The following is a 55,194-nucleotide window of genomic DNA, read 5'->3' as shown; positions in this document are numbered from 1 at the left end:
TGGGTCACGAAGGGGCACGTCTCTCACAGTAGAGTTCGCGCCCGTCCCCCGACGAGACGGTGCCCGGACCGTCGAGAGGTCGATCACACGCGCTCCGCCCGTGTCGTGCGCCAGCTGCTGCGCTCCTCGATCGAGAGCGGGATACTGCCCGAAGGCGCACAGCTCAACGAAGACGCGCTCATCGAATATCTGGATTCCACCCGGGCGTCTGTCCGTTCCGCCGTGCAGATGCTCTCGGAAGAGGGCCTGGTCGCCCGGCGCCGCCGGCTCGGGACCGTGGTGCACAGTGCCCCCGTTCAGCTCCCGATCCAGCATTGTCGAACGGCGCCTTGTCGGTCACCAGCGGCATCATGATGAAGGTGTTCGGATTGTCCACTTCGGGCACCGTGGCATTCGGGTCCGACGCCAGCGATCCGAGGTCGGCCGGGTGAGCACTTCCGCCGGATCCGCGTCCCCGAAACGCACCGCGTTGGCCCGGGTACCCGCATCGGCGACGATCCGCGCATTGATCGTGCGCACCGGCGGTGGGCCGTTCACGAAATCGTCGCGAGCCGTGAGCACCACCGATGTGCCCGGCCGACAACTCGTCACCCCTCGTACGGCCCGAAGCCGTAGTTGGGGTTCTCCGCCGACCAGGCCACCGCGTACGGGTCCTCTTGGGTGGCATGCTCCTTCAGCAGCGTGCTGTCGAAGACAGGCCCGGCCAGGTCCGCCATCAGCGCCGGGAACCTCGCCCCGAGACCCGCGTTCGGCAGCGAAATCCGGGCGCCGAATTTCTCCGCCCGGCTATGGATATCGTCGCGGCAGGCCTTCATATTCGTCAGGCCGTTCGGAATGCACAGCACCATATCCGCGGCCGCCGCGCAATCCCGGCCTCACGGTGAGGAACCGGCCTGGCAGATCACCGGTTCACCCTGCGGGTTCGGCGAAACATCGAGCGGCCCGCGAACGGCGAAATGCCTACCCCGGTGGTCGATCTGGGCGACCTTGGTGTGATCGACGAAGTGACGCGGTGTGCGAATCCGCCCGACCTGGTCCGGTCCGCCGTGTCGTGCGGCACCTCGTCACGGGAGCCGACCGGCCACAGAAAAGGGCGAACCCCACCCTGGTCTTCGAGTTCCGGGCCGGTTCCCGGCGCTCGGAACGGCACGGCGCCCAGTAGCAGAGGGACAGCGATCACACCCCGGTGCACCCGCCCGGTGGCGAACTGGTCGGCGAATGGTTCCAGAACACTCGAGCAGGTGGGCTCGAACGGAAGCCGGCGCGACACCGCACCGCCCACGACAGGCCGTTCTCACCCTCTCGAACAGCGCACTCCGCCGAATTGGATTCCGGCCCGGAAACCCGGCCCGGTAGCCTCTGATGGCATGAACACGCAGTCGAGTCGGGTTCACTGCGGTCCTCATGATGGAATCGACACACCATGAGCGCAGTCGATCGCCCCGCCTTCTACCTCACCACGGCCATCGCGTACCCCAACGGTGCGCCGCATATCGGGCACGCCTACGAGTACATCTCCTCGGACGCGCTGGCCCGGTTCAAGCGGCTCGACGGATACGACGTGTTCTTCATGACCGGAACCGACGAGCACGGTCAGAAGATGCAGCAGACCGCCGCCGCCGAGAACATCCCGGTGGAGGAACTGGCCGCCCGTAACTCCGATGTGTTCGAGCGGATGGACAAAACCCTCGAGGTCTCCTTCGACCGTTTCATCCGCACCACCGACGCCGACCACCAGATCGCCAGCGCCGCCATCTGGCGGCGGATGCTGGACAACGGCGATATCTACCTCGACAACTACTCCGGCTGGTATTCGGTGCGCGACGAGGCGTTCTACACCGAGGAGGAGACCACGCTGCTCGACGACGGCAGCCGCATCTCCACCGATACGAAAACCCCGGTCACCTGGACCGAGGAATCCAACTTCTTCTTCCGGCTCTCCGCCTACCAGGACAAACTGCTCGCGCTCTACGACGAGCACCCGGAGTTCATCGCCCCGGCCACCCGGCGCAACGAGATCGTGAGCTACGTGAAGGCCGGTCTCAAGGACCTGTCGATCTCGCGGACCACCTTCGACTGGGGCGTGCCCGTCCCCGATCATCCCGACCATGTGATGTATGTCTGGGTGGACGCGCTCACCAACTACCTCACCGGCGTCGGTTTCCCGGATACCGATTCGGCCGCCTTCCGGAAGTTCTGGCCCGCCGATGTGCACATCATCGGTAAGGACATCACCCGCTTCCACACGGTGTACTGGCCGGCGTTCCTGATGTCGGCCGGCATCGAACTGCCGCGCCGGGTCTTCGTGCACGGGTTCCTGTACAACAAGGGCGAGAAGATGTCGAAATCGGTCGGCAATGTGGTCGACCCACTCGATCTCGTCGACGCCTACGGACTCGACGCGGTGCGTTTCTTCCTGCTGCGCGAGATCTCCTACGGCCAGGACGGCAGCTACAGCCACGAGGCGATCGTCTCCCGGATCAACGCCGACCTCGCCAACGAGTTCGGCAACCTGGTGCAGCGCAGCCTGACCATGGTCGCCAAGAACTGCGGCGCCGCCGTCCCCACTCCGGGCGAGTTCACCGCGGAGGACCGTGCGCTGCTCGATCGCGTGAACGGTCTGCTGGAACGCTGCCGGGCCGAATTCGACGTCCAGCAGATGCATCTGGCGCTCGAACAGATCTGGCTGACGCTCGGCGAGACCAACCGGTATTTCAGCGCCCAGGCGCCCTGGGCGCTGCGCAAATCAGGTACCGAAACCGATCTCGCCCGGATGGCGACGGTCCTCTACGTCACCCTCGAGGTGGTCCGGATCGTGGCGATCCTGGTCCAGCCGGTGCTACCGGGTTCGGCCGCGCGGATCCTGGACCTGCTCGCCCAGCAGGACCGCGAATTCGCCGCGATCGCCACCCCGCTGGTACCCGGCGTCGCGCTCCCGGCGCCCGAACCGGTGTTCCCGCGCTACGTGGAGCCGAAAACCGACGACTGATCCGGCCCGGATTCAGTCCACCGCGGCGCGGCGGGCAGCCAGCACGGCATCGTAGAGTTCCCGGCGGGAGACCCCGGCGACCTCGGCGATCTCCGCGCTCGCGTCTTTGAGACGCAGGCCCGCCGCGGCGCGCTCCTCCACCTGCGCGACCAGGTCTTCCGGATCCACCACGGTGGCCGAGGCGCCCGCGAGCACCACGGTGATCTCGCCGCGCGCGCCGTCCACCGCCCATTCGGCGAGCTCCGCGAGGGTGCCGCGGACGACCTCCTCGTAGGTTTTGGTGAGTTCCCGGCACACCGCGACCCGGCGGTCACCGCCCAGCACCTCGACGGCATCGGCCAAGCAGTCCGCCAGCCGGTGCGGCGCCTCGAAGAAGACACACGCCCGCTTCTCACTCACCAGCGTCCCCAGCCACTCCTTGCGGCGGCCCGATTTCCGCGGGGCGAAACCGTCGAAACAGAACCGGTCCACCGGGAGCGCCGAAAGCGCCAGCGCCGTGGTCACCGCCGACGGACCGGGCAGGCAGGTCACCGGCAGCCCGCGTTCCGCGCATGCCGCCACCAGCCGATATCCGGGATCGCTCACGGACGGCATACCGGCGTCGGTGACCAGCAGCACCGTGCGCCCGTCCGCGATCTCGGTCAGCAGCGCCGGAATCCGCGCCTCCTCGACATGGTCGTAGAAGCTGACCACCCGCCCCCGGATCTCCACACCGAGCGCATCCGCCAGCGACCGGGTGCGCCGGGTGTCCTCCGCCGCGACGATATCGGCGCTGCCGAGCGCGTCCCGCAGCCGCAGCGAGGCATCCCCGATCGCCCCCAGCGGTGTCGCCGCCAAAATCAGCCCGCCGTCGGTCACCGCACTCCTATCCGGCCCAGCCGATCCGGGCGCTGTGTTCTCGGCGCGCCGGCGCGCGCGAAGGTCGAGGCCCCGAAGTGTCGCCGCTCGGGCCCAGGGACTCGCACCCCGGCCTGGGTCGGTCCCCTTCGGCCGAAGGCGATCAACGGTCGCATCCTCGGATGGTCGGCCGCACGTCGCCTGCGCTTTCGAGGGCTGAACGGCGAAACGGCCTCAACCCATCGAGGTGTCTCCTAGAACTCGACGCATACAGGTTACGTCGGCATTCGACGTCCAGGTCGGCAGGTGCGCCCGCATACATCGCAGGCCACCGCCGGACTTCACCCGTTCAGGGCGGCCGCACAACGCCGTCGGCCGGCTTCTCGGGCCCCGACCCCACCACGCTGGAGCCGGGGCAATGACACATAAGCTCGGGGCGTGACTCAGCTGACCGAATCGCGCCGCGGCGTGGCCTGGCGGCCGCCGCGCACCTGGTCGAGCCCCGCTCCACTGCGGCCCGCACCCGACTTCGGTCCCACCGATACCGCGCGCGGCTGGGTGGTCACCCTGTTCCTCACAGTGATCGCGGCCATCACCCGCTTCACCATGCTCAACTATCCGACCGACGCCGGAACGCCGGTCTTCGACGAGAAGCACTACGCACCACAGGGTTGGCAGTTCCTCACCGGCGGTATCGAGGACAACCCCGGTTACGGGCTGGTGGTGCATCCGCCGGTCGGCAAACAGATGATCGCGATCGGGGAGGCGCTGTTCGGGTACAACGGCTGGGGCTGGCGGTTCTCGGCCGCGCTGGCGGGGACGGTACTGATACTGCTGGTCATCCGGATCGTGCGGCGGATGACCCGCTCCACGATGCTGGGCGCGCTCGCCGGGATCCTGTTGATCACGGACGGGACGACATTCGTCTCGTCACGGATCGGGATGCTCGACATCTTCATCACCGTGTTCGTCACCGCCGCCTTCGGCTGCCTCATCGTCGACCGTGACCAGATGCGCGCCCGGCTCGCGAGAGCCGACGCCGAGGGCCGCATCGACGAAACTCCGTGGGGTCCACGCCCGGGCGTGCGCTGGTGGCGGTTCGGCGCCGGGGTCCTACTGGGACTGTCCTGCGGAACCAAATGGTCCGGACTGTATTTCATCGCCGCGTTCGGATTGCTGAGCATCCTGTTCGACCTCTCCGCCCGCCGCACCTATGGTGTCCGCAAACCGGTATACGGCACCGCCATCCGCGATCTCGGCCCCGCGCTGTACGCGCTGGTACTGATTCCGCTGGGTGTGTACCTGGCGAGCTACGCCGCCTGGTTCCGCAGCGAAACCTCCGTCTACCGGTACATGGCCGGTAACCCGTCGGCTCCGGAGGACGGGATCGGCACCGGCGGGTTCTGGGCACATGTGATGCCCGACGCCATGCGTTCACTGTGGTACTTCCACTCCCGCACGCTCACGTTCCATTCCGAACTCACCAACTCCGCCGGAAACCACCACCCGTGGGAATCCAAACCGTGGACCTGGCCGATGGGGTTGCGGCCGATGCTGTACTACTACGCCGACGACGGGGTGACCGGTTGCGGGCAGACCGAATGCGTGAAAGCGGTCATGCTGGTCGGCACCCCCGCCCTCTGGTGGGTCTCGCTACCCGTGCTGGCGTGGGGTATCTGGCGCTGGATCGTGCGCCGCGACTGGCGGTACGCGGCCGTCCTCACCGCCTACGGCGCGGCACTGCTGCCCTGGTTCCTGACCCTGGACCGGCAGATGTACTACTTCTACGCGGTCACCCTTGCCCCGTTCCTGGTGATGGCGGTCGCGCTGGTACTGGGCGACATACTCGGCACCGCCGGACGCCCGGTGACCCGTGGGCCGGGCGGCATGTTCCTCCCCGCCGAACCGAGCGAACGCCACAGTCTCGGCCTGCTGGTGGTCTGCCTCTACCTGGGCTTGGTGATCGCGAACTTCATCTGGCTGTGGCCGATCCTCACCGGCCTGCCGATCACCATGGGCAACTGGCAGGACCACCTGTGGCTCCCCAGCTGGAGATGAGAGCGGTGTTTATTTGCGGCGCCTGCGGCGCCGCGGGGGCGGGGCCCTATCAACCCCGGTTCTTCACTCCTTCGCTCAGTCGCTGCGCTCCTTCGCTACGTCGCTCCAGAACCGGGGCGGGCCCCGCCCACCGAGGTGCACCATCCGGAGTAGACAGAAGGTGGGTGCGGGTACACCGCGCGCATGGGGCGGGCCCCGCCCAAGGCCGGGCGGGATGTCGAACGGGCCGAGAGGCAGTGACCCGGTCCAACCGGTCTATGTCCCCAGGGCGATCTTGACGTAGTGGATGGCCGCGTCGGCTTCGAGGCCCAGCCGGCGGATGGTCGCGACGTATTCCGACGCCGCCCGGCCCGCCGCGTCGGCGGTGGGGTCGCCGGAGGATGCGATGAAGGAGCCGAGCCGACCGCGGGTTTCCAGAACTCCGTCCTGTTCCAGTTCCCGGTAGGCGCGGGCCACCGTGTTGGGGGCCAGACCCAGTTGCACGGCCAGGGCCCGCACCGTAGGGATCTTGGTGCCCGCGGCCAGTTCACCCGCTCGAACCTGGGCGATGACGGCGAGCCGCAGTTGTTCGTACGGCGGGACGCCCGAATCGTGGGATACCGTGATCTCGAGCATGGCTCGTTCTTACCGTATCCGGCCGGTTTTCATACCGGATCCCGCGCAAGCGGGCAGGACAGGCAACGTGGCCCGCCGCGGCCCGAGCCCAGTTCCGAACCGGGGATGCGCAGTACTTCGATACCGGAGTCCTCCAGCCGGGCGTTGGTCATCTCGTTGCGTTCGTAGGCGACGACGACACCGGGTCGTAGGGCGAGGGTGTTGTTCCCGTCGTCCCACTGTTCGCGTTCGGCCGTCACCCCGTCGAGTCCGGTGTCGATCACGCGGAGTTTGCCGATGCCCATGGCCGCCGCCGCGGCCGGCAGGAACGGCTCGGGACCGGTGACCACACAGCCGTCGGAGTTCTCGTCCGGGCGGATCGTGTAGGCGGTGAGGCTTTCGCGCACACCCGGGTACATCACGACCGCATCGGTGTCGACCATCGTGCACACCGTATCCAGGTGCATCGTGGCGCGGTTCTGCGCGATCGGCACCACCAGCACCGTATGCGCCAACCGGTCGTCGAACAGGCTGCGCGCCAATGCTTCCGCGCCCGCGGGGGAGGTGCGCTCACCCACACCGACCGCTACCACCCCGGGTGCCAGCAGCAGAACGTCGCCGCCTTCGATCGGCGCGGTATGCGATTCGTAAGCCCGCCGGACCCCGAGAAAACGCGGATGGAAGGCGTAGATGAGATCGGTGAGGGAGGTTTCCCGGGCGCGGGCCGGTAGTGCCAGTGCGGTGATCGCGACCTTGGGCCCGACCCAGAACGAGGAGTCGCGGGTGAACAGCAGGTTCGGCAGCGGATCGATGACGAAATCGCCGCCCTGGTGCATCCGCCGGACCAGCGAGGTGCTGTCGGCGGCGAAGGGCAGTTCGTCGAAGGTCATCCCCGCCATGAGGATTCGCGCCAGTTCCGGCGCCGGTACTCCTCGAAGGTGGCCGGCCAGATCGTCGGCGAGGGTGTGCCCGAGACGGCGGGCGTGGACAGCGGCGGAGATGCCCTGGATACGGGCGGCGCCGCTCACCTCGAGAGTTTCGGTGAGCATATCGGCCACCAGCGCGACCTCGACTCCGCGGTCGCGTAGTACCTGCGCGAATATGTCGTGCTCCTGCTGGGCGCGTTCCACCCAGGGAATTCCGTCGAACAGCAGCTGATCGTTGTTGCGCGGGGTGAGCCGACGCAGTTCGTCGCCGGGGCGGTGCAGCAGTACCGCGCGCAGGTCGCCGACTTCACTGGTCACTCCGTAGGCGGCAGGCAAGGTCCGGTTCTCGTCCCGGGCCCGTCCGGCGGACGTCGGATCGGGTACGGCTTCTGGTCCCATGTCCCGACACTAGTGCGCGAACGGGTCGCGGGCACGGCGACGCCCACCGGTTCGCGGGGCAGTTGCCCCGATTCCACCCCGGCCTCCAGCAACCTGAAGTATGGTTCAGATAAAGGAGGAATATCGATGCCGACAGCGGACTGGAAGATCAAAGAGCTGACCCCGGGCCAGCTTTCCGAGCGTAGCGGAGTAGCTGTGTCCGCGTTGCATTTCTACGAACGTGAAGGCCTTATCTCCAGCCGCCGGACCAGCGGAAACCAGCGACGCTACACCCGTGAGACGCTGCGCCGGGTAGCCTTCATCCGGATCTCGCAACGCGTCGGCATCCCACTGAGTGATATCCGGGGCGCCCTGGACCGTTTGCCGGAAGGTCGCACACCCACCCGTCGCGATTGGGAGACGCTGTCCACCGCCTGGCGGGAAGACCTGGACGAGCGGATAACTCAGCTGGTTCGGCTGCGCGATAATCTCACCGGATGCATCGGCTGCGGTTGCCTGTCATTGGGTAGCTGCAAACTGGTGAACGAATACGACCGGCTCGGCGCCGAGGGGCCCGGCGCACGGGTGCTCGATGTTCATCTGAACTGCCCGGAGCCCGGCCGCAACGGCTGCGACGACTCGCTCAGCGCGCTGCCGGAGAGTCGGGATTCGCTGTGTTCTCAGCTGGCAGATCCCGATTCACCGACTGCTTCAGCGTGCTGAACTGCCCATTGGCCTGCCGCATCAGCAATTCGTAGGGGAAGGCGAATTTCCGCTTCCACCAGTACCCGAAGCGGATGTCGAAGGAGCTGTACACCAGGAATCGGTTGCGCTCGATCCCCTTCAGGATCACTGCGGCGACCTTTTCCGGCGCCACCGCGTGCCGGGTGAACAGCGAGGTGACCTTCTGCACCCGTGGATGTTCCTTGTCCACGCCGACCAGGTCGAACGACCGCACCAGCGGGGTGGCGACCGCACCCGGCGTCACCACATGCACCGAGATCCCGTGCTCGGCCAGCTCGAAGCGCAGCACCTCCGACAACCCGCGCAGCCCGTACTTGCTGGCGCTGTAGGCGGCGTGCCACGGGAGGGCCAGCAGACCGGCGGCCGAGGACACGTTCACCAGTGCCCCGCCCCGACCGGCCCGCACCATCGGCGGGACGAATCGCTCGATGACATTGATCGGGCCCAGCAGGTTGATATCGATCATCCGCCGCCAGTGCCGGATCTCCAGACTGTCCACGGTGCCCCAGACCGAGGTCCCCGCGATATTCATCACCACATCGAGGGCGCCGAACTGCTCGTGCACCCGGGCGGCGAATCCGGCGACGGAGTCGTAATCGGTGATATCGAACGCCTCGGCGATGAGCACCGTGCCACCGGCTCGTTCGATCTCGGCGACCGTATCGGCCAGCCCGGCGGCGTCGATATCGGTGAGTACCAGCCGCGCCCCGCGCGCCGCGGTCGCCAGCGCGGTCGCCCGGCCGATACCGCTGGCCGCGCCGGTGATCAGCGTTTTCGCATCCTGAACCGATTTCCTGCGGTCGACCCGCCCCATACTGAACTCCCGATCGTCCGGCTGCGCTGTCGGCAGCAGCCTACCGATCCGGTGGCGGCCCGGCACGACGGAATCGGCGGCCGGCCGTGCTATCGCTACAGCAGCGGACGAACGAGGGCGCGGACCAGCCCCGCGGCGGTATCGCGCGAATCGGCCGGCCCGTCGGCGGCGCCGCTGTAATAGTCCAGGAAAGCCTCGTGGAAGCACGCACCGACCAGCAGCGAAGCGATATCGTCCGGAGCCGTGTCCGCGGCTATCCGGCCGAGTTCCCGCTCCGCCGTCAGATACGCCGCGAAGGCGCCGACCGCCTTCTCCGGGCCGGCTCCGTGCTCGCCCATCACGGCGCGATGGGCCGCCATCCGCCGCGGATCGGCCAGTAGCGCGCCCAGCATCGGAATCGATTGCCGGTAGAAATCGAGCGCCGCGCGAGCGAGTTCGGTGAGGTTGGCCGCCACGTCGCCGTCCCCTGGGACGACCCCCACCCGGGCAGGCCCCGGTAGCCGTTCCCGGAGCACGGCCAGCAGCAGTCGCTCCTTGTCACCGAAGTACTTGTAGAGCGTCGGCTCCGAGACACCGGTGGCGTGTGCGATCTCCTTGGTGGTCGCATGGACGACCCCCCGGGTCCGCAGGATGTCCGCCGCCGCGTCCAAGATCCGCTCGCGCGTGCTCATCTCGGTCTCCTTGTTGCGCGCTTGACAGGTTAGTGAACACTAGATCATTCTGTGGTTAGTGTTTACTAACCCACGGGAGGAACTGATATGCGACCGTCGATCACCCGGAAACGAGTGCTGCTCGTTCTCGCCGTCACCCTCACCGCCGTGCTCGGCGCCGCGGGCACGGTCGGCTACCTCACCTTCCTCCGATCGCCGGTGGACGCCCCGGCACAGGCCTGCCGAGGCGAGTCCCCCGGCCGACCCGTTGTCGTCGCCGCCGGAGCCAGCATGACCCGGGGCACTCTCGGCGCGGACTGGGTCGGCGCGCTCCGGAAACGGGACGAGTTCGGCGATCACCGTTTCGTCAACGCCGGAGTCAACGGAGATACCAGCGCGGACCTGCTGGACCGGCTCGATACCGATGTCCTGCACTGCCGTCCGGACGCGGTCATCGTCCTGGTCGGCACCAACGATGTCCGCGACGACGTCCCGCTGGACAACTACCGCGACAACCTCACCGCGATCGTCGACCGCGTCCGCACCGCGGGCACGGCCCATGTGGCACTGATGTCGCTGCCGCTGCTCGGTGAGGACCCCGACGACGAGATCAATCGGCGACTGGCCGGATACAACCGGGTCATCACCGAAACGGCCGCCGACGCCGGTATCGACTACATCCCGCTACACGAACATATCGCCGACCTCGTGCGACGACAGGGCGATCCGAACGCGCGGTACGACTTCGGCTTCACCCTCGCGTTCACGGCGGCGGCGCAGCACTATCTGTTCGGCCGCAGCTGGGATCAGGTCGCGCGGAGCCGGGGCTCGAACATCTTCGTCGACAGCATCCACCTCAGCGACCGCAGCGGGGCCGTCGTCACCGACCTCACCGCGCGGTGGCTGGCGACCACACTCCGCTGACCCCCGGTGATTCCACCTGCCGAGCCCGGGGCGGCGCGAGACAGTGGTCACACATCCCAGGGGTCCAAGCCGGATTCGGGGACCGTGTGGTCGAGATTGGCGAGACGTTTGACCGAGGCCATGAGAGAGTCGCGATTCGCCGACGTGGGATTGTCGCTGAACGCGCGCGCGATCGTGTAGTGATCGGTGGCCAGCCGGTGGGCGATGGCGGTTCGGGTGGCACGTCCGACCGAATTCCATTCGTCGGGGCTGATATTGGCACGCAGAGCCCGGTCGGAATCCCAGTGCTGCTCGACTCGCGCGATGAAGCCGCTGTCGAGTTGCGCGCCGGGATCCGGTGCCAGGGTGTGGCGGGCCAGGCTGTCGGCGTCGGCCACCGCCTGCGCGGCGAAGGCCGCCTGTGCGTCGGTCCCGGCGTGGTTGATCACCCCGTTACCGGAGGCAACGGCCTTCTGCAGCGGAGCGAAACCGTACGGGTTGCGGGATCTGGTCTCATTACGGGCCGAACGCGCGCGCAGTGCCTGGTTGATACTGCTGTGGCTCGCCCCGGCGTCGAGCAGTACAGCGGACATGTGCTGATAGGGCACCCGGTTGTTGTCGAGGTACTTGAGCGCGCGGGCGAGCCCGAGTTCAGTGTCGATACCGCCCCATTCGTCGCCCTCCCGCCGCGCCAGCAATCGCCAGTTCTGCCGGGCCAGCGCCTTCCACTGATGTCCTTCCAACCGGCTGTCCGCCGTGGCCACATTGACCCGGTCGTTGCGCATCTTGCCGAACGCCAGCGGGCTGAGCGGATTGACGGTTCGCCCGGCCATCCAGGCCGTCAGTGGCGAGGCGTTGACGGTGTTCAGGGCGGCGAGGCTCGCGACCGCGCCCATTCCCGACCCACCACCGGAGCTCTTACCGCCACCGCCCATACCGAGCGCGGTGCCACCCGACCCGCCACGTGCGCCCTGGATGGTGAGCGAGAACCGGTTGGCCATCCAGTCCGAGCCGCGGGTCAGCCCTTTGGACAGCCGCCCGAACTGCAGGATCGCCACGGTTTCCACCACCGCCGCGATCACAATGACCGCGAGTACCTGCCCGCGGGCCTGCTGGAACAGATTGCCGAGGAACAGCAGGTACACCCCGACGAACACCGTGTACGCGCACAATCGGGCCGCGGCGATACCCGAGTTCACCAGGTTACGAATCAGGAAGGTCTGGGTGGGCCCGAAGACGAATCCGCCCGCGGCGAATCCGAAGATCGCCAGGAACCCCTGCATGACCGCGTCCAGCGCGGCCCGCATCAGCCGGTAGGACAGCACCACCGCGAACAGCAGCAGCAGGGCCGCCGAGACCAGTAGCAGCAGACCGGTACCGATCTGGCCCACACTCGGGTGGGCCGCGGCAGCGGCCGCCGCGGTGTCCCCGCAGGCATGCAGTGCGCGCTGGGTCCGGTCGGTATCACCTGAGGTCACGCCGGAAGACCACGCCGCGGCGCAGGTGGACTGGTTGTCCACGACGTGACCGAAATTCCATACCTGCACCGGACGGCGTGCGAAGTTGTCGGCCATATCGCCCTGCAGCGTGCTCACGGCCAGATCCGGGTTCCGGTTCGTCGAGCCGTTCAATCCGGTCGCGACCGCCAACCCGACGTCGCGACCGCGGGCGAGCAGACCGTCGGAACCCAGCGCGGTCGCCAGCGGGTCGGCCAGGAAGAGCGGGCCCAGGACCGCCACAGCCAACATCGTCACCGTCTGGATCACGGCGCGGGCGTGGAAACCGCGCACGATGAACCAGGCAACGAAGAAGGCGCCGATGGTCGCCGCGGTGATCAGGACGGAGGGAGTCGCGAGCTGGTCGGCGAACGCACCGGCGGTACCGCGCAACGCGTTTGCGAAGAAGTCCAGCCAGGCGAAGCTCAGAACGAAACCGATGAACCAGATCGCGCTGGTCACGATGACCATATAGCCGACGAATTCCAGGCCCACGATCGTCCACACCACCGTCGCGCCGGGATCGAACAGGCCCCCTTTGTCGCTGATGTAGGTGTAGTCGGCGAGCGCGACACCGAAAGAATCCCGGACGTTCATCCAGGCGACCCCGTCTATCCGGGACTGCCCGGTCGCTCCGTCCTGCGCGACGGCCACCGCCCCGAGCGCGCCCGGCAGGACGGTCAGTACGAAGAGTCCGGCGAGGCACCAGAGAAGGCGACGCCCCCACCTCGCTGCTGTTCGCGGTGTACTGCTCCCGCGCTGACCCCACACGCGCATAGCCGTCGATCCGGTCAGGCGGCCGCGCGTTTCGCGCGCTCGACGGGTGCGGGCACGGCCCGCCGATCTGGTCTGCCGATCATGCTGGCATTGGTATCGACGCCGAATGAAATTCAGCTGAACTGGTAGTGGCGGATCGGGCCCACCGCGATGAATTACGAAACAATAACCGGAAAAATTCCCATCATTGAGAATGGCGGTAGAATGCCGAATTCAGCTCGTAGCAACGGTAATTCGTCCCATGGGACGATTACTCCCGAATTGCCCGGCACTGGTGCGAACACGGAATTCCGGTTCATCATGGTGGGTTTCGGGTCGTGCCGCATCCCATCGGGCGACGGCCCGCCGCCATCGCCGCGGAGCAGGGCCTCGATGCCGGGCGCGGGCGAACGACCGGCACCGCCGCCGGTTGATAGCATGGCGGATCCAGCGGACCATTCGGTCGGCTTGCCGACCAGGACATATCTCGAAAGAGTCGTTCCATGCAGTTTGAATTCGTCGAGCGGGACGAGACGTGGGTGGCCGGACTACCGGTACGCAGCCCCAAGCGAGCGCTCGGTGAGTTGTACGATCGCGACCTCGAAGGCGCCTGGGCGTCGGTCCTGCATCACGAACTGGGGGGCCCGCTGGCCACGGCCTATACCGACTACTCGACGGAGCTGGGCACCTACAACACCCAGATCGTCGGTTACCGATGCACGACGTTCGACGAGGTGACCCGCGGGCATCTGGTCGCCCGCCTCCCGCGTGGCACGTATGCGAAATTCTCCTCGGTGGGTAATTTTCCGCAGATCATGACCAGCTTGTGGACGCAGATCGCCTACGCCGAGGAACACAACCAGATCAACCGGACATTCTCCGGCGATTTCGAGTTCTACCCGCACGCCTACAAGATCGACCTGTATCTGGCGGTAGAGCCGCGATGACCTACACGATCGTGGTACGCGGCGAAGCCGTGTACGCCGGCCTCGTCTTCCCGAAGGTCCGGCCCAGTTTCAAGGTCAGCAACAGCGAGCTCATCGAATTCCTCAAGGACCGGGTGCGGGAGCGGATGGACGCCGGCGCCGAGTCGGCCGATTCACAGCGACCCATGTACACCGTGTACGTCCGGACACCGACCGGGACCTACAACGCGCTCGTGTGTTTCCAGTACATCGAACCGGACGAAGCTCCGGTCGGCGATGTCCTGGTCCGGGTGCCCAGGGGCGTCTATGCCCGGTTCGTGCCCAACGGGGACTACCACGATCCGGTCGAGGACGTCTGGGCCCAGGTCGACGACGCCACCGCGTCCGCGGAGATCACTCGCGCCTACCGCGAGGAGATCGAGATCTGGCACGACTCGGAATCGGTGGAACTGTTCATCTCGATCACCCCCTGACCACATGAGGAACGGGTCGTTGCCCGTCGGTAACTAACTCAGTACCAACCGGTCTGGTGGTAACGGTCCGCTCCTTCTTCATCCGGTTTGACCTGCGATAATGACCGGACAGCTGCATAGTTTTCGGAAGATTAACCAGAGTTCTGGTCAATTGGGTTCCGATGACGGATACTGCACAGGGCACGCTGACGAGCCGGGGCGTCGGACGCGCTGCTGGACAACAAATCCCGCACGACCATTGGGTCGTGCGGCGAAAGAGTAGGAACTGCATGACTGTCGAATCGATCGCAGTCGGCCAGGAAGACCCGTGCCGTGGCCGCACTGCGAGATTTCGCGACAACGTCTCCGGCTACGACATCTGCGTAACCACCCCGAATCTCTCCCCCGGCCTCTGGCACCGATACCTGACAGGAGCGCGGGAAGCATACCGCCACTTCGACAACGAGTCCGCACTGGATTACGACAGCGTGGCCGACGGGACGTCCACCGCCCTGTTCTTCGCCGCCACCGACCCCGGCGGCGAGGTGGTGGCCGGACTACGCGTCCAAGGCCCCTACATCTGGGTATCCGAGGTCGGCTCGCTCGCCCCGTGGGCCGGCCGGGCGGGGGCGGCGGAACTGGGTCTGATGATGGCCCGGCGCATTCCACGCGGAGTGGTGGAATCCCGCGCGGTCTGGGTCGCCCGGGACGCGTCCCGGCGCAACGATCTGGCCGCGGCCATTTCACGTTGCATGGCCCACGCGCCGCGCCTCCTCGGCGCCCGGTACGGCTTCGCCACGGTGGCCTCCTTCACCGCCGAACGGCATCGCGCGAGCGGCGGTGTCCTCGCCCAGCTGATCCCGCCGGTGCCCTATCCCGACGAGCGCTATCACACCCTGCCGATCTGGTGGGATACCAGGACCTATCACGTATTTGCTGACAAGTTGCAGTATCTGCTCATGCGTGGTGAACTTCGCGCTATGGGATTAGCTGAACCGAGGTCACGGCGGTCGCATCGACTATCCGGCCACGGTGGGGAGGAATGCTACGCATATGGTCGGTGAGGCAGATCTCGGAGTCGAATACCGGCCGCTGACCCTGGACCCGAGTGATCCCGACGACGAACGGGCCCTCGCGGGACTGCGCGCCACCCCGCATATCGAATTCAACGATCTGCGGGGCCTGCTGGCCGCGGAGTTCGGCCGGCTCAACGATCCCCCGGACACCGGCGAGGGCGCATACGACGACCGCTGGGTGTACTACCCGTGGCGGCGCAGCGTCCTGGTCCTGCCGGGACCGCGGACCTTCCGCGCGATCCGCCTGGACCGTAATCGCAACAAGCTCACCCGCGCCGAACAAGACCGGTTGAGCACTGTCACGGTCGGTGTGGTCGGCCAGAGTGTGGGCCACGCCATCGCCTACACCCTGGCGCAGGAGGGGGTGTGCGGCGCGTTGCGGCTCGCCGATTTCGACGAGCTCGAGCTGTCCAACCTCAATCGGGTGCCCGCCACCCTGTTCGATATCGCGGTGAACAAGGCGATCGTCACCGCCCGGCGGATCGCCGAACTCGACCCTTATCTGCCCGTCGAGGTACGCGGCGGCGGCGTCGACGCCGAAACCGCGGACGATTTCGTCGACGGCCTGGGAATCGTGGTGGAGGAATGCGATTCCCTGGATATCAAACTGCTCATCCGGGAATCGGCGCGGCGCCGCCGGCTGCCGCTGATCATGGAGACCAGTGATCGCGGGCTGCTCGATGTGGAGCGTTTCGACCTGGAACCGGACCGGGCACCCTTCCACGGTCTACTCGGCGATACCGCGGCCGAACAACTGCGCGGCCTGTCCACCCGCGACAAAGCCCCCTACGTCGTCGGTCTGCTCGGCGCACGCGATCTGTCGGCCCGGATGGCCGGCAGCCTCGTCGAGGTCGGCGAAACCCTCAACAGCTGGCCACAGCTCAGCGGCGATGTGGTGCTGGGCGCGGCCAGTGTCGCGACGGCGATCCGCCGTATCGGACTGGGCCGCCCGCTGCGATCGGGCCGCACCCGGGTGGATGTGGAGCAGGCCCTCGACGCGCTGGCCGACCCCGAGATCGATACCGGAGAATGCCCGGCCGACCCTGAATCCGACGACCAGGCCGGCACCACGACCGACCGCATCCTGGTCTGCGCGCAGCGCGCGCCCTCGGGCGGCAACATCCAGCCGTGGTCGCTGCACTCCGCACCGCAGGAGACCCGGATCACCCTCGAACCCCGCTACACCACCGCCATGGATATCGGCTGCCGGGGCAGCGCCGTAGCGGTCGGCGCCGCCCTGTACAACGCCCGGGTCGCGGCCGCGGCCTACGACATCCTCGGCACCCACGAGTACCTCGCGGGCACGGAACCGGGCTCCCCGCTGACCGCGGTGCTCCGGCACGGGAACGGCACCGACCCCGTGCTGGCGGCGGACTATCCCTACGCGCTCGCCCGCGAGACCAATCGCCGGCTCGGCTACGGCGGCCAGATCCCAGCCACCGTGCTGACCGGGCTCGCCGCGGCCGCGACGGCCGAAGGCGCCCGGATGCGGGCGGTTGCCGATTCACCGGGGATCCGGGCCATGGCCGCGGTCCTGGCCGAATCGGACCGGATCCGCTACCTCACGCCGCTGCTGCACCGTGAGATGTTCGCGGAGATGCGCTGGCCCGGCGACGACCTGACCGACGGTATCGACACCCGTTCGCTCGAACTGGCCCCCGACGAGCGGGTCGCCCTGCAGATCGGGCGACGCGCCGATGTGATGGCCCAATTGCACAGCTGGTCCGCCGGTGCGGCGCTGGGCGACTACGCCCGGGACAGGGTGCGTTCGAGTTCGGCCATCGTGGCCCTGACCTTCACCGACGATCCCGACGCCGAGCCCGGGGCCTTGACCGGATACGCCCGCGCCGGGGCCGCTGTCGCACGGCTGTGGATCCAGGCGCAGCGGTCCGGCTTGGCCGTCCAGCCGATGTCCCCGGTCTTCTTGTTTTCTCGATCCCGTACCGAACTGGCTGCACTTTCCCCGGCATACGCGGATAGACTGTCCACACTTCAGGGTCGTTTCCTGGAAATACTGGAAGTGCCGGAACAGGACAGCGTGGCGCTGGTACTACGCCTGAGTTACGCGGCAGCTGCCAGCGTGCGGAGCCGACGGCGCCCGGTACCGGGCGCGGACAGCCGCAGATAGTGTGATCGGAGATCAGGTGCCTCGGCGGACACTCGACTCGCTGGTGACCGAAGTCGCCGCGGAGCTGATGGGCGTCGATTCGGCGACCATGGTGTCGGCGACCGAACAGGTGCTGGCCATGCTGATCGACTACTTCGACGTCGACTTCAGCTATCTGCGGCACAACGATCCCAAGAACCGGTCCACGGTGCTGGTGGCCGAATGGCCGCCCCGCCAGGACGTGCCCGAACCGGATCCGCTCAAGATCGTGTATTTCGATCAGGCGGATTCGGTTTTCAAATCGCTCGAACACGCCACCGAGCCGTTCCTCATTCCCGCCAGCGCCGCCGACTACCAGCAGACCATCCATTCCGCGTCCGGACTGGGTGATATCAGCTCCGCGGCGGTTCCACTGGTGTCCCGGGGCAGATCCACCGGCCTGCTCGGCTTCGTCAAGGTCGGCGATCGCGACTGGAGTACCCGCGAGTTGAATGTCCTCAAGGCGATCGCCACCCTTTTCGCGCAACTACAGGCCCGGGTGGAGGCCGAGGAAAAGCTGCGGTTCATCGCCCTGCACGACGATCTGACCGGCCTGGCCAACCGCCGGGCGCTGCTGGAACATATGGAGCAGCGACTGCAGGCGGGCAGCCCCGGGCCGGTCGCGGCCTTCTTCCTCGATCTGGACCGGCTCAAAGCCCTCAACGACTTCCTCGGCCACACCGCCGGGGACAAGTTCATCCGGACCCTGTCCGAGCGACTACGCGACAACTTGGACCCCAACGATATGATCGCCCGCCTCGGCGGCGACGAATTCGTGATCGTGCCCGCCAAACCGATGGACACCGTCGCCGCCGAACACGAGGCGACCCGGATCCAGGAACTCATCAGCCGCCGGGTCACCGTGGGCGGGGAGTCGGTGAGCCGGGGCGCAAGCGTCGGGGTCGCCGTCGGCATCCCGGGCGAAACCACTGTCGCCGATGTCCTGCGGCGCGCCGACCATGCCCTGCTGTCGGCCAAATCCGGCGGCGGTAACGGGGTGGCCCTGTTCACCGACGCCATGCGGGCGCAGTTCGAACTCCAGGACGATGTGGAACTGAACCTGCGCAGTGCGGTGTCCGATGGATCACTGATCCTGCACTATCAGCCCGAGGTCGATCTGCGCACCGGCCGGATCGTGGCCATGGAAGCGCTGGTCCGGTGGATGCATCCGACCCGCGGCCTGCTCCCGCCCGGCGCGTTCGTGACGGTCGCCGAGGCCACCAACCTCGCCGGTGAGCTGGGCCGCTGGGTGCTGCGCACGGCCTGCGCGCAGTTCGCGCAGTGGCGGCGGCAAGGGCTGGCGGCGAATATGGTCATGCGGATCAATGTGTCGCCGGTGCAACTGGTGAGCCTGGATTTCGTGGAGCGTATCGAGGATATCCTGCGGCATTTCGGGATCGACGGGAGTTCGATCTGCCTGGAGATCACCGAACACGTGGTGGTGCAGGACCTGGCCCGCACCCAGGTCACGCTGCGCGGTCTCAAACGTATGGGCGTGCAGATCGCCATCGACGATTTCGGGACCGGTTATTCCTCGCTCTCGCACCTCAAGGCGCTGCCGGTGGACGCGGTGAAGATCGACCGCGGCTTCGTCCAGCGCCTCGGCGCCAGCACCGATGATCTGGCCATCGTGAAGTCGATCATCGGCCTGGCCGGGTCCTTCGGTCTCGGTGTGGTCGGTGAGGGGGTCGAGACCCCGGTCGCGGCCCGCACCCTGGTCGGACTGGGCTGCTACCGGGCCCAGGGGTTCCTCATCGCGCGCCCGCTGCCCGCCGACGAGGTCGGTGAACATCTGGCCCTCGGCCGGATCCCGCTGAACCTGGACCTACCGCGAACAGGCCGGGGCCCGGCCGCCCCGTAGCCCGCCGGTGACCAAATAACACCGGCCCTTCACCACGAATTCAACGGCTCGGCTCCGGTGGTAACCCGGCCCGCGCCACGATCGGCGACGTGCGCATAGTGCAACTGGCGAATTTCTACGGCCCGCGCTCGGGCGGGTTGCGTACCGCGCTGCACCATCTCGGTGCGGGGTATGTGACGGCCGGACACGAAGTCGTACTGATCGTGCCCGGGCCACGGCGTCACGAAGAGGTCCTGCCCAGCGGAGTCCTCCGGATCACCCTGCCCGCTGTCGGGATCCCGTGGACGGGTGGTTACCGGGCCGCCGACCCGCGCCGGGTCGCCGATGTCCTCGACGGCCTGCGGCCCGATGTCCTGGAAGTCTCCGACCGGCTGACCCTGCGCGGTTTCGGACGCTGGGCCCGCCGCCGGGACGTGGCCGGGGTGATGATCTCCCACGAGCGTCTCGACAGGTTGCTGGGGCAGATCATGCCCGACCGGATCGCCCGGCGCTGCGCCGATATCGCCAACCGCCGCACGGCCGCCGAATACGACATGGTGGTATGTACCACCGAATTCGCGCAGGCCGAGTTCCGGCGCATCGGCGCCCCGAATGTCGAGATGGTCCCGCTGGGTGTCGATCTGGACCTGTTCAGCCCGCACCGCCACGATCACGGCCTACGCGCCGATCTCGGCGTGCCGGGGCAACCCCTGCTGGTGCACTGTGGCCGGCTGTCGGTGGAGAAGCGCGCCGACCGCAGTATCGAAGCGCTCGCCGAACTACGCCGGGGCGGTCTCGGCGCGCGACTGGTGGTCGCCGGTGACGGTCCGCGCCGCGAGGCGCTCGAACGCCGGGCGAAGCTGCTGCCGGCATTGCCCGGCGGTCTGCCCGCGGTCCATTTCACCGGGTTCATCAGCGACCGGTCGGATGTGGCGCGATTGCTGGCGACCGCGGATATCTCGCTGGCGCCGGGCCCGCACGAGACCTTCGGGCTGGCCGCGCTGGAAGCGCTGGCCGCGGGTACGCCGGTGGTCGCGAGCAGATCCTCGGCTCTGGCCGATATCCTCACCGCCGACTGCGGTGCGGTCGCCGCCGACGATCCGGCGGCATTCGCGGACGCGATCACCGACGTTCTGGCCCGCCCACCCGCACAGCGACGTGGCGCGGCCCGCCGCCGGGCCGAACAGTTCACCTGGCCCGCAGCCGTTTCGGGAATGCTGGCCGTCCTCGACCGCTGATCACCAGGTGCGACGGTTATCAAGAGCCTGCCCGACGACGATCCTTCGCTCACGGTGCCCGGTGGGCACCGTGAGCCCGATCTCACACCCGGCCGGGGAGCCGCCGCCCACCCTGGAGGAGATCGCCGATCAGTTCCGTGTAGCCGTCGATCAACTCGGCTAGTCGATGCCAGCGCTTTCGCGCCTGGTGATCGCGTGCCCCGTCGATCTCGACCGACTGGTTGGCATCGACCCACCCCCAGGCCATCCGATCGATCACCGCTCCCAGCGTCTCGGCGTGGATCAGCGCGTCACCGCCGCGATGCGGAGACCGTGAGTGGGCCCAGTCGTCGATATCCTCGACCAGTTCCCGGCGGCGTTCGTCGACCTCGGCGACCAGGAGCGCGTCTCGCATGGTCACCCGCCGGCCGTGCAGTAGAGCCAACGCCCGGGCTGAGCGGAGCACCTCGTGATCCTCGAACCGGGTTCCCTGGAAGCTGCACAATAGTTGGGTCGCCGTGGGCAAGCCCGGGGAGGCCGCGATCACCGCCGCCCCTGTGCGAACGTCACCCGGCACCATCACACTCTGTTCAAACATGATCGGCTCTCGATTCGGTCGTACCGCATATCGGACAGGCTTTGTTCAGTCACTGACAATAGTTGATACACATAACTCGAGACAGAAGAAACGCATTATTGCGTTCTCCGGTTCGAGACCGGGAGTCGATCGCTCTCTCATCGAATCGATTGCGCAGGAGATCAACCGATATCGCGCACACCGAGTATCGCCGACCGACGACAACCCGGCCGATCTCCGGCGATCGATCCCACGGGCAAGAGGTCCGGACCGCAACCGCGGGTCCGAGCTGCCGCGCGCCGCGAGTAGCTCCGGCGGCCGCAGCTGCCCGTTACGATCCGCTCCATGAGCGGTGGGGGGAATTCGGCTTCGAGCCCGAACGTCGTTGTCGCACCGGAAAAGGCGAGGGAGGCCGGCAGGCACCCCTACACGTGCGCAGGGACGTCGCGCACGGCCGGTTGTTCGGCCGCAAAGGATATCGGCTCACCTGGCACTTCGAGTTCGGCGCTGCCGCGAGCTCGGAATTATCGGTGGATCTGGACCACCTCGATCAGATCGTCACCAAGCTGGCCGACCTCGCCGGGTTCATCGGGGAGCGCCTCGACGAGATCGACGACCGGGTCGCCACATTAGCTGGCACCGGTTGGGAGAGTGTCGCCGCGCTGGCCTATACGGACGCACATCGTGAATGGGCGGTCGGTGCGCGCGAGTTCGTCGAAGGCCTCATGGACATCAGCGATGCCGCCAAGAAGGCACACGAGAACATCGCGCATGCTGTCGATCTCCACAGCAAGATGCTCAACGGGGGATAATCATGGCGCTGGTCGTCGACTGGCAGGTGTACTACGAAGCTGCCAAGAAATGTCACGACCTGGCCGGGGCGCTGCGCACCGCCGACAAACCGCTGCACGATATGAAGAACGAGTGCGCGGGTATGGCCGGTGATGCCAACGGCTGCAAACAATGTGGCGAAAAGTACGACCAGGTCGCCCACGACACCATGCAGGCCTGTACCAACCTCGCCGACGCCTTGACGAATTTCGGATACGTCCTCTACGCCGCCGGATACAACTACGGCACCCGAGCCGGGACCGATCCGGCGCCCGAACGGCCCACCGTCGAGGCGATATCGATGTACAAGGTGACGATCCCGTCCTCGGTCGGCAGCAACGGAAACGGCGCCGAACAATCCCGCGCCGGGCATGACCCAGGGGTCAGAGGATTACATACTCGGTAAGCACATCAAGGACGCGGCGAATTACGACGCATCGAAGGGCACCTGGCCGGACGGCACCACCGGCGAAGACCTCGACGACCTGGCCGAGGCCGCCGAGAACTCACCCGCGCGAGGACCGAACAAGGACGGCAATTTCGAACGGGAAATCGATGCGGGAAAGACAATCGGTAGCGTACCGGAGCAACTGGGTGGTCACGTCACCACGCGATACAAAGTGGTCACCGACAGATTCGGCGGCGTCATCACCATGTATCCGATCCCATGATATGACGAGGTGAAGAAGTGGGAATATCGATCACTGTCCAGAATCAAGTTCACGAGAAGATCGAGATAATTACCGGGAGACCCTCGGAAACTCTCGAGAAGATGATCTGGGATGCGCCGAACGGTTCGATGATGTGGGCGATTCACGGCCACGCCGACACGATGTTCAATACGACGCAGCTCAATGCCTTTCTGGACGAGATCGCGGCACTGTCGCCGAAGGACGACAGCGAGCAGGAGCTGTTCGCCGTGTTGCGCGACGCTGCGGAGACCGCTATCCGCCAACGCGGATATCTGTGGTTCAGCGGGAACTGAGCAGATCCGCACCACGAAGACCGATCCGGGCCCGAGCACGGGGCGCCACCGCGATGACCGGAGCGTCCGTGCCGGCTCCGGTGCCCATCGGGTACGCGACTCGTACCGAGCCGCCAGCGCACCGGCCACAAAAATCCCGAGAGCCTGTCGTACAGGCCCCCGGGATCCGGAGTAGCAGAGAGATACTGCCTCGGTGGAGCTAAGGGGAATCGAACCCCTGACCTTCTCGATGCGAACGAGACGCGCTACCAACTGCGCTATAGCCCCGTGCGGTCGGTGAACCGCGCTGTGTCACTCTAGCAAACAGGGTTACCAGAAACCGAATCGGTCCCCTGACCTGCAAATATAGACTCACAACGGACTGCCGGGACAGCCGCCGGCCGCCGATGTTCACGCGCCGGCGGCCCGGCGGACATCACCACCGGTGGCCCGGTTGCGCACCGTCCGCGCGACGCTCGCGTCGTAGGCATCCAGATGTTCGAATGCCGGATCCTCGTCGTCGGGCTCGAGCAGTTGAGCGCGCCGGCGCAGGGCGCGGGCGGTGTCACGATCCATCCCGGGACGGGCCGTCCGCACCGAACCCGACTCGGTGTCGGCAGGGCCGTACTCGGCGGATTCGTGGCCTCGTCCGGTGAGGCGGGCGCTGCGCCGCCTGCGGATCTCCTGTTCGATCCGGACCTGTTTGCGCAGATATCCCAGATAGGTGCCGAGCGACAGCACCGCACCACCGCAGCCCCACCAGAAGATGGGCGCGACAGCCACCGCAAGACCGCCGCACAGGATGGCGCCGAGCACGAGAGCCACCACGGCTCGCTGCCGGAAGGTATAGCGCGCGGCCCGCGCGACGGCATCGGCCTCGGGGTCGTAACCGCCGCGCCCGCGCCGGGTCGGCACGAAGTCCTCTTCGTCGTATTCGTATTCGGGTTCCGGTACCGGCGCGCGCACCGTGGCCCGGACCGGTGGTATGCGCGCGGGAACATTGCTCTCGATCGCGGGCGCGGCACTCCCGCCGTCCTCGGTGGAAGACAGGATCGGCTCGTCGCTTTCCGCGGCGCGTTCGAGACCCTCGCCGTCTCCGCCCGCGCCGGACTCCATATCACCGGCTGCGCTCTCGTCGCCGGGTTCGGACCCGGCCACGGCCCGGTCGTCGTCGGCGTAGTGGTCCGGTTGCTCCTCGTCAGCCGCGGTGCCGTTCTCGTCGGCCGATGTGATCATCGGATCCTCCGCATCATTGGCGTGGTGACGCTTTCGGTAGGGCCGGGCGGTCCGCTTCTTACGACCATGCCCACTTCCCTTACGCCGTTTGGAATCTCCACGATGCAGTACCCGCGTGGCCAGGGCCGTATCGGTTGTCCGGCGGATTCTGGGATGCCGGTCGGCAAGGATGGGAAACAGGACGAAGACCCACAACACGACCAGCCCGATCCACAGGATCGAATTCGGCATCGTCGTCAGCACCTCCGTCCCGCCTGGTCGTCGTCCGAGTCCACACCATGAACCGTGTGCGCCCCGACGCCGGAGTCCTTCCCCGCGGGTACGTCTCGCAGATCGTGGTACGAGCTCTCCACCGGTGGCGCAGGACGCACCACCGACGTCCGTAGGTTAATTCCGAGTAGGGGTACAACACGGCAGGCGCGCCGTGCACATCCGCCACATGAGTCACATTTCCACCAAAGCCGGTTCCGGGCAGGCCGGTTTCCGGCGCCGCTTCACCGCAGCGTCAACCGCCCTTCCCGAGCCAGGCGATCGACCACCCTGCCGGACAACTCCTCCGCCGTCATCCCGACCAGCAGATGATCACGCCACGCGCCGTCGACATCGAGATACCTACGTAGCAGACCTTCTTCGCGAAACCCCACATTGCGCAGCACAGCCTGGCTCGCCAGATTCTCCGGCCGCACCGTGGCCTCCACCCGATGCAGCCCGACCGGACCGAAACAGTGATCGAGCCCCAGCGCCAGCGCGGCGGTCGCGACACCCTGCCCGCCGAGATCCTTGGCCACCCAATACCCGATCCACGCCGAACGCAGCGCGCCGCGCACGATATTGCCGACCGTCAACTGCCCGCTGAACGCACCGTCGACCTCGATCACCAGCGGGATCATCGCGCCCCGGCGCGCTTCCGCCTTCAGGCTCGACCACAGCGGCGGCCAGTTCGAGGCGTGATTGCGCGCGTCCCAGGCCCCACGCCCGGTGGGCTCCCACGGTTCCAGATGGTTCTGGTCCCGCAACCTGATCCGGCTCCACGCGGCCGCGTCCCGCAATCGCACGGGTCGCAACGTCACCTCTCCGGCCACCACCCGCACCGGGCCGAGGTGCGCGGGCCACCCGGGATGCTGGGTGGCCCGGAAAACATTCATGGACTCCACTTCTAGCCGCGCTGCGCCAGGAACGCGACCCGAACCTTGTCACCGGTGCGAATTTCGGTGTCGTCGGGTTCGACGACGATGAGACTGTTGGCCTCCGACATCGCGGCCAGCAGATGCGACGACGCGCCCGCGCTGTTGCCGAGCGGCTGCACCAGGTATTCACCGGTGGCTTCGTCCCGCATCAACTGGGCGCGCAGATAACCCTTACGACCCGCCATCGACTGGATCGGAGTTATGGTCCGCGCCCGGACGATCCGGCGCATCGGCTGCCGCCTTCCCAGCGCGATCCGTATCAGGGGCCGCACCATCACCTCGAAAACCACCAGAGCACCGACCGGATTGGAGGGCAGCAGGAACGTGGGCACCTCGTCGCGGCCGAGCCGGCCGAACCCTTGCACCGAGCCCGGGTGCATCGCGACCCGGGTGATCTCCAGCTCGCCGAGTCCCTCCAGTGCCTCACACACCTGGTCGGAGGCCCACCCACCGACCGCACCGGCGATCACCACGACTTCCGCCCGCACCAGCTGGCCCTCGACCACATCCCGAAGTCGGCGGGGGTCGGCATCGACGATGCCGACCCGGTTCACATCCGCACCGGCATCGCGGGCGGCGGCCGCCAGGGCGTAGGAGTTCACGTCGTAGACCTGACCGGGCCCGGGAGCCCGATCGATATCGACCAATTCCTCGCCGATCGAGATCACCGACAGTCGCGGGCGCGGATGGATCAGCACTTTGTCCTGACCGACCGCGGCCAGCAGGCCCACCTGGGCAGGACCGATGATCGTGCCGGCGTGCACGGCGACGTCCCCGGGTTGTACATCGTCACCGGCCCGGCGCACATAGTCACCCGAACGCACCGGTTCGTACACCTTGAGCCGGCCCCGGCCGCCGTCGGTGAAATCCAGTGGTAGCACCGCGTCCGCGAGGGTGGGCAGGGGCGCGCCGGTCGCCACCCGCACCGTCTGGCGGGGTTGCAGCCGGATCGGTTGCCGGGAACCGGCGAGCACCTCACCGACCACCGGCAGCGTCAGGTCGACCAGTTCGCCGTCCTCGTCGCGGATATCGGCACCGGCGGACGCGACATCCACACTGCGCACGGCGTATCCGTCGATGGCGGCCTGATCGAACCCGGGCAGCGGCCGCTCGGTCACCACGTCCTCGGCGCAGAGCAGGCCCTGGGCCTCGGAGATCGCGACCCGTACCGGCCGCGGCGCGACGGCCGCGGCCGTCACCTTGATCTGCTGATCCTCAACAGAGCGCATCCAGCCCTTCCCGATGTCCTCGCCCCGCAGGCGATCTCATTCGTCCGCGGTGAGTTGCGGATTCCACGCCGGATCGAGCCGGTGCTGGAGCCACTCGCGCAGCGCAGGACCGTATTCCTCGCGCTCCAACGCGAAATCCACCGCAGCACGAAGATAGCCGCCCGGGTTACCCAGATCGTGGCGCGACCCACGGTGGACGACAACATGGACCGGATGTCCCTCGTCGATGAGCAGCGAAATCGCATCGGTGAGTTGCAGTTCTCCGCCCGCACCGGGGCCGATGCGGCGCAGCGCGTCGAAGATCGCGCGATCGAGCAGGTAGCGTCCGGCGGCGGCGAAGGTGGAGGGCGCGTCGTCCAGGTCCGGCTTCTCCACCATGCCTTTGACGCGCAGTACGTTCGGATTGACGGCATCGGGTACCGGCGCCACATCGAACACCCCGTAGGCGCTGACCTGATCCTTGGGCACGTCGATGGCGCACAGCACCGACCCACCGCGTTTACGGCGGACCCGGTTCATCACATCCAGGACTCCGCGCGGCAGTACCAGGTCGTCGGGCAGCAGCACGGCGATCACGTCCTCGTCGGGATCGAGTACCGCTTCGGCCTGCGCCACCGCGTGCCCGAGGCCGAGCGGTTCCTCCTGTACCACCGAGGTCACATCGAGCAGACCCTGGGCCTTGCGCACCTTTTCCAGCAGCTGGAACTTCCCGCGCTCGGCGAGAGTGCTCTCCAGCACCAGATCCTCCACGAAATGCGCGACCACCCCGTCCTTACCGGGGGAGGTCACGATCACCAGTCGACTGGCTCCGGATTCGGCCGCTTCGCTGGCCACCAACTCGATACCGGGGGTGTCGACCACCGGCAGCAGTTCCTTGGGGACCGTTTTGGTCGCGGGCAGGAACCTGGTTCCCAGCCCGGCCGCGGGCACGACGGCCGTGCGGAAGTCCGCTTCCGACGCGGAAGCGCCCTCGTTGCCCTGTTCTGCGGCCTTTTCTGTCATATACACACCCTATCCATCCACAGCGCCGCCCAAACGGCTGTACACCGGCTCGTACCGGACTCACGCCGACGTAACCGGCACCGGTGAGAGCCTATGGTTGTCGCCGTGCCCATGCCCGACGAGCGTGACAAGCAGGCCTGGCGCGCGGAGATCCGCGGCCGCCGGGCGCGACTACCCGAACTCGTATACGCCGCGGAGGCGGCGGCGCTGGCCGCGGCGGCCGCAGACCTCGGTCCCGCTGAGTGGGTGTGCGCCTACGTGCCCATGCGCGGGGAACCGGGATCGGTGGCCATCCCGGAGACACTGCGCGATTCCGGTAGCCGGGTGCTGCTGCCGGTGACCGGTGAACCCGGCCCGCTGAGCTGGGGCGAGTTCACCGGCGCGGGGTCGCTGCGTCCGGCGCGCTACGGCCTGCTCGAACCGGCAGGCCCCGTGCTGCCGCCGGAAACCGTGGCCCGGGCCGAGGTGCTGCTGATCCCGGCGCTGGCGGTGGACAGGCGCGGAGTCCGGCTCGGTCAGGGCGCCGGCTACTACGACCGGACATTGGGGATGGCCGATCCCGCCGCCCGACGCACGGTCGTCGTCCGCGACGACGAACTGGTCGAGCGACTGCCCGAGGAACCGCACGATATCCGGATGACCTGGGTGCTGACTCCGGGCAGCGGCTTGCGGCGGCTCGACGCGGACCCGCGCTGATCACCCTCCCACGTGGTGTTCGGCACAATGAGGGGTGTCCGGGAATCAATCGGCGATTGGCACTGTTGGCACTGTCGGCTGTAGAGTGCTAAGTCTCGAATACTGCGGAGGACCCAGTGCCAACCTATTCATACGCGTGCACCCAGTGCGACAACCGCTTCGATATCGTTCAGTCCTTTACCGATGAGGCACTCACTGTCTGCTCGGAGTGCTCCGGCACCCTGCGTAAGCTCTTCAACTCGGTGGGCATCGTCTTCAAAGGTAGCGGCTTCTACCGGACCGACAGCCGCAGCGGCGCCTCGACCGCCAGCGAGCCGGCCAAGTCCGACAGCTCCTCGTCGAACTCGTCGAGTTCCGGTTCGAAATCGAGCTCGGACAAGGGTTCGACCGGCACCTCCTCGGCACCCGCCGCCGCGGCCAGCTGAGAGCTGGATCGCACGCCGATCCGGCTCTGATCGTCCGGCGATAGCGACCGAGCATCGAAGTGATCTGTGCACACCCCGGGAGTTGTCCACAATCGTGCACAACTCCGGGTCCGGACCGGAAAGCATTCATACGCTCGGCTTATGAGCCGTATCCGAACTATCGCCCGCACGGGCACGACCGGACGGGCCCGTCTCGGCGCCGGTGAGACCTGGCGCGACGCGTTCGACAACCGCCCATCCTGGGCCGACGGGGTCCTGCTGCGGCGCATTCTGGCCGTACTCTGCGCACTCGCCGCCGTCACGCTGCTCCTCCGCGGCGATCCGGCCCACGCGCGCATCTCGGTCGTAGTCGCGGCACGCGACCTGCCACCCGGCCATATCCTCGGCGCCGCGGACCTACGTCTCGCGTCCCGTCCCCCGGATACCGCACCCGACGGCGCGGCCACAGACCCCGCACCACTGTTGGGCGCCGTATCGACCGCCGCCCTGCGCGCGGGTGAGGTACTCACCGACGTGCGCGTGGTAGGTCCACGGCTCGCCGAGGTCGCGACCGGGCGAACGGATGCCCGGATCGTGCCCGTTCGACTGGCCGATACCGCGATCACCGAGATTCTTCGGGCCGGCGATCGGGTCGATGTGGTGGCAGCCGGCTCCGAGGATCCGGCACTTGCGCGAACTCTGGCCGTCGACGCCGCCGTGGTACTGGTATCGGGACCGCCCACGGACTCGGGAACGAACCGGCACGCGGAACGGGTCGTCCTGGTGGCGATGGATGCCCGCCGGGCGGCCGTCGTGGCCGCTGCCTCCCTGAACAGCGCACTCACCGTGATCTTCCACTGATCACCCGGTCCGGGCCGCACAGACGGAAGGGACCTGCCGCGAATACGCGGCAGGTCCCTCCACCGAGATGTGGGTCCGGCCGGGCCGGAACCCGGCCGGATGAGCCGTACGGCCGGATCAGCCGAGGCTGAACGGCTGACCCCACAGGGTCACCACGGACATCACCTGATCGGTCTCGACCTTGACCCTCACGAAAGAGCGCGCCTGCGCGTAGCCGCCGCAGCCGTTGACGCCGATGGTCTGGTCGGACCAGGTCACCGAACCGCTGTTGCCCTTGAACTTGTTGTTGGTGGCGTGGTCCTCGTCGCCGTAGTCGTCGGGCTTCTCGATATCGAGGACGTAGAAGGACTTCGCCTGGCCGGGGCCGAGGGTCAGGTCGCCGCCGACCTCACCGCTGGGGCTGACCTCACCGGACGAACCGTCGATATCGGCGCTGGCTCCACCTTCGGCGCCGCCACCATCGATGTTGACCTGGCAGCCCACGACATAGCCGGGGTAGATCTTGCCGCCGACCTTCTCGCCGCCGGCGATCTCGACCTGCGCGCTGGCGGAGGCCCACGCATTGCGATGGATGGGGGTGGCGCCCATGGACGGGCTGATGGTGGCGGATTCGCCGACCAGGCGCACGGTCACCACGGTGCCGTCGGACAGGGTTTTGGTGATTTCGCCGCCGGGCAGCGGGATGAAGGTATCGGCGTTGGCAGCGCCGGTGGAGAACAGGCCCAGCGCCATCGAGGCAGCAGCGCCGACGCCGGCAAGGCGCGCCAGATTCTTACGGTTGAACATGTGTTTGTGCCCCTCTGGGGTTGAATTCGCGACAGCGAGAGATGTGGTGGGTGAATTCGACCGGTACCGGAATCAGCCGATGCTGAACGGCTGCCCGTAGAGGGTGGTCTTCGAGTAGTGATCGCCGATGATCTCGACGACGGTGTAGGCCCGGGCCTGCGCGTAACCGGCACAACCCTGGATCGCCATTTCCACATCCTGGTATTCGACGGAGTAGACACCGGCCTTCTCGATGTCCTTGTATTCGACCTGCACGAACTTGACCTCACCGGGGCCGAGTTCGATGCCGATCGAGCCGCCGATGCTGCCGCCGCCGACCTCGAGGCCGCCGGACACGCCCAGGCCGATCGCGTCATCGGCGATGCTCACCTGGCAGCCGACGATATAGCCGGTGTTGAGCTGCGAGGCACCGTGCGTGGAGGAGTTGTTGGTCCCGTCCGCGCCGGTCGGGCCGTTGTTCGGGCCGGCTTCGCCCTCGGGGGTCACCGAAACGTCGGCGGTGGCGTTGCCCGAGACCCAGACGGTCCGGCCCGCGCCGTTGGCGGCCAGGGACGGCGAAACGATCGCGCTCTCATGGGTGCGGGTGATCTTCACGCCGGGCCCGGCTTTTTCACCGTCGGGCAGCGGCACGAACGTATCCGCGTTCGCGGCACCGGTCGAGAACAGGCCCATGGCCACGGCCGCAACAGCGCCGGCGCCCAGTGCGCGGGCGCCGCAGCGCAGACCGGTGGTGCGGTTCTTGCTCATATTTCCCCTCATCAAGGTTTTCAGCGACACCCGGCATCGCAGCGATTCGATGTCGGGGCGGCCCGAGAACAGGCTTCATAGAGCTTGAGGGATGGCTGTAGCCGCGAGATGAACCCGAAACCACACAACCGGTGAACACTCGAATACCGTGCCGCCGACGTGGTGTGTCACTCGGATGATTGTCAGGTGGCCGGGAAGTGACGGGTGCTGGGAGCACGTGCCCGGGACACCGGCTGTCCCCGTCTGCGCGAACAGAATACGGGCTCACCGCAGCTGCGGTGAGCCCGTATTCGTGCCGATATGTCGGTTCGTGCCTCTATCAGCCGAGGCTGAACGGCTGACCCCACAGCGTGACGAAGGTGATCACGTTCTCGGTTTCCACCTCGACCTTGACGAACGACCGCGCCTGCGCGTATCCGCCGCAGCCGCTCAGGCCGATGGTCTGATCGGACCAGGTCACCGAACCACTGTTGCCATCGAACTTGTTGTTGGTGGCGTGATCCTCACTACCGAAATCGTCCGGCCCCTCGATATCGAGGACGTAGAACGATTTCGCCTGGCCGGGTCCGACGGTGAGATTGCCGCCGGTTTCGGCGCTCGGGCTCACCGCACCTTCGGTATCGACATCGGCGCTGGCGCCACCCTCGGCACCGCCGCCGTCGATATTCACCTGGCAGCCTACGACATAACCCGGGTAGATCTTGCCGCCCACGTCCTCGCCGCCGGCGATCTCGACCTGCGCGCTACCGGAGGCCCACGCATTGCGGTGCACCGGGGTGGAGCCCAGAGACGGGTTGATGGTGGCCGATTCGCCGACCATGCGCACGGTCACCACCGTGCCGTCGGACAGCGTCTTGACAAGTTCGCCGCCGGGCAGCGGCACAAAGGTGTCGGCACTGGCCGCTCCGGTCGAGAACAGGCCCAGCGCGATGGTGGTGGCGGCGCCGATACCGGCCAGGCGCGCCAAATTCTTACGGTTGATCATGGGATTACACCCTTCGAAGGGAGAGCTCGCGGATCACGCGAGGAAGTTCGGTTCGATGCGACGTGGGGACGGACGCGGCGGCTCAGCCGATGCTGAACGGCTGGCCGTACAGCGTGGTCTTCGAGTAGTGGTCGCCGATGATCTCGACCACTGTGTACGACCGCGCCTGCGCGTAACCCGCGCAACCCTGGACCTCGATCTCGGCATCCTGGTACTCCACCGAGTACCGGCCGGGCTTTGTGATGTCCTTGTAGTCGATCTGCACGAACTTGACCTCGCCCGGGCCCAGATCGATGCCGATGGAGCCGCCGACTCCACCGCCGTCGAGGGACAGGCCCGCGGAAGCTCCGAGGCCGATCGCATCCTCGCCGATGCTCACCTGGCAGCCCACGAGATAGCCGGTGTTGAGCTGCGAGGCACCGTGCGTGGACGAGTTGTTGGTCCCGTCCGCGCCGGTCGGGCCGTTGTTCGGACCCGGTTCACCTTCGGGCGTCACGGCGACGTCGGCGATGGCGTTTCCGGAAACCCAGACCACACGGCCCGCGCCGTTGGCCGCCATGGAGGGCGAAACGACGGCATGCTCACCCGTACGGGCAATGGTCACTCCGGGGCCGGCTTTCTGACCGTCGGGCAGAGCCACGAAGGCATCGGCATTCGCGGCGCCCACCGACAGCAGGCCCACGGCGACAGCGGCCGCGGCACCGACACCCGCGATCCTGGCACCATTACGTACAACGTCGGTGCGGTTCTCGCTCATATTTCCCCTCATCATGTCGAACAAACAGCAGTGGCCTACGAGACTCGGACACAGCACTCGCCGGCTCCGACCCAGTGTTTCGCTTGTTTGTTACCTACAGGTGACCTGTTGTTATTTCGGTGCAACGCCACAAATCGGACAATGCACGCCAATGCGACCAGCGAGATCCGCAATACGGAGCACACCGGACCGCCATTGCGGCGGTTGACGTTCCGAGATTAACGGTCGGTAACAGATTGGACAAAGGTTGCTTTCGCTATACGTTAATGTGATCCAAGTCACATCAGATTGCGGAGAAGCGACATTCGCGGACAAACACAGGTAGGCCGGGACGAACACGGCCGACGGCTACGGAAATTCACCGCAAAGAAAGCGTCAAGAGAATCGTCCGGTAAACCCGAAACAGAAGTGGCCGAACATTATAAACTCGCCCATTCCGGTACTGGACAATTTCAAAGAAATTCACTTCCCCCCTGTAAACCCCCCGAGATAACGCATTCACCTCGCGTTCAAGCGAAAAGTGTTATGCGCCAACATGTTTCCGGATCAGCCGGCGCCACCGTGATGCGGTGGCACCTGCGAACGCAACCAATCGTCGCCATCGGTGCCCGACTCCGAGCCGTCGTCGCGTTCGTCCCGCGTGGTGGACGGCAGCACCTCGCCGAAAACCCGGTCCAGACGCGCCGGGTCCCCCGCCCGGCGGTGTGCCCGGCGGGGGACCTCAGGGGTCTCACCCTCACTCATACCGCTTGCTCCGGCTCATTCCAGCAGTCCGGACAGTTCACCGATCACCCGGCTCGCCAGCGGCCCCAACGTCGCCATACCGTCGCGGATCGCGGCCCGGGTACCCGGCAGATTCACCACCAGGGTGCTCCCCGAGATACCCGCCAGCCCACGAGAAAGCCCCGCATCCACCGAACCGGCTACCCGGCCCGAGGCCCGCAATGCCTCACTGATCCCGGGCAGATCCCGGTCGAGCACCTCGGACGTGGCTTCGGGCGTCACATCGCGCGGCGACATACCGGTACCGCCGACGGAGATCACCAGGTCGACACCGCCGATGACCGCGGTGTTCAACGCGTTCCGGATCGCCACCTCGTCGGCCTCCACCGAAACGGACGCGTCGACGAGGAACCCCGCCTCGGTGAGCAGTTCGGTGACCAACGGGCCCAGCGAATCCTCACCGCCGTGCGCGGTTCGATCGTCCACCACAACGACCAGTGCGCGACCGGCAACAGGAGCATCGATTTCCATACCGCTCACCGTAGCGCCGAGCCCGACCGCCGCGTGCCCGCCCCCGGCCACTTTCTGCATCATCGGCCGCCCTCCACCGCAGCGGCGGCCAAGGTCACCTCGGCCGTTCGGGTGTTACCGCCTCGTTCATCGGTATAGGTCACTGTCACCTTGTCCCCCGGCTGCTTCGACCGCACCGCCGCGACCAGCGCGTCACCGGAATCGATCGTGCGGTCGTCGAGCCGGGTCACTATCGAACCGGCCGGAATCTTCGCCGCGGCCGCCGGACCGTTCGGCGTCACATCGAGGATCCGCGCGCCGTGCACCGACTCGTCGCGCTGCACGGTCATCCCGATCTGCGCATACGTGGCATGACCGCTCTTGATCAACTCGTCGGCGACCCGCCGCGCCTGATCCACCGGAATCGCGAAACCGAGCCCGATGGAACCGCTCTGCTGACCACCCGCGCCCGACGAACCCAGGCTCGCGATCGCGGTGTTGATCCCGATCAGCCGGCCCTGACCATCTACCAGCGCACCACCGGAATTGCCGGGGTTGATCGCGGCATCGGTCTGGATCGCGTCTATCACCGGATTCGGCACGGTCGGATCATTACCGCCCTCCCCCGTAGTGGACACCGGGCGATTCATGGCCGAGACGATCCCGGTGGTCACGGTGCCCGCCAGCCCCAACGGCGAACCGATCGCCACCACCGGCTGACCGACCTGCAAATTCGCGGAACTACCCAGCTCGATCGGTTTCAGATCCGCTTTCCCGCGCACCCGGATGACCGCGAGATCCGATACCGGATCGGCGCCTACCAGCGAAGCCGGCGCCGTACTGCCGTCGGAGAACGTCACCGACATTTCGCCGTTCGCGCCACCACCGGCCGCGACATGGTTGTTCGTCAGGATCAAACCGTCCGAGGACAACACCACCCCGGACCCTTCCCCCTGGCCGCGGTTACTGGCCACCTCGATCATCACCACCGACGGCAACACCTGCTGCGCGACGGCCTGGGTCGACCCCGCCGGGGCGTTCGCCGCGTCCCGCACCTCCGGCACCGGCGCGTCCAGCGCGTTGGTCACCGCCGGGCCGTCCCCCGAATCGCTGACCAGGGCACCCACCGCACCGCCGATACCGCCACTCACCAATGCCAATGCGACAGCCCCGGCCACCAAGCCGGTACGCACCGAACCACGCCGCGGGGGCGGCGGCGCGGCGGCCGCGTAGAAATGCCCCGGCTCACCGGGCGGTGGACCACCGAACGAACCACCCGCGACGGGATACGCGGCGGTATCGCCCGGCCGACCCACCGGAAACTGCGGCCCGCCCGGAAACGGCGCCGGACCACTCACCGGCGGCTGCCCGGGCACGACGGACCGACCGCCGTCCGGCCCGGGACCGTGCGACAGGCCCGCCTGCGGCTGCTGCGGCGGTGGAGACGAGGGCGGCACCGGCCCGGCTTCCGCATCGGCCGGCCGATTGGTGAAATCCTCGGTCATAGTTTCTCTTTTCTGCTCATATCCGATATCCAGCCTGCCGACCACTGCTGAGAACGAACTGAGAGCTGGATTAATTTGCTGTGCTATTGGCGGCGCTGGGTTGATTTGCCCCGCCTTCGGCGGGGCGGGCGGGGCCCTATCAACCCCGGTTCTTCACTCCTGCGCTCAGTCGCTGCGCTCCTTCGCTACGTCGCTCCAGAACCGGGGCGGGCCCCGCCTACTGAGGTGGACCATCCGGAGAAGACGGAAGAGAGGTGGGTGCGGGTTCGGCCCGAGCAGCTCCGGTAGGCCCACAGCACTGTAAGTGCTCCTCGGTCGGTAGCCCGGAAACCCAGGAGACCGCACGCGTGCCTCGAATCGGAGGCAGGCCGGGCGAGGCGCCTTCGGAAGCGTGCAGGAAGGCTGGGAGGGCGCGCCTCGACCTTGTGGGCCCCTGCATTGTTCGGCACAGCGTTCGAGTCCACATATCAACCCGGGCATAAATGCTGACGCAACCCGCGCGTCCCGCCTTCCCCTGCACGCCCACATCCCACCCCACCGACACACCCACATCCGACGGGATGCCCCGCACTCACCATTACCGCGGCAAGCCCGCCCAGCACGCCGCCCCTGTTCTTGCTACCACCGGCCTGTACATCAATCGAAATTTCGGCAACCCCGCCGAATCCGGACAATATTTACAGCTCAGCCGATTTACTCGCTGTCGGCGCTTTCGGCACGATATTCCTCAACGGGCGGGTTTTCACCCGGCAATACGATGCGGATGAGCGCGCCACCGCGATCGGAGGTGTCGATCGCGATGGTGCCGCCGTGTTTGGTCACGACCTGTTTCACAATTGCCAGGCCCAGTCCGGATCCGGGCATGGAACGTGAGGCGGTGGTGCGGTAGAAACGCTCGAAAACCAGCTCGCGTTCGCCGGGTGGAATACCCGGCCCGGCATCATCGACCGATAATTCCAGCAACCCGCGGCCGGTCTCGGCCATCAGCACCCGGACCTGTTCGCCGGGCGGGTTCCATTTCGCCGCGTTGTCGAGAACATTGAGAATCGCGCGTTCCAACGCGGCTTCGTGGCCGTAGACGAACCAGGGCCGCAGTTCGGCGGCGAAGCCGACGGCACCGCGGCGGCGTACCCGTTCCAGTGCGCGCTCGGTCACCTCGCCGAGGTCGACCCGTTCGTACACCGTTTCCGGAGCGTCCTCGCGAGCCAGGTCCACCAGGTCGCCGACCAGGTTGGACAGCTCCTCGATCTGCGCCACCACATCCGAACGCAGTTCGGCCATATCCTCTTCGGGGATGGCCGGAGCATCCGGGCGGCTCGAGGCGATGAGCAGTTCCATATTCGTGCGCAACGAGGTCAGCGGGGTGCGCAGTTCGTGCCCGGCGTCGGCGACCAGCCGCCGCTGCCGGTCCCGCGACTCGGTGAGGGCCCGCAGCATAGTGTTGAAACTCTCCGTGAGCCGTGCGAGTTCGTCGTCACCGGTCACCGGGATGGGAGTCAGATCGTCGGTGCGCGCGACCCGCTCGGTGGCCGCGGTGAGCCGGGCGATCGGGCGCAGGCCGGTGCGGCCGACCGTCGTCCCGGCACCGGCGGCGAGGACGACACCGCAGGCGCCGACCGCGAACAGCAGCCAAGCCAGCCGGTCCAGCACTTCCCGGGTCGGCTCCAGGCGCTGCGAGATGATCAGGGTGACGCCGGAATCCATCCGCTCGGCCAGAACCCGCTGATTGTTGTAGGTGCGCAGCGATGAATCCCGCTTGCCCTGGGCCACCGCGATCTCCTCGGTGCCGATCGGCGGCGTGGTCGGCTGCGGCGGAATATAGGCGGGCAGGCTCGGCCGCTGATCGGCCTCCGCGTTCGCGGGCGGATAGATCAGCGCGACGCCGATATCGTTGGAGAACAGCGTCGCCACGCCCAGCGACTGGAAGGCCATGCTGTCGATATCGCCGCTGATCATGGTCGCGGCACGGGCCCGCAGCTGCGCGTCGACCTGTCCGTAGAGGGCACGGGCGACCATGGCGTAGGCGGCGATCGAGGTGATCGCCACGAAGATCGCCACCAGCGAGGCGGCCAGCAGGGTGACCCGCCATCGCAACGAGACGGTGCGGGTCAGCGGGGTCGGCGGGCGCATGGGCGGCGGCTCGTCCGGCCAGGGCCGGCCGAGCGGCGCGACCGAATGCTTCTCGGCCGCCGAACGGGAATTGCGTGCCATGGCCGCGCTTACGGAGGTGTCTCGCGCAGGACATACCCGACCCCGCGCACCGTATGGATGAGCCGGGGTTCGCCGTCGGCTTCTGTTTTCCGGCGTAGATAGCCGATATAGACCTCCAATGCGTTACCGGAGGTGGGGAAGTCGTAGCCCCACACCTCTTCGAGGATGCGGCCGCGGGTGAGTACCCGGCGCGGGTTGGACATGAGCATTTCGAGCAGGGAGAACTCGGTACGGGTCAGCGAGATGGATCGTGAGCCACGGGCGACCTCACGGGTGACCGGGTCGAGCGAGAGGTCGGCGAAGGTCATGGCCTCGGAGATCTCCCCGGTATCCGGGGTACGGCGGCGCAGCAGCGCGCGCAGCCGGGCCAGCAGTTCTTCCAGGGCGAACGGTTTGGGCAGATAGTCGTCGGCACCGGCGTCGAGGCCCGCCACCCGTTCGGATACCGAATCGCGCGCGGTCAGCACGAGGATCGGCAGGTCGTCACCGGTGCTGCGCAGGCGCCGGCAGACCTCCAGCCCGTCCAGTCTGGGCATCATGACATCGAGCACCAGCGCGTCCGGGCGCTCCGCGGTCGCCTTCTCCAGTGCGTCGAGACCGTCCACCGCCAGATCGACGGTGTAGCCGTTGAAGGTCAGCGACCGCCGCAGTGACTCCCGCACGGCACGATCGTCGTCGACCACCAGAATCCGCATCACACCAGTTTGACGGCCGCGACTGAGAGGCTACTGAGAGGGCCCGCCGCGCCGCGAGTCCGCTGACCTCCGGTTTCGCCGGCGGTTTCCCGGAGCCGGATCGTGGGAGCGTCGAATAGCGAGCAGAACTTCCCTGTCGCGGGAAGGAACCGGACGGTCGGCCTAATACGGATGTGATCGGCGCGCTCCACGTCGCAGGTGCCTTGACCAGGCGATTCATCCGATAACCGGATGAGTCATTACCGACCTGTGATATCCCACGAAACCTGTTCCCCATCCGCTTTATTCGCGGTATAACCGTCTGAACGCCCCGATTGCCGACCGCTAACATGCACGGTATGTTCCGATCGGTAAAAACTAGACCTCCGGTTGGTTCGGTGTGCAGTGAATCATAACTGAAACGGCCACGCACCAAAAAGAGGTCGATCGTGATGCGGAGGCGACAGAGGCGGATGGAAACACCGCGACCGTGGCAATTCAGCCTGTCCAACTGGTCGGTCACCCGCAAGGTCGGCATCGTCCTGGTCCTGCCGGTCGTCCTGGCCACCCTTTTCGCGGTGCTACGGATCAACAACGAGCTGCGCACCCTGGAACAACTCGAGGCCGCGACCGAGCAGTCCCGCATCATCGGACCCATCGTCGGCTACAACGCCGCCGCCGAACACCTGGCGGTGACAGCGACCGCCGGCTGGGCCGACAACAGGGCACCGCAGGCCACCGCGGCCCTCGCCGGGTTCGACACAGCCCATGAGGCCCTGGAAAGGGCACTGGACTCCAATCAGATCCGGCCCGGGGTCTCCCGCGAACTCTCTTCGGCGCTGACCCTCGGCAGCACCATGCGCAGCGGACTCAGCAACGGTTCCCCCGCCATGGTCGGCGACCAGGCCGACGAGATCGCGGTCCGGATCGGTAATGCGCTCGCCCAATCGCCCACCGTCGAGGACCTCTCGATCCAGCGCTACTTCTTGCAGGTGAGCGCCATCCAGAACGCACGCCGGTCGCTGACCGCGCAGCGCCTGGTGATCAGTTCCCCCACCGCCGAGGACAACCCGGCGATGCGGGCCCGGATACTCACCTCCGGTGGCGCCGAACTCACCATGATCCACCAATACGGGCAGATCATGCCGGACGTGACCGGCAATATGCGGCCGCTGCTGGACGCGGTGCAGACCCGGCTGGCGATCTTCAGCCAGGGCACCCAGGGCGCGATGACCGATCCGGCCGCGCTGGAATCCCTCGACACCAGTTCCCAGGCCTACCAGGTCACCACCGACCAGCTGACGGCCACCATCAGCGGTGCGCTGCATCATGCGACCGTCTCCGCACAGAACAGCGCACTGCGGGAGACCGCGCTGCTCATCGCCGCCCTGCTGGGTGGTCTGACCCTCGCGCTCGCGGTCGCCCGGACCCTGGTCGTCCCGGTGCGCCGGTTGCGCCGGGACGCACTCGAAGTGGCCCATGTGCGTCTTCCCGAGGAGCTCGAACGGGTCCGCGGCGGCGCCGATACCCCGGAGATCGAACCGGTCGGCGTCCACGGTACCGAGGAGATCGGCCAGCTCGCCCGAGCGGTCGACGAAATGCACCAGCAGGCCCTCAATCTCGCCGCTGAACAGGCCCGTCTGCGCGTGCAGATCGGGAATATGTTCGAAACCCTGTCCCGGCGCAGCCAATCGCTGGTCGAACAACAGCTCGGTATCATCGAGGAACTCGAGCACGACGAGGACGATCCGCAGCGGCTGCAGAGTCTGTTCCGGCTCGACCATCTCGCCACCCGGATGCGGCGCAATGGTGACAACCTGCTCGTGATCGCCGGCACTCCGCTGCGCCGCGGCCAGCTCGAGGCGGTCCCGCTCTCGGATATGCTGTGGAGTGCGGTTTCCCAGGTCGAGGACTATCAGCGGGTCGAGATCGGACATGTGCCCGATGGTGTCGTCGCCGGTGAACCCGCGGTCGATATCGAACACCTGCTCGCGGAGGTCATCGACAATGCGCTGCGGTACTCCCCGCCCAATACGCCGGTGGCGGTGACCGTCTCCCGCGCGGTCGACGGTGGATACCTCATCGAGATCACCGACCGCGGACTGGGTATGGCCAACGAGGATCTACAGGCCGCGAACGCCCGGCTGGCCTCCGGTGGTGAGATCAATATCGAAACCGCCCGCCGGATGGGCCTGTTCGTCGTCGGACGGCTCGCCAAACGGCATCAGATCACCGTGGGCCTGCGCCGTACGTCGACCATGGCGCAGCAGCCCGGGATCACCGCCAGCCTGCACCTGCCGGGTCTGCTGGTCTCGCCCGACACCGGGCCCGACAATTCGAGCATCCTCACCGCAGGCCCGTCCATGGCATCGCCACCGCAGTTGCAGCAGACCTCACATCTACAGCACCTGCCGCAGCTCCAGGAGCCGCCCGCCCCGCGGCAGCTGACGCCGGTACCCGATCTGCCGTCCTCGGATTCGTGGTCCTCGCGGACCGATCTCCCCCCGGTGCGCCCGCTCACCCAGGCTCCGTCGACCTCCGGTTTCGGCACCACGTCCACCGGATTGCCGCAACGCCGCCCGGCCACGCCCGCCCCGCTGGGGCTGGGCGGGAACACCTCGGACGGAAGCGGAACCCGAGACACCTTCTCAGCTTTCGATCCGGTCCCCGAGACACCTCCGACCGAGGATTCGCCGACCGGATTGTGGTCGGAAACCTACAAGACCCAATCGTTCCCGCCGCCGGTCGATTTCCCGGCGCCCACCGAACATCGGTCGGTCACCGAACCGGAGCCACCCGCGCTCACGGCCCGCTCCGGACTACCGATCCGCCGCCCGGGTATGGACTACGAGGATCCCTTCGGCCGCTCCGAACCACGCCGGAACGAACCAGTGGCGACCACGACCACCGCCTCGCGGCTGCAACCGGTCGGCGGCGAAACCCCCACCCCGATATACCAGCGTATGGTGTCGGAATGGCTGGTCGAGCCGGCAACCACGCAGGAGCAGCCGCGCCAGGACTGGACCACTCCCGCCGATATCGGCTGGCTGGCAGCCGAGGACGCGGCCAGGCCGAGCTCGGACTCCAAGACCGCGAACGGGCTTCCCATCCGCCGGCCGGGTGCGCAGCTCGTACCCGGTGGGCTGGCCCCCGTCGAAGACGAGGCCCCGCGGGATCCCACGGAGATCCGGAGCAATCTGACCAGACACCTGAGCGGGGTCCGCACTGGGCGGGCCGACGCGCAGAACAATGACGGAGGGCTTGCATGACCGACCCGAAGAGCAGCACGGACGAGAACCTGAACTGGCTGGTCGCCAGATTCACCCGGGACGTTCCGGGTGTTTCCCATGCCGTCCTGGTCTCCGCGGACGGTCTGCTGCAGGCTGTCAGCCCCCATCTGCCCGCCGACCGCGCCGAACAGCTCGCCGCGGTGACCGCGGGCCTGGCCAGCCTCTCCACGGGTGCGGCCCAGTTGTTCGACGGCGGCAAGGTGATGCAGTCGATCGTGGAGATGCAGCGCGGCTACCTATTGGTGATGAGCGTCGGCAACGGCTCTCATATCGCGGTACTCGCCAACAAGCAGCACGATATCGGCCGGATCGGCTACGAGATGGCCCTGCTGGTCGACCGCGTGGGTTCGGTCGTCAGCGCAACTGCCCGATCCACCGTCTGAACGCCATGTCCCAATTCGGCCAAGGTATGCCCGATTACAACACCGGTGGGCCCGGATTCGGCCCCGGCGCAGAGCATTACGGTCCCGGCGCACAGAACTTCGGACCCGGTTCGTCGCAGTACAACACCGGTGCCTATCGGTTCGACGCGCCTGCGCAGCCGAAAAACCCACGCCGGGCCGGACGCGTCCGCCCGTACGCCCTCACCTCCGGCCGGACCCAGCCGGCAGTCGATCTCCCGATGGAGGCGGTTATCGAAACCATCTCCTATCATGCACAATTCGATTGGCCGTCCGGTGACATCCGAGCCGAGATACTCCGGCTCGGAACTCACCAGCTGTCGGTCGCCGAAATCGCCGCACATCTCGATCGCTCGCTCGGTATGGTCCGCGTCGTCATCGGTGACCTCGTTGTGGACGGCAATTTGCGAGTGCATTCGACTTTGACCGAGCAGGCGAGTTACGACGAACGCCGGTCGCTGATGGAGAGGACATTGCGTGGACTCCGAGCCCTTTAGCAACACCCAGGGTGGTGGCGCGGCGGAGACCGATACCCGCGTCGCGTCGACCAAGATCGTCGTCGCCGGTGGATTCGGCGCGGGTAAGACCACTTTCGTGGGAGCGGTATCGGAGATCGTGCCGCTGCGCACCGAGGCCATGGTGACCAGCTTCTCCGACGGCGTCGACAATCTGGACGATACGCCGGACAAGCAGACCACCACGGTCGCAATGGATTTCGGCCGTATCATCCTGCCCGGCAACCTGACCCTGTACCTTTTCGGCACCCCGGGCCAGCGCCGGTTCTGGTTCATGTGGGACGACCTCATCCGAGGCGCCATCGGCGCGGTGGTGCTGGTCGATGCCCGCCGGCTCGAGGACAGTTTCGCGGCCGTCGATTTCTTCGAAGCGCGGAATCTGCCGTTCCTGATCGCGGTCAACAGGTTCCCGAACTCACCGCGGTTCGCGATGGCCGAGCTCCGCGAGGCGCTGTCGGTACGCGAGGGTGTACCGATCGTGGATATCGACGCCCGCGACGCGAAAGAGGTCCGGCAGTCACTGGCCGCCGTCACCGAATACGCGATCAACCGCCTGAAGACCAAGGAATACGAGGGAGTCGCCCGGCATGGTTGAGGTGCTGGCCGCGGAAACGGTCGAGACCGTCGATCTGTTCACGATGGGCTACTGGCTGACCCTGCTCACCTTCGGGGTGTCCGCGGTCGGGATGTTCGTGGGTCTGGCCTGCGCGGTGAACGGCCGTCGTTCGGTGCGGTTCCGGCCGGTGTGGATCGCCGCCGCCGCCGTCTCGATCGGCGGTATCGGAGTGTGGCTGGCCAGTACGGTCTCACTGCTGGGCGTATCCATTCCGGGCCGCATCCTGCGCTACGACATCTCGGATCTGACGCTTTCCCTGGTGTTCTCCGTCGCCGCCGTCTTCCTCGGGCTGCTGCTGGCCGGTCGTGAGTTCCAGGTGAAGCGCATGGTGAACGCGGCCGGCGCGCTCGGAGTCGGCTTCGGGATCATGCTGTGGCTGCAGCTCGCCTCGGTCGAAATCCAGGGTTCGGTATCGGTGACCCCGTGGCTCTTCGTGATCGCGATCGTGATCGCGGTGACCGCCTCTTCGCTATGTGTGTTCCTGTTCCAGCGGTTCCGTTTCCCGGCGGCCCGGGTGGGGTCGATCGCGATGTTCGGAGCCGGGGTGGCGGTCTTCTACTTCACCGGTATCGCCGCCCTGGAGTTCCGGTTCGACCCCGACGCCGAACTCGCGCAGGGAATGGAACTGTTCGGCTACGCATTCCCCATGTTCGCCGTCGGCCTGCTCGCACTGGCCGTTCCGATCACCGCGGTCCTGGTGGCCCCGGATCGCCCCGACCCGACACCCCGGGTGAGCCCGACCGGGACCGCCGGCGGCGATCCCGCGGCCGGGGGCGGCGGGGCACCGAAACCTGGCGAGCAGGGCCGGCCGGCCGCTCGGCCCAACGCGGCGGCCGCGCTTGCGCAACGGGCTCAGCCCCTGCCCGAACCAGCGCGTTGATCCGGGTGGACGCCGATACCGTGCTGTCCGATCAAGAGAAGCTGCTGCGCGAACTGTGGGCGCAGATGCGCGGATTGCGCTCCGAGGTGGCCGAGCTCCGGGTGGAGATCAGCGAAATGGAAGCCACGGTGGCCGATCTCGCGGCCCGGGCGGATCAGCCCGAACGGGTCGAACTGCCGTGGCCGGTTTCGCTGCTGCTGCTTCCGGCCGCGCTCGCCCTGGCGCTACTGCGACAGGTGGGCGATATGGCGCAGGCGCTTTCGGCGGAATGCGATACGCGTGAGCAGGCAGAACTACCCGCGGAGACCGGGGCGAAAGCCCTCGGAAGTGGCGATGAGCGGGTCTCCCATCTCTGGGAGACCCGCCCTCACGCACGAGGATAATCGGTACGGACCGGTGAAGCAGTAGTCCGGCAAGTTTTTTCGCAGATCACCGCACGCCGGTCCGGAAGAGCGGCATCCCACCCGTCATCGGCCCGCAATCGCACAGCATGCGATATCACGAGGTGAAGGCCATGATCATAGTTGCCGAACATTAGCTTGAACAGTTTCGCCCGCCCCACTTCGCTGTCGGATGAGCCTGCCCCCGCCCTTTTTTCGCATCTAGGGGGCCTGACATCTCACCGGCGTTTCGGATCCAGCAGGCCGCGCCGGACCGCCCCGACCAGGCGCCGCGGCACCCTGTGCACCACACCGTCCACCGTGACCGGGACCAGGTCCGGCGGCGTCGCCTTCCAGTTCGACCGGCGGCTACGGGTATTGGACCGCGACATCCGCCGCTTGGGTACCGCCATCTCAGTGCTCCTTCCGGGACCGGACGGCACGTTTGCCGTATTTGCGTTCGAATTTCTCCACCCGGCCCTGGGTATCGAGCAGGCGTTGCGCGCCGGTCCAGAAGGGGTGGGAGTCGGCGGTGACGTCGACCACCAGCAGCGGATAGGTATTACCGTCGGTCCAGGTGACAGTCTGCTCACCGGTGACCGTGGAACGAGTCAGGAACCGGGTCCCGGTACTCGCGTCCTCGAAGACCACCGGGTGGTAGTCGGGATGGATATCGGCTTTCATCACTTCTCCTTCCGGGCGCGCTCGCCCGTATCGCCGCCCCGGCCCTCGCCGGTGGCGGCCGGATGCGGTTCTTCCGGATCGCACGGATCGGTATGCCGTTCACCGAAGGGATCGGGCCAGCGGGCCACCTGCCGCGGTGCCCGCTCCACCAGTCTCAGTTCGGCGTCGTCGACCAGGGCCCGGTCCAGCGCCGCCCGGATCTCGTCCGGGTCGGCGGTGTGGACCAGCACGACCAGCGAGCTGTCGCGGTCACCGAAGCGGTCGTCCCAGCGCAACCCGGCCATAGCCGACCGTTCCGGCTCCACCTCGGCGCGCTCGTCGGGCGTCATGGCCGCCACCCAGCGGCCCGCACCGCCGATCCGCAGTCCACCGCCGGCGGACTCCAGCCGGACGACCTCATCGGGCTGGGTCGCCAGCCATACCCGCCCGCGCGCGGTGACCACGCCCTCGAGCAGGGCATCCAGCGCCTGATGCAGGCGTTCGGGGTGAAAGGGCCGGCGCGAGGCGAATTCGACCAGTTCCACACCGCATTCCGGGCCGAGCGGCGGCTGACCGCGCAGCAGCGGGGCATGCGCGTCGAAAACCCGCCCACGACGTGACCCGGCCGGAATACGCCTCAGCAAGTTCTCGACCGCATCCGGCGTGATCGCCGCCTCCGCCGGGGCCCACAGCGCCGGGGCGAGTGGAACCAGCCGGGCCAGGACCGCTCCGAGACGGGCCCGTTCCAGGGGGTCCACGGCCTCGCTTCCGGTGATCACCAGGGCGTCGGCGAAGTCGACCTGCCCGACCGCCAGCTGGGCGATCGTGCGGTCGTCGTCGGCCCACGCCCAGCCGAGTTCGTCCAGCGCCTCGTCTCCGGTCGCCGACGCGAGCCACGTACGCGCGTCGAGACCGGTGAGGACGGCTGCGACGCGGACGTCACGGGCGGCCGGGCCGTCGACCCGGCCGACGACACCGGCGACGACCACCTCGGCGATCCCCTGACATACCGACTCCGCTTCGATGGCCGGATCCAGGGCGAGCACGATCCGGTCCACCGAATCGCGGGCCGCGAGGGTGCACAGCAGCGGCAGGAGGTCCGCCTTCAGCGTGCACGAGACACAGCCGTGTGCGAGTTCGTGCACCGAAACCGTCACCGTGCCGCCGTGGTGGACGGTACGGCGCACGATTCCCTCTCCGAGTTCGGCCAGGTCATGGCATACCACCACCGTGCCCGCGGCCGCGCCGAGCGCGCCCGCGACGAGGCCGGCGGAACCGGCCGGATCACCGTGCAGGCCCGCGACCACCACGACGGGCGTACGACGGTCACCGGAGGCGATGTCTTCTGGGAGTTGTGCGGAATGGGACACCACTACCCTTTCGGTAATGATTTTCAATTACGACGGCGCACACGCTACAGTGTGGATCCGTCGTTGTCGAAAACGATTGTCATCATCGTTACCCCGTCGGAAGGAGCCGTATGTCGGCGCACTGTCAGGTCACCGGTCGCAGACCTGGATTCGGCAAGGCCGTTTCGCATTCGCACACACGCACCAACCGGCGCTGGAACCCGAACATCCAGCGCAAGACCTATTACCTGCCCAGCGAAGGCCGCCGGATAACCCTCGACGTCTCCGCCAAGGGCATCAAGACCATCGACCGGGACGGGATCGAGGCCGTAGTGGCCCGGCTCCGGGCCCGCGGGATGCGGATCTGAGCGGCCGATGGCATCGAAATCGACCGATATTCGCCCGGTGATCAAACTCCGCTCGACCGCGGGCACCGGATACACCTACGTCACCCGCAAGAACCGCCGTAACGACCCCGACCGCATGGTCCTGCGGAAATACGACCCTGTAGTCCGTCGCCACGTCGAGTTCCGGGAGGAGCGCTGATGGCCAAGAAATCCAAGATCGCCCGGAATGAGCAGCGCCGGGTGATCGTCGCCCGGTACGCCGAACGACGGGCCGAACTCAAAGAGACGATCCGGAAACCCAGCCCCCCGAAGGACGAGCGCCTGGCCGCGCAGGCCGCCCTGCGCCGACTGCCCCGGGACGCCAGTCCGGTACGATTGCGCAATCGGGACACCGCTGACGGGCGACCGCGCGGATATCTCCGGAAGTTCGGCCTTTCGCGTGTGCGTGTTCGTGCGATGGCGCATCGAGGAGAGCTGCCCGGTGTGCACAAATCGAGCTGGTAACCCCACCGATCTCGTGAGTTAGGAGCCGGTCACATGGCAATCAAACGAGGCCCGTCGAAGAAGGTCCGCGCCGAACAGGCCCGCCGGCCCAAGAAGAACCCGCTCATCGCCGCGGGTATCGAGACCGTCGACTACAAAGATGTGAACCTGCTGCGCACCTTCATCTCCGATCGCGGCAAGATCCGCAGCCGCCGGGTCACCGGCCTGACCCCGCAGCAGCAGCGCCAGGTCGCGGTCGCGGTGAAGAACGCGCGTGAAATGGCGCTGCTGCCCTTCACCAGCCGCTGAACCGATCGCATCTCCTCCCCCACGCCCGGCACCGCGGATCGCGGTCCGGGCGTTCGACTGCGCCGGGCGCGACCGCCCCCGCTCGTGGCAGCGGCCATCCGATCCGGGCCCACTACAGTGGTGCCCATGGTCACACTGCGGGGATTCACGGTAATTCTGGCTCTCGGCGCCGTCCTCGCGGCCACCGCGTGCGGTAACGACGAGACGGCTGCCTCGAAAGCAAGCCCTTCGCCCACTGTGACTTCGGTGCCCGCGCCGAGCACCGAACCCGCCGCCCCCACCGAAGCCCCCGGTGCCGATCCCGGGCAGATGTTCACCGCCGACCCCACCCTCGTGGGTGCCCATCCTCTACCGTTCACCTCGTGGACCCGGGTGGCCGCGGATCGGATCGCCGTCCACTTCGAATCCGGCGTGCCCGAATGCTACGGGGTGGACGCCACGGTCAGCGAGGACGCCGGCTCGGTAACCGTGGCGCTCCGGCAGGGCACTCGCGCCGACGCCACCGACAAGATGTGCGTGATGATGGCGGTTTTCGGCACCCTGGAGATCCAGCTGTCCGGTCCGCTCGGCGATCGCACGGTACTCAGCGCAGTCTGAGCGACGCGAATCGGTCGAGCGTCCTGTGGCGCACCACTATTCGTGACCCGAGAAATACCGGCACCACAAGTCGTGGCTGTCCGGCGGATGGGTCCGGCCGCAGAATCCTTCCGTGCGATGCGATGGTCGTACACAGCCTTCGAAGGGAACACGGAATGCGCAAGAAACTCGGTTTCGCAGCGATAGCCACGGCGATAGCGATCGGCTCGTTCGCCGGAGCCGGTGCTGCGGCGGCCGAATCGGGACTGCCACTCGAACCGGCCGCTCCCGCTCCGGTATCCGGCCCCGAGACGGCGCGCGGCGAGGTCGCCGGGGGGTTGTTCAGCGGATCGGCCCTCGTCGAACTGGCGACCTTCTCGTCTTGCGGGGCTACCCCGAGATGCATGTGACGCCGCACCGACCGGTTCGCCGGAACGCGTGATAGCCGATACCCGATTCGCAGCAGGCGCATCGGACACCGGCACATCTCATGGCGACCCGACAGTCCGCAGCGCGCCGGGTCCGGCCGAACGGATATCGGAACGCAGGAGCCCACAACAATTGTGGGCTACCCACGCCCACCGTGGCTTTCTACAGTGCCGATAGGAGTTGTTCCGGTCGCCACAGCGGCCGGCGAGTAAAGGACCCACCGATATGCGACGTGCACTCGTCACCGCTTCGGCAGCGACAGCGTTGATTCTCGGCTCGGTGACGGGCAACGCCACAGCCGGGACCGGGATACCACTGGAACCACTCACCAGCGGCGCCGCCCCGGTGCGGGCACCGGGCGCCGGTACCGGATCAGCAGAAGCGCTCGCCGCGTTGACCTTCACCCTGTCCGGCACACCCGATCCGTGTATGCCGATTCCGTTGTGCATTCCGCCGACGCTCGACTGACACCGGCGCCCCGGAGCGCCTCTCGTCTCTTACGTCCGCCGGTTGTGCTCACAACCGCAGAAAGGAACATGAATATGCAGAAAGCTTTGGTCGGAAGTATTGCCGCGCTGGCGATAGCGGCCGGTTCGGTGACCGCTGCCGGGACCGCGACCGCGAGCGGACTACCGCTCGACACCACCACACCGCACACAGTTCAGGATGCTTCCACCGGGTCCGGTGTCGGCCACCAACCCAGTGGATCTTCACTGGGCGGCCCGATCTCCAGCGGTTCGGCCGAGGCGGCCGGCAGCTTGATCGCCCTCCTCGGCATCATTTTCGGTGATCCCAGACCTTGCCCCGTTTTGTGCTGAGGCCTCTTTGATGAACCGCACGCACCAGGGCACCAGAATTCTTGTCTACCCACGTGCTGCCGGTTTCTCGACGGTGCCGGTGTGTGAGTTCCGGTCGCCGCGGCGGTTCGCGGATGAGAGTTCTTCGGAGTAGCCGGCCCGCGCGCCGTATGGCCCCTCGTTTCACAGCGATCGAGGGGCCATACGGCGTTTGCCGCGTCTGCCGATTCAGTGGGCGAAGTGCCGGGACCCGGTGAAGTACATGGTCACCCCGGCCGCGCGCGCCGCGTCGATGGTGTCCTGATCGCGCACCGAGCCACCCGGCTGGACGATCGCCCGGATACCCGCGTCCAGGAGCAGCTGCGGGCCGTCCGGGAACGGGAAGTACGCGTCCGAGGCCGCGACCGAACCCGCCGCACGATCACCGGCCCGCTGCACGGCGAGCCGCACCGAGTCGACCCGGTTGACCTGGCCCATACCGACACCCACCGAGGCGCCGTCCTGCGCCAGCAGAATGGCGTTGGATTTCACGGCCCGGCAGGCGCGCCAGGCGAATTCGAGGTCGGCGAGTGTCGCCGCGTCCGCGGGTTCACCGACCGCGAGCGTCCAGTTCGCCGGATCGTCACCGTCGGCGTCGATCACATCGCGCTCCTGCACCAGCAGCCCGCCACTCACCGGACGGTGCTCGGCACCCGTCGGCGCGGGCGCTTCGGCGATCAGGATCCGGATGTTCTTCTTGCGCTGCAGCACCTCCACGGCACCGTCGGCGTAGGCGGGCGCCACGATCACCTCGGTGAAGATCTCGGCCACCTGCTGGGCCATCGCCACCGAGACCTCGCGGTTGGTCGCGATGACGCCGCCGTAGGCGCTCACCGGGTCGCAGGCGTGCGCCTTGCGATGCGCCTCGGCGATATCCTCGCCCGTGGCGATACCGCAGGGGTTGGCGTGCTTGATGATCGCGACCGCGGGAGCCGCGTGGTCATAGGCGGCGCGGTGGGCGGCATCGGCATCGGTGTAGTTGTTGTACGACATCTCCTTGCCGTGCAACTGTTGCGCCCGCGCCAGGCCGCGACCGCCGTCCCCGTCGGTGTACAGAGCGGCCCGCTGATGCGGATTCTCGCCGTAGCGCAGCACGGCCGAACGATCCCAGACCGCCCCGACCCAGGACGGGAACTCCGCGTCGTCGGAGGTTTTCTCGACCAGCGCCGACGACATCCAATTCGCCACCGCCACGTCATAGCTCGCGGTGTGCTGGAAGGCCTTGGCGGCCAGCGCGATACGCTCCGACAGCGTGAAACCGCCGTCGGACACGGCCTTGCGCACGTCGTCGTAGTCACCGGTGTTCACCACCACGGCCACCGACGGATGATTCTTGGCCGCGGCGCGCACCATCGACGGTCCGCCGATATCGATCTGCTCGACGCACTCGTCCGGGCTCGCACCACTGGCGACGGTCTCACTGAACGGGTAGAGGTTGACCACCACCAGCTGGAAGGCCTCGATACCCAGTTCGGTGAGCTGAGCGAGATGTTCGGCCTTGCGGGTATCGGCCAGGATGCCCGCGTGTACCCGCGGATGCAGCGTCTTGACCCGGCCGTCCAGAGTTTCCGGGAAACCGGTCAAGTCCTCGACCTTGGTCACGGGCACACCGGCGTCCGCGATCCGTGCCGCCGTGGACCCGGTGGATACCAGTTCCACTCCGGCCCCGTGCAGGGCGGTCGCCAACTCCACGAGCCCGGTCTTGTCGTAGACGCTCACCAGCGCCCGGCGGATCGGCGTACGTTCACTCACCGGAGAACTCGCTCATCAGGGATAACTGCCTTTCGTCCATCGGAGACAATTCCGCGGGTCGCGACGGCCGCGACAACCTCGACCAGTAACCGTCGCTCCACGACTTTGATGCGCTCGTGCAGGTCTGCCTCGTCGTCCGCCGGATCGACCCGGACGGCTTCCTGGGCCAGGATCGGTCCGGTGTCCACACCGGAATCGACCAGATGCACCGTGGTCCCGGTGACCCGGACCCCGTAGGCCAGCGCGTCCCGCACCCCGTGCGCACCGGGGAACGCGGGCAGCAGGGCGGGATGGGTGTTGATGATCCGGCCGCCGAAACGATCCAGGAACTCCGGCCCCAGCAACTTCATGAATCCAGCGCAGACCACCAGATCGGGCGAGTACCCGGCCACTGCCTCGGTGAGCGCGCTATCCCAGGCGGCGCGGTCGGCGTGATCACCGATCGCGGCACGGAAGGTGGGGATGCCCGCCGCTTCGGCGTACTCGACAGCGGCACACTCCCGGTCCACACCCACCGCACGGATCCGGGCCGGATACGCGGGGTCCGCCGCGGCCTCGATCAGCGCGCGCAGCAGCGAGCCGGTCCCCGAGGCGAGTACGACCAGTCCGGCCGGGGTGGAATCGGTGGGTTCCGGGGCGGTCAGGGCTCTACTCCTGGAGTTCGAAGGAACGGCGGGCGGGGCTCACCCGCCGGCGGGGACGAACCCGCGGCACGGATAGAGCCTAGTAGACGCGCTCCGGCGGCCCTCCAGCTCCCCCAGCGGGCGCCCGGCCGGGGGATTACCTAGCGGCCGTCCCCGGTATCGCCGTCGGGCACGTCCTGTTCGACCACTTCGACGTCCACGATCTCCGGCGTCGAATCCGCGGCGGCGAGGGGGCCGCTGTCCGATCGGCGCGGCTGTTCCTCGATCACCTCGGCTTCCAGCGGACGCTCCGGGCCGGGCGGCTCGGCATGCGGGTGGTCGAGCAGACCGGCGTAGCGGTCGGCCGGGTCGGCCGCGGTATCACCCGGGAGCTCCGGGAGCCGCCCGAACGGAAGCGCACGGTCCGCCGGGGCGCGGACGGTATCGGCCCGGTCCGCGTAGTACTCCTCGTCGTAGTCGGCCTCGTCGGGGTCGAAGAGCGCGTCGGGATGGCGCATCAGCGGTGTGGGGAACGAGACCACGAATGTCCGCGCGAACAGCAGGCCCGCGTAGCCGGGGATCGCCAGCCAGGCGAACACCGCGAGAGCGAACACGGGCAGTTCGACGCCCAGCCGGCCGAAGTTACCGAGCTCGCCCCCGGACAACGCGGCCAGGGCGGTGAGAGCCGCGCTCCCGAGCCCCGCGGCGGCGAGCAGAGCCCAGGGGGCACCGGGACGGTCGTAGCTCACGCGGGCCGATTCCACGCCCCCGTACACACCCACGGCGGCCGGGACCAGCAGTAGAACGGCCCACCAGAGTACCGCCGGCCCCGTCGGCACCGCGGCCAGAACCGGGACCGCCGGAATCGGTCCGCCGACTACCGTGAACACCCCGATCGACGCATCACCGAACTGAACTCCCGGGCCCACCAGCATTCCCACACCGGCCACCACCGCGTTGGGCAGGTACAGCAGCGAAAGCAGGGTGAGTCCCAGCACGTCCACGAACCCGTCTGTGGAGCCATAGGTCTCACCGACCCGCGACCAGCTCACCAAGAGAGCCAGTACCAGCAGGATCGCCGCGGCGGCGAGCAATCGCAGCACCGCCCGGCTCGCCACGTACGCGGCGGCGATCACGTCGTAGGGCAGACCCTCGAATATCCTTTCCCGGCAACGGAAGGCGATCCCGCACAGGACAGCCGTCAGCTGTAGGAGCAGTACCCAACCGAAGGCGGTCAGCGGGTTGGGACGTTGCAGGGCAATAGATCCCGACGCGTCCTCGGTGACCGCCAGGCATACCGCCGTGATCAGCAGCGGACCGCCCACGGCCGCACCGCACAACCAGCCCAGTTCGGCCCGGGTAGGTTCGGTATCGGTGGCGGCGACCGCTTCCCGGGCCGCCGCCCCCAGCAGCAGCGCCGTCGGAAGCACCGGTAGCAGGCCCACCGTGGTGGTACCGATGAGCAGCGGCACCTGATGGACAGCGAGCCAGCCCGCGGCCACCGCGCCGCTGAGACCGGTGAGATCGCTTCCCGCGGTGAAAAGGGTCGCCAGCATGGTGACGACGATGGCCGCCAATGCGAAGGCCGCGGGCCGGAAGGCAACGAAGAGGAGCACCCTGGCGCGATCGGGTGGCAGTGAGAGAAAGCCCGGCTCATCGCCGGAACGCGCCGAACTCTTGCGCGCGCCCCGGAGCGAGTGGTTCGACGAGGTACGCGGGGAGCTCATGGATTTCAGAGTGGCAGCCGCCCCGGCGCGGACGCTTCAGGCGCGCCGCGCCGGGTGCTGCCGATGATCACTTCTGGTCGTCGGACTGCCGGAACGCACGGGTGGCATCGGCGGCCGGATCGGAGGGCTGCTCGCCACCGAACGGCTGGGCCGCCGGCTGACCCGGCTGCTGCTGCGGCTGACCGTAGGCCTGCTGCTGCGGCTGCTGCCCATAGGGCGAGGCCTGCTGCTGGCCACCGGCATACGGCGACTGCTGCGGCTGCTGACCGTAGGCCTGCTGTTGCTGCTGCTGGCCGTAGCCCGGCTGCTGACCGTAGGCCGGCTGCTGACCGTAGCCCGGCTGCTGCTGCTGGCCACTGCTGTACTGCTGGCCGTAGCCCTGCTGCTGCCCGTAACCCTGCTGGCCCTGGTACTGCTGCTGACCGTAACCCTGCTGGCCGCCGGGGAATCCGGACGACGCGGCCGGGCGAGCCGCCGGCGGGGTCAGGATTCCGGCGTCGAACAGTACGACCGCCACTGCCAGACCCGTCTGCACCAGCGCGAGAACCAGGATCAGGTAGAGCCCGATCTCGGCCTTGGCGCCCTCGGGCAGGCTGAACAGCTGGAACAGGATAGTGATGAAGGTTCCGGCCGCCACCGCGGCCGCCGCGCCGACCCAGTTCTGCTTCGGCAGCAGCGAAAGCCCCGCGAGCAGCGCGGCGATCAGCAGCAGTCCGCCGATCGTGGCTTCCTGGTACTCGAACAGATTCAGGCTGGTATCGGCCGAGGACGGCAGATCCATATCGGTATCGGCACCCACATAGGACAGGAAGCCGAGCAGGAAGGCGATCACGCCGACCGCGGCGACACCGATGGTCAGGAAGAACGGCAGTCCTTTCCCGCCGGCCTCAGCGGTACTCGCACCACCGGCCGCCTGCTGGCCGGGATTGGGCGGAACGGAGGGCGGAACGGGTGCGTTGTACCCGGAGCCCCCGGTCGGGTATGACATGTCGTCATCTCCTAGGTCGAGTAATACGTACTTGACGGCTGAATTCCCTTTGACGCTACTGCACGCGCGCGCACAGGTCATCACCGAAGGATGCGGCTGTGTTTTTTGGCGCCGCCTGCGGCGTCGCGGGGTCGAGGCCCCCTCGGCCTCGCCGTTCAGGTGTGGCACACCACCAACCTCCGACTTGCTTGCCCCCTTCACTTACCGCCGGATGGTCGCCATCCGTGGGCAGGGCCCGCCCCGGTTCTGGAGCGACAGAGCGAAGGAGCGCAGCGACCGATCGCGTGCGAGGTGTGACGTGCGACGTGCGGTCGGCCGTCCATAGATCGGCGACCATTGAGGA

59 protein-coding genes, 1 tRNA gene and 1 pseudogene (1 of these 61 only partly in view) are annotated in these 55,194 nt (G+C 67.3%); 32 read left to right on the top strand and 29 right to left on the bottom strand.

Features of this window, described 5'->3' with window-relative positions; translation table 11 throughout:
- A protein-coding gene (locus IEY68_RS37255; RefSeq protein ID WP_082681301.1) for a GntR family transcriptional regulator crosses the window boundary here: on the top strand, positions 1 to 354 show its 3' portion. The gene continues 78 nt to the left of window position 1, outside the view; 354 of the gene's 432 nt are visible here — the last part of the coding sequence; its start codon lies off the left edge, out of view; it ends in the stop codon at positions 352 to 354.
- 233 nt (positions 355 to 587) lie between these two features.
- On the opposite strand, the gene IEY68_RS32970 is transcribed toward IEY68_RS37255, so the two are convergent.
- A complete protein-coding gene (locus tag IEY68_RS32970; protein ID WP_058854551.1) occupies positions 588 to 848 on the bottom strand; it encodes a hypothetical protein in 261 nt (86 codons plus the stop codon).
- Positions 849 to 1,423: 575 nt separating this feature from the next.
- On the opposite strand from IEY68_RS32970, the gene metG reads away from it, so the two are divergent.
- Positions 1,424 to 2,989: a methionine--tRNA ligase gene (metG, locus tag IEY68_RS32965; protein ID WP_058854553.1), complete on the top strand. Its 1,566-nt coding sequence runs from the start codon at positions 1,424 to 1,426 to the stop codon at positions 2,987 to 2,989.
- A 12-nt stretch (positions 2,990 to 3,001) separates the two neighbouring features.
- Here the strand turns inward: metG and rsmI are convergent, their stop codons facing one another.
- On the bottom strand, positions 3,002 to 3,847 hold the full coding sequence (gene rsmI / locus IEY68_RS32960; protein WP_058854554.1) for a 16S rRNA (cytidine(1402)-2'-O)-methyltransferase: 846 nt from the start codon (positions 3,845 to 3,847) through the stop codon (positions 3,002 to 3,004).
- A 417-nt stretch (positions 3,848 to 4,264) separates the two neighbouring features.
- Here rsmI and IEY68_RS32955 point away from each other — a divergent pair, with 417 nt between their 5' ends.
- Positions 4,265 to 5,884: a dolichyl-phosphate-mannose--protein mannosyltransferase gene (locus tag IEY68_RS32955; RefSeq protein ID WP_058854555.1), complete on the top strand. Its 1,620-nt coding sequence runs from the start codon at positions 4,265 to 4,267 to the stop codon at positions 5,882 to 5,884.
- A 255-nt stretch (positions 5,885 to 6,139) separates the two neighbouring features.
- Here the strand turns inward: IEY68_RS32955 and IEY68_RS32950 are convergent, their stop codons facing one another.
- Together IEY68_RS32950 and IEY68_RS32945 are read right to left on the bottom strand one after the other, a co-directional pair.
- Positions 6,140 to 6,499 carry a GntR family transcriptional regulator gene (locus IEY68_RS32950; RefSeq protein WP_058854556.1) on the bottom strand — a complete coding sequence of 120 codons (360 nt, stop codon included), beginning with the start codon at positions 6,497 to 6,499 and terminating at the stop codon, positions 6,140 to 6,142.
- Positions 6,500 to 6,528: 29 nt separating this feature from the next.
- Positions 6,529 to 7,803, bottom strand: a complete 1,275-nt coding sequence (locus tag IEY68_RS32945) for an arginine deiminase (RefSeq protein WP_082681297.1) — start codon at positions 7,801 to 7,803, stop codon at positions 6,529 to 6,531.
- A gap of 126 nt (positions 7,804 to 7,929) precedes the next feature.
- Between IEY68_RS32945 and soxR the strand changes: the two genes are divergently transcribed.
- On the top strand, positions 7,930 to 8,505 hold the full coding sequence (gene soxR, locus IEY68_RS32940; RefSeq protein ID WP_229719185.1) for a redox-sensitive transcriptional activator SoxR: 576 nt from the start codon (positions 7,930 to 7,932) through the stop codon (positions 8,503 to 8,505).
- Here the strand turns inward: soxR and IEY68_RS32935 are convergent.
- Both IEY68_RS32935 and IEY68_RS32930 read right to left on the bottom strand, forming a co-directional pair.
- Complete coding sequence (locus tag IEY68_RS32935; protein WP_058854603.1) at positions 8,426 to 9,340, bottom strand: SDR family oxidoreductase; 915 nt, start codon at positions 9,338 to 9,340, stop codon at positions 8,426 to 8,428. The genes soxR and IEY68_RS32935 overlap by 80 nt on opposite strands.
- Before the next feature lie 95 nt (positions 9,341 to 9,435).
- The gene (locus IEY68_RS32930; protein WP_058854558.1) at positions 9,436 to 10,011 is read right to left on the bottom strand and encodes a TetR/AcrR family transcriptional regulator; all 576 of its coding nucleotides are present in this window, start codon (positions 10,009 to 10,011) and stop codon (positions 9,436 to 9,438) included.
- 87 nt (positions 10,012 to 10,098) lie between these two features.
- On the opposite strand from IEY68_RS32930, the gene IEY68_RS32925 reads away from it, so the two are divergent.
- Complete coding sequence (locus IEY68_RS32925) at positions 10,099 to 10,914, top strand: SGNH/GDSL hydrolase family protein (RefSeq protein WP_082681298.1); 816 nt, start codon at positions 10,099 to 10,101, stop codon at positions 10,912 to 10,914.
- Between the two features lie 47 nt (positions 10,915 to 10,961).
- Here the strand turns inward: IEY68_RS32925 and IEY68_RS32920 are convergent, their stop codons facing one another.
- Entirely contained in the window at positions 10,962 to 13,166 is a 2,205-nt protein-coding gene (locus IEY68_RS32920) for a hypothetical protein (protein WP_156426143.1), read from the bottom strand.
- 482 nt (positions 13,167 to 13,648) lie between these two features.
- Here IEY68_RS32920 and IEY68_RS32915 point away from each other — a divergent pair, with 482 nt between their 5' ends.
- The 6 genes from IEY68_RS32915 to IEY68_RS32890 all read left to right on the top strand — a co-directional run bounded on the left by IEY68_RS32915 (position 13,649) and on the right by IEY68_RS32890 (position 20,823).
- Positions 13,649 to 14,092: a GyrI-like domain-containing protein gene (locus IEY68_RS32915; protein ID WP_058854561.1), complete on the top strand. Its 444-nt coding sequence runs from the start codon at positions 13,649 to 13,651 to the stop codon at positions 14,090 to 14,092.
- Positions 14,089 to 14,544, top strand: coding sequence for an effector binding domain-containing protein (locus IEY68_RS32910; protein WP_058854562.1), 456 nt, complete (start codon positions 14,089 to 14,091; stop codon positions 14,542 to 14,544). Before IEY68_RS32915 ends, IEY68_RS32910 begins: the two co-directional genes overlap by 4 nt.
- Positions 14,545 to 14,813: 269 nt before the next feature.
- Positions 14,814 to 15,587, top strand: a complete 774-nt coding sequence (locus IEY68_RS32905; RefSeq protein ID WP_063916421.1) for a hypothetical protein — start codon at positions 14,814 to 14,816, stop codon at positions 15,585 to 15,587.
- Positions 15,577 to 17,727, top strand: coding sequence for an Rv1355c family protein (locus IEY68_RS32900; RefSeq protein ID WP_058854563.1), 2,151 nt, complete (start codon positions 15,577 to 15,579; stop codon positions 17,725 to 17,727). Before IEY68_RS32905 ends, IEY68_RS32900 begins: the two co-directional genes overlap by 11 nt.
- Positions 17,728 to 17,743: 16 nt before the next feature.
- Positions 17,744 to 19,606: a bifunctional diguanylate cyclase/phosphodiesterase gene (locus IEY68_RS32895; RefSeq protein WP_267886570.1), complete on the top strand. Its 1,863-nt coding sequence runs from the start codon at positions 17,744 to 17,746 to the stop codon at positions 19,604 to 19,606.
- A gap of 89 nt (positions 19,607 to 19,695) precedes the next feature.
- Positions 19,696 to 20,823: a glycosyltransferase gene (locus tag IEY68_RS32890; RefSeq protein WP_058854564.1), complete on the top strand. Its 1,128-nt coding sequence runs from the start codon at positions 19,696 to 19,698 to the stop codon at positions 20,821 to 20,823.
- A gap of 82 nt (positions 20,824 to 20,905) precedes the next feature.
- Here the strand turns inward: IEY68_RS32890 and IEY68_RS32885 are convergent, their stop codons facing one another.
- Positions 20,906 to 21,268: a DUF4254 domain-containing protein gene (locus IEY68_RS32885; protein WP_058854605.1), complete on the bottom strand. Its 363-nt coding sequence runs from the start codon at positions 21,266 to 21,268 to the stop codon at positions 20,906 to 20,908.
- Between the two features lie 542 nt (positions 21,269 to 21,810).
- Between IEY68_RS32885 and IEY68_RS32880 the strand changes: the two genes are divergently transcribed.
- Genes IEY68_RS32880 through IEY68_RS32865 form a run of 4 tightly spaced genes read left to right on the top strand, consistent with a single transcriptional unit; the run spans position 21,811 to position 23,195 of the window.
- Positions 21,811 to 22,191, top strand: a complete 381-nt coding sequence (locus IEY68_RS32880; RefSeq protein WP_229719184.1) for a WXG100 family type VII secretion target — start codon at positions 21,811 to 21,813, stop codon at positions 22,189 to 22,191.
- Between the two features lie 2 nt (positions 22,192 to 22,193).
- On the top strand, positions 22,194 to 22,616 hold the full coding sequence (locus IEY68_RS32875) for a hypothetical protein (protein ID WP_058854565.1): 423 nt from the start codon (positions 22,194 to 22,196) through the stop codon (positions 22,614 to 22,616).
- Positions 22,582 to 22,881, top strand: a complete 300-nt coding sequence (locus IEY68_RS32870; protein ID WP_058854566.1) for a hypothetical protein — start codon at positions 22,582 to 22,584, stop codon at positions 22,879 to 22,881. Before IEY68_RS32875 ends, IEY68_RS32870 begins: the two co-directional genes overlap by 35 nt.
- A 17-nt stretch (positions 22,882 to 22,898) precedes the next feature.
- Positions 22,899 to 23,195: a hypothetical protein gene (locus tag IEY68_RS32865; RefSeq protein WP_058854567.1), complete on the top strand. Its 297-nt coding sequence runs from the start codon at positions 22,899 to 22,901 to the stop codon at positions 23,193 to 23,195.
- Positions 23,196 to 23,389: 194 nt separating this feature from the next.
- Here the strand turns inward: IEY68_RS32865 and IEY68_RS32860 are convergent.
- The 5 genes from IEY68_RS32860 to IEY68_RS32840 form a co-directional block, all read right to left on the bottom strand.
- A tRNA-Ala gene (locus tag IEY68_RS32860) sits at positions 23,390 to 23,462 on the bottom strand.
- 123 nt (positions 23,463 to 23,585) lie between these two features.
- Positions 23,586 to 24,641: a divisome protein SepX/GlpR gene (gene sepX, locus IEY68_RS32855; protein ID WP_058854568.1), complete on the bottom strand. Its 1,056-nt coding sequence runs from the start codon at positions 24,639 to 24,641 to the stop codon at positions 23,586 to 23,588.
- A gap of 263 nt (positions 24,642 to 24,904) precedes the next feature.
- The gene (locus tag IEY68_RS32850) at positions 24,905 to 25,555 is read right to left on the bottom strand and encodes a GNAT family N-acetyltransferase (protein ID WP_058854607.1); all 651 of its coding nucleotides are present in this window, start codon (positions 25,553 to 25,555) and stop codon (positions 24,905 to 24,907) included.
- Between the two features lie 11 nt (positions 25,556 to 25,566).
- Complete coding sequence (gene glp / locus IEY68_RS32845; protein WP_058854569.1) at positions 25,567 to 26,826, bottom strand: molybdotransferase-like divisome protein Glp; 1,260 nt, start codon at positions 26,824 to 26,826, stop codon at positions 25,567 to 25,569.
- A gap of 36 nt (positions 26,827 to 26,862) precedes the next feature.
- A complete protein-coding gene (locus tag IEY68_RS32840) occupies positions 26,863 to 27,828 on the bottom strand; it encodes a UTP--glucose-1-phosphate uridylyltransferase (RefSeq protein ID WP_058854570.1) in 966 nt (321 codons plus the stop codon).
- A 111-nt stretch (positions 27,829 to 27,939) separates the two neighbouring features.
- Here IEY68_RS32840 and IEY68_RS32835 point away from each other — a divergent pair, with 111 nt between their 5' ends.
- The 3 genes from IEY68_RS32835 (at position 27,940) to IEY68_RS32825 (ending at position 29,789) form a co-directional block, all read left to right on the top strand.
- The gene (locus IEY68_RS32835; RefSeq protein ID WP_229719188.1) at positions 27,940 to 28,524 is read left to right on the top strand and encodes a 5-formyltetrahydrofolate cyclo-ligase; all 585 of its coding nucleotides are present in this window, start codon (positions 27,940 to 27,942) and stop codon (positions 28,522 to 28,524) included.
- Positions 28,525 to 28,640: 116 nt separating this feature from the next.
- Positions 28,641 to 28,949 (top strand): FmdB family zinc ribbon protein, encoded by a 309-nt coding sequence (locus IEY68_RS32830; protein ID WP_082681299.1) that lies wholly within the window; start codon positions 28,641 to 28,643, stop codon positions 28,947 to 28,949.
- A 141-nt stretch (positions 28,950 to 29,090) separates the two neighbouring features.
- Positions 29,091 to 29,789: an SAF domain-containing protein gene (locus IEY68_RS32825; RefSeq protein WP_058854573.1), complete on the top strand. Its 699-nt coding sequence runs from the start codon at positions 29,091 to 29,093 to the stop codon at positions 29,787 to 29,789.
- A 117-nt stretch (positions 29,790 to 29,906) separates the two neighbouring features.
- On the opposite strand, the gene IEY68_RS32820 is transcribed toward IEY68_RS32825, so the two are convergent.
- From IEY68_RS32820 to IEY68_RS32780, 9 genes are all read right to left on the bottom strand, one after another.
- Positions 29,907 to 30,575, bottom strand: a complete 669-nt coding sequence (locus IEY68_RS32820) for an MspA family porin (RefSeq protein WP_058854574.1) — start codon at positions 30,573 to 30,575, stop codon at positions 29,907 to 29,909.
- Positions 30,576 to 30,647: 72 nt separating this feature from the next.
- Positions 30,648 to 31,322 carry an MspA family porin gene (locus tag IEY68_RS32815; RefSeq protein ID WP_058854608.1) on the bottom strand — a complete coding sequence of 225 codons (675 nt, stop codon included), beginning with the start codon at positions 31,320 to 31,322 and terminating at the stop codon, positions 30,648 to 30,650.
- 319 nt (positions 31,323 to 31,641) lie between these two features.
- The gene (locus tag IEY68_RS32810) at positions 31,642 to 32,307 is read right to left on the bottom strand and encodes an MspA family porin (RefSeq protein WP_058854575.1); all 666 of its coding nucleotides are present in this window, start codon (positions 32,305 to 32,307) and stop codon (positions 31,642 to 31,644) included.
- Positions 32,308 to 32,389: 82 nt separating this feature from the next.
- Positions 32,390 to 33,064, bottom strand: coding sequence for an MspA family porin (locus IEY68_RS32805; RefSeq protein ID WP_058854576.1), 675 nt, complete (start codon positions 33,062 to 33,064; stop codon positions 32,390 to 32,392).
- A gap of 546 nt (positions 33,065 to 33,610) precedes the next feature.
- Complete coding sequence (locus tag IEY68_RS32800; protein WP_058854577.1) at positions 33,611 to 33,808, bottom strand: hypothetical protein; 198 nt, start codon at positions 33,806 to 33,808, stop codon at positions 33,611 to 33,613.
- Positions 33,809 to 33,823: 15 nt separating this feature from the next.
- Positions 33,824 to 34,378: a MogA/MoaB family molybdenum cofactor biosynthesis protein gene (locus tag IEY68_RS32795; protein ID WP_058854578.1), complete on the bottom strand. Its 555-nt coding sequence runs from the start codon at positions 34,376 to 34,378 to the stop codon at positions 33,824 to 33,826.
- Positions 34,378 to 35,802, bottom strand: a complete 1,425-nt coding sequence (locus tag IEY68_RS32790; RefSeq protein ID WP_082681300.1) for a S1C family serine protease — start codon at positions 35,800 to 35,802, stop codon at positions 34,378 to 34,380. The genes IEY68_RS32795 and IEY68_RS32790 overlap by 1 nt, the downstream gene beginning before the upstream one ends.
- Positions 35,803 to 36,495: 693 nt before the next feature.
- On the bottom strand, positions 36,496 to 37,932 hold the full coding sequence (locus tag IEY68_RS32785; RefSeq protein ID WP_229719187.1) for a HAMP domain-containing sensor histidine kinase: 1,437 nt from the start codon (positions 37,930 to 37,932) through the stop codon (positions 36,496 to 36,498).
- Between the two features lie 89 nt (positions 37,933 to 38,021).
- Complete coding sequence (locus IEY68_RS32780) at positions 38,022 to 38,708, bottom strand: response regulator transcription factor (RefSeq protein WP_058854580.1); 687 nt, start codon at positions 38,706 to 38,708, stop codon at positions 38,022 to 38,024.
- 452 nt (positions 38,709 to 39,160) lie between these two features.
- On the opposite strand from IEY68_RS32780, the gene IEY68_RS32775 reads away from it, so the two are divergent.
- The 6 genes and pseudogenes from IEY68_RS32775 to IEY68_RS32750 all read left to right on the top strand — a co-directional run bounded on the left by IEY68_RS32775 (position 39,161) and on the right by IEY68_RS32750 (position 44,772).
- Complete coding sequence (locus tag IEY68_RS32775) at positions 39,161 to 41,956, top strand: HAMP domain-containing sensor histidine kinase (RefSeq protein WP_063000197.1); 2,796 nt, start codon at positions 39,161 to 39,163, stop codon at positions 41,954 to 41,956.
- Positions 41,953 to 42,360 (top strand): roadblock/LC7 domain-containing protein, encoded by a 408-nt coding sequence (locus IEY68_RS32770; RefSeq protein ID WP_058854582.1) that lies wholly within the window; start codon positions 41,953 to 41,955, stop codon positions 42,358 to 42,360. The genes IEY68_RS32775 and IEY68_RS32770 overlap by 4 nt, the downstream gene beginning before the upstream one ends.
- 170 nt (positions 42,361 to 42,530) lie before the next feature.
- A pseudogene (locus IEY68_RS32765) lies at positions 42,531 to 42,875 on the top strand (DUF742 domain-containing protein); the annotation flags it as partial.
- Positions 42,856 to 43,488 (top strand): GTP-binding protein, encoded by a 633-nt coding sequence (locus IEY68_RS32760; protein ID WP_058854583.1) that lies wholly within the window; start codon positions 42,856 to 42,858, stop codon positions 43,486 to 43,488. The pseudogene IEY68_RS32765 and the gene IEY68_RS32760, both read left to right, overlap by 20 nt.
- Positions 43,481 to 44,389: an MHYT domain-containing protein gene (locus tag IEY68_RS32755; protein WP_189094625.1), complete on the top strand. Its 909-nt coding sequence runs from the start codon at positions 43,481 to 43,483 to the stop codon at positions 44,387 to 44,389. Before IEY68_RS32760 ends, IEY68_RS32755 begins: the two co-directional genes overlap by 8 nt.
- A gap of 5 nt (positions 44,390 to 44,394) precedes the next feature.
- Entirely contained in the window at positions 44,395 to 44,772 is a 378-nt protein-coding gene (locus IEY68_RS32750; protein ID WP_058854584.1) for a hypothetical protein, read from the top strand.
- Positions 44,773 to 45,008: 236 nt separating this feature from the next.
- On the opposite strand, the gene rpmF is transcribed toward IEY68_RS32750, so the two are convergent.
- From rpmF to mrf, 3 genes are read right to left on the bottom strand one after another with little or no spacing between them, the layout of a single operon-like run.
- Positions 45,009 to 45,182 (bottom strand): 50S ribosomal protein L32, encoded by a 174-nt coding sequence (rpmF, locus tag IEY68_RS32745; protein WP_058854585.1) that lies wholly within the window; start codon positions 45,180 to 45,182, stop codon positions 45,009 to 45,011.
- 1 nt (position 45,183) lies between these two features.
- The gene (locus IEY68_RS32740; protein WP_058854586.1) at positions 45,184 to 45,453 is read right to left on the bottom strand and encodes a type B 50S ribosomal protein L31; all 270 of its coding nucleotides are present in this window, start codon (positions 45,451 to 45,453) and stop codon (positions 45,184 to 45,186) included.
- Positions 45,453 to 46,802 (bottom strand): ribosome hibernation factor-recruiting GTPase MRF, encoded by a 1,350-nt coding sequence (gene mrf, locus IEY68_RS32735; RefSeq protein WP_373293044.1) that lies wholly within the window; start codon positions 46,800 to 46,802, stop codon positions 45,453 to 45,455. Before mrf ends, IEY68_RS32740 begins: the two co-directional genes overlap by 1 nt.
- A 110-nt stretch (positions 46,803 to 46,912) precedes the next feature.
- Between mrf and rpmB the strand changes: the two genes are divergently transcribed.
- From rpmB to IEY68_RS32695, 8 genes are all read left to right on the top strand, one after another.
- A complete protein-coding gene (rpmB, locus tag IEY68_RS32730) occupies positions 46,913 to 47,149 on the top strand; it encodes a 50S ribosomal protein L28 (RefSeq protein WP_058854587.1) in 237 nt (78 codons plus the stop codon).
- A 7-nt stretch (positions 47,150 to 47,156) separates the two neighbouring features.
- Positions 47,157 to 47,327 carry a 50S ribosomal protein L33 gene (gene rpmG / locus IEY68_RS32725; protein ID WP_058854588.1) on the top strand — a complete coding sequence of 57 codons (171 nt, stop codon included), beginning with the start codon at positions 47,157 to 47,159 and terminating at the stop codon, positions 47,325 to 47,327.
- Positions 47,327 to 47,632, top strand: a complete 306-nt coding sequence (rpsN, locus tag IEY68_RS32720; protein ID WP_058854589.1) for a 30S ribosomal protein S14 — start codon at positions 47,327 to 47,329, stop codon at positions 47,630 to 47,632. The genes rpmG and rpsN overlap by 1 nt, the downstream gene beginning before the upstream one ends.
- A 33-nt stretch (positions 47,633 to 47,665) precedes the next feature.
- Entirely contained in the window at positions 47,666 to 47,920 is a 255-nt protein-coding gene (rpsR, locus tag IEY68_RS32715) for a 30S ribosomal protein S18 (protein ID WP_058854590.1), read from the top strand.
- A gap of 126 nt (positions 47,921 to 48,046) precedes the next feature.
- Complete coding sequence (locus IEY68_RS32710; RefSeq protein WP_058854591.1) at positions 48,047 to 48,517, top strand: hypothetical protein; 471 nt, start codon at positions 48,047 to 48,049, stop codon at positions 48,515 to 48,517.
- A 155-nt stretch (positions 48,518 to 48,672) separates the two neighbouring features.
- Positions 48,673 to 48,906 (top strand): hypothetical protein, encoded by a 234-nt coding sequence (locus tag IEY68_RS32705; RefSeq protein WP_058854592.1) that lies wholly within the window; start codon positions 48,673 to 48,675, stop codon positions 48,904 to 48,906.
- Between the two features lie 244 nt (positions 48,907 to 49,150).
- Positions 49,151 to 49,393: a hypothetical protein gene (locus IEY68_RS32700; protein ID WP_058854593.1), complete on the top strand. Its 243-nt coding sequence runs from the start codon at positions 49,151 to 49,153 to the stop codon at positions 49,391 to 49,393.
- A gap of 74 nt (positions 49,394 to 49,467) precedes the next feature.
- Positions 49,468 to 49,743 carry a hypothetical protein gene (locus IEY68_RS32695; RefSeq protein ID WP_156426145.1) on the top strand — a complete coding sequence of 92 codons (276 nt, stop codon included), beginning with the start codon at positions 49,468 to 49,470 and terminating at the stop codon, positions 49,741 to 49,743.
- Positions 49,744 to 49,950: 207 nt separating this feature from the next.
- On the opposite strand, the gene purH is transcribed toward IEY68_RS32695, so the two are convergent.
- From purH to IEY68_RS32675, 4 genes are all read right to left on the bottom strand, one after another.
- Complete coding sequence (purH, locus tag IEY68_RS32690) at positions 49,951 to 51,513, bottom strand: bifunctional phosphoribosylaminoimidazolecarboxamide formyltransferase/IMP cyclohydrolase (protein WP_058854595.1); 1,563 nt, start codon at positions 51,511 to 51,513, stop codon at positions 49,951 to 49,953.
- Positions 51,510 to 52,157: a phosphoribosylglycinamide formyltransferase gene (purN, locus tag IEY68_RS32685; RefSeq protein ID WP_058854596.1), complete on the bottom strand. Its 648-nt coding sequence runs from the start codon at positions 52,155 to 52,157 to the stop codon at positions 51,510 to 51,512. Before purN ends, purH begins: the two co-directional genes overlap by 4 nt.
- Before the next feature lie 140 nt (positions 52,158 to 52,297).
- Positions 52,298 to 53,863: a cell division protein PerM gene (locus IEY68_RS32680; RefSeq protein WP_058854597.1), complete on the bottom strand. Its 1,566-nt coding sequence runs from the start codon at positions 53,861 to 53,863 to the stop codon at positions 52,298 to 52,300.
- A gap of 67 nt (positions 53,864 to 53,930) precedes the next feature.
- Entirely contained in the window at positions 53,931 to 54,851 is a 921-nt protein-coding gene (locus tag IEY68_RS32675; protein ID WP_058854598.1) for a DUF5336 domain-containing protein, read from the bottom strand.
- Positions 54,852 to 55,194 lie beyond the last annotated feature (343 nt).

The sequence above is a fragment of the Nocardia jinanensis genome (assembly GCF_014645735.1).
In the GTDB taxonomy this organism is placed as follows: Bacteria; Actinomycetota; Actinomycetes; order Mycobacteriales; family Mycobacteriaceae; genus Nocardia; species Nocardia jinanensis.
Note: the sequence above shows the minus strand (reverse complement) of the source record. Positions and strands in the feature narration are given on the sequence as shown.

Excerpts from the sequence above, each read along its gene's own strand:
- IEY68_RS32970 (WP_058854551.1), bottom strand. The coding sequence starts at position 848 with ATGGTGCTGTGCATTCCGAACGGCCTGACGAATATGAAGGCCTGCCGC.
- metG (WP_058854553.1), top strand. The coding sequence starts at position 1,424 with ATGAGCGCAGTCGATCGCCCCGCCTTCTACCTCACCACGGCCATCGCG.
- IEY68_RS32950 (WP_058854556.1), bottom strand. The coding sequence starts at position 6,499 with ATGCTCGAGATCACGGTATCCCACGATTCGGGCGTCCCGCCGTACGAA.
- IEY68_RS32945 (WP_082681297.1), bottom strand. The coding sequence starts at position 7,803 with ATGGGACCAGAAGCCGTACCCGATCCGACGTCCGCCGGACGGGCCCGG.
- soxR (WP_229719185.1), top strand. The coding sequence starts at position 7,930 with ATGCCGACAGCGGACTGGAAGATCAAAGAGCTGACCCCGGGCCAGCTT.
- IEY68_RS32935 (WP_058854603.1), bottom strand. The coding sequence starts at position 9,340 with ATGGGGCGGGTCGACCGCAGGAAATCGGTTCAGGATGCGAAAACGCTG.
- IEY68_RS32930 (WP_058854558.1), bottom strand. The coding sequence starts at position 10,011 with ATGAGCACGCGCGAGCGGATCTTGGACGCGGCGGCGGACATCCTGCGG.
- IEY68_RS32925 (WP_082681298.1), top strand. The coding sequence starts at position 10,099 with ATGCGACCGTCGATCACCCGGAAACGAGTGCTGCTCGTTCTCGCCGTC.
- IEY68_RS32920 (WP_156426143.1), bottom strand. The coding sequence starts at position 13,166 with ATGCGCGTGTGGGGTCAGCGCGGGAGCAGTACACCGCGAACAGCAGCG.
- IEY68_RS32915 (WP_058854561.1), top strand. The coding sequence starts at position 13,649 with ATGCAGTTTGAATTCGTCGAGCGGGACGAGACGTGGGTGGCCGGACTA.
- IEY68_RS32910 (WP_058854562.1), top strand. The coding sequence starts at position 14,089 with ATGACCTACACGATCGTGGTACGCGGCGAAGCCGTGTACGCCGGCCTC.
- IEY68_RS32905 (WP_063916421.1), top strand. The coding sequence starts at position 14,814 with ATGACTGTCGAATCGATCGCAGTCGGCCAGGAAGACCCGTGCCGTGGC.
- IEY68_RS32900 (WP_058854563.1), top strand. The coding sequence starts at position 15,577 with ATGGTCGGTGAGGCAGATCTCGGAGTCGAATACCGGCCGCTGACCCTG.
- IEY68_RS32875 (WP_058854565.1), top strand. The coding sequence starts at position 22,194 with ATGGCGCTGGTCGTCGACTGGCAGGTGTACTACGAAGCTGCCAAGAAA.
- IEY68_RS32870 (WP_058854566.1), top strand. The coding sequence starts at position 22,582 with ATGACCCAGGGGTCAGAGGATTACATACTCGGTAAGCACATCAAGGAC.
- sepX (WP_058854568.1), bottom strand. The coding sequence starts at position 24,641 with ATGCCGAATTCGATCCTGTGGATCGGGCTGGTCGTGTTGTGGGTCTTC.
- IEY68_RS32850 (WP_058854607.1), bottom strand. The coding sequence starts at position 25,555 with ATGAATGTTTTCCGGGCCACCCAGCATCCCGGGTGGCCCGCGCACCTC.
- glp (WP_058854569.1), bottom strand. The coding sequence starts at position 26,826 with ATGCGCTCTGTTGAGGATCAGCAGATCAAGGTGACGGCCGCGGCCGTC.
- IEY68_RS32840 (WP_058854570.1), bottom strand. The coding sequence starts at position 27,828 with ATGACAGAAAAGGCCGCAGAACAGGGCAACGAGGGCGCTTCCGCGTCG.
- IEY68_RS32835 (WP_229719188.1), top strand. The coding sequence starts at position 27,940 with ATGCCCGACGAGCGTGACAAGCAGGCCTGGCGCGCGGAGATCCGCGGC.
- IEY68_RS32825 (WP_058854573.1), top strand. The coding sequence starts at position 29,091 with ATGAGCCGTATCCGAACTATCGCCCGCACGGGCACGACCGGACGGGCC.
- IEY68_RS32820 (WP_058854574.1), bottom strand. The coding sequence starts at position 30,575 with ATGTTCAACCGTAAGAATCTGGCGCGCCTTGCCGGCGTCGGCGCTGCT.
- IEY68_RS32815 (WP_058854608.1), bottom strand. The coding sequence starts at position 31,322 with ATGAGCAAGAACCGCACCACCGGTCTGCGCTGCGGCGCCCGCGCACTG.
- IEY68_RS32810 (WP_058854575.1), bottom strand. The coding sequence starts at position 32,307 with ATGATCAACCGTAAGAATTTGGCGCGCCTGGCCGGTATCGGCGCCGCC.
- IEY68_RS32805 (WP_058854576.1), bottom strand. The coding sequence starts at position 33,064 with ATGAGCGAGAACCGCACCGACGTTGTACGTAATGGTGCCAGGATCGCG.
- IEY68_RS32800 (WP_058854577.1), bottom strand. The coding sequence starts at position 33,808 with ATGAGTGAGGGTGAGACCCCTGAGGTCCCCCGCCGGGCACACCGCCGG.
- IEY68_RS32795 (WP_058854578.1), bottom strand. The coding sequence starts at position 34,378 with ATGCAGAAAGTGGCCGGGGGCGGGCACGCGGCGGTCGGGCTCGGCGCT.
- IEY68_RS32790 (WP_082681300.1), bottom strand. The coding sequence starts at position 35,802 with ATGACCGAGGATTTCACCAATCGGCCGGCCGATGCGGAAGCCGGGCCG.
- IEY68_RS32785 (WP_229719187.1), bottom strand. The coding sequence starts at position 37,932 with ATGCGCCCGCCGACCCCGCTGACCCGCACCGTCTCGTTGCGATGGCGG.
- IEY68_RS32780 (WP_058854580.1), bottom strand. The coding sequence starts at position 38,708 with ATGCGGATTCTGGTGGTCGACGACGATCGTGCCGTGCGGGAGTCACTG.
- IEY68_RS32775 (WP_063000197.1), top strand. The coding sequence starts at position 39,161 with ATGGAAACACCGCGACCGTGGCAATTCAGCCTGTCCAACTGGTCGGTC.
- IEY68_RS32770 (WP_058854582.1), top strand. The coding sequence starts at position 41,953 with ATGACCGACCCGAAGAGCAGCACGGACGAGAACCTGAACTGGCTGGTC.
- IEY68_RS32755 (WP_189094625.1), top strand. The coding sequence starts at position 43,481 with ATGGTTGAGGTGCTGGCCGCGGAAACGGTCGAGACCGTCGATCTGTTC.
- rpmF (WP_058854585.1), bottom strand. The coding sequence starts at position 45,182 with ATGGCGGTACCCAAGCGGCGGATGTCGCGGTCCAATACCCGTAGCCGC.
- IEY68_RS32740 (WP_058854586.1), bottom strand. The coding sequence starts at position 45,453 with ATGAAAGCCGATATCCATCCCGACTACCACCCGGTGGTCTTCGAGGAC.
- rpmB (WP_058854587.1), top strand. The coding sequence starts at position 46,913 with ATGTCGGCGCACTGTCAGGTCACCGGTCGCAGACCTGGATTCGGCAAG.
- rpmG (WP_058854588.1), top strand. The coding sequence starts at position 47,157 with ATGGCATCGAAATCGACCGATATTCGCCCGGTGATCAAACTCCGCTCG.
- rpsN (WP_058854589.1), top strand. The coding sequence starts at position 47,327 with ATGGCCAAGAAATCCAAGATCGCCCGGAATGAGCAGCGCCGGGTGATC.
- rpsR (WP_058854590.1), top strand. The coding sequence starts at position 47,666 with ATGGCAATCAAACGAGGCCCGTCGAAGAAGGTCCGCGCCGAACAGGCC.
- IEY68_RS32710 (WP_058854591.1), top strand. The coding sequence starts at position 48,047 with ATGGTCACACTGCGGGGATTCACGGTAATTCTGGCTCTCGGCGCCGTC.
- IEY68_RS32705 (WP_058854592.1), top strand. The coding sequence starts at position 48,673 with ATGCGCAAGAAACTCGGTTTCGCAGCGATAGCCACGGCGATAGCGATC.
- IEY68_RS32700 (WP_058854593.1), top strand. The coding sequence starts at position 49,151 with ATGCGACGTGCACTCGTCACCGCTTCGGCAGCGACAGCGTTGATTCTC.
- IEY68_RS32695 (WP_156426145.1), top strand. The coding sequence starts at position 49,468 with ATGCAGAAAGCTTTGGTCGGAAGTATTGCCGCGCTGGCGATAGCGGCC.
- IEY68_RS32680 (WP_058854597.1), bottom strand. The coding sequence starts at position 53,863 with ATGAGCTCCCCGCGTACCTCGTCGAACCACTCGCTCCGGGGCGCGCGC.
- IEY68_RS32675 (WP_058854598.1), bottom strand. The coding sequence starts at position 54,851 with ATGTCATACCCGACCGGGGGCTCCGGGTACAACGCACCCGTTCCGCCC.